Origin of the sequence: Methylotuvimicrobium sp. (assembly GCF_050611805.1) — a bacterium.
Taxonomy (GTDB): Bacteria; Pseudomonadota; Gammaproteobacteria; order Methylococcales; family Methylomonadaceae; genus Methylotuvimicrobium.
This window is the reverse complement of sequence record NZ_JBNGHF010000031.1, coordinates 1-53,115: the sequence shown is the minus strand read 5'-3', so window position 1 is coordinate 53,115 and position 53,115 is coordinate 1. Positions and strand designations below refer to the sequence as shown.

Below are 53,115 nucleotides of genomic sequence, written 5' to 3'. Positions count from 1 at the left end.
GCCATCCATGGCAATCAGATTCCGCCGTCAAGCCTACATGGACGTATTCACGGCGACCTGTCAAGCGAGTTACCGAACCCTCAACAAAGCGCATAGTTCCAGGACGTTATTTATCACGAAATCCTAAGGTTAGTAGGGTTTTAAAATGATTTGATTGCTCGCATCGTCGAACGTCATTTGGAAGCGTCCTAAAAAGCTCATACCCAGCAAGCCGTTCGATTGTAATTTATCGTCTGCAATGAAACTCACATCTACGTTATCGGCTTGAGCTTTGCCGATAACGACCGATTTAAGCTTGCCTTGCATAATTTCGACTCTGCCGTTCGCAGTTTCGCTGTACCCGGGTTGTAAGTTCCTGTCGGTAAAACCCAATGCGGATTGAAGCGAGGCCGGTAACACTAAAGTGGTCGCGCCGGTATCGATCAGCATATTGGCTTTCAGTTTGGTGCCGTAAGGCCCCGATAATTCGGCCTTTACCAAATGATGCGAACCGCTACGAGTCGTTTTGATGGCATAACTGGCGTCGGCCTTGGGTTTTTCAACAACTGCAGGAGGCGGCGTGTTGTCATAGCGCTTGATGCTGGTGATGATGATTTTTTCTATATCTCCTTGTTTGTTAGATAATTGAACAAAGTTATAATCACTTAGCAGTCGTTTTAATTGTTGATCCGGTGTGCCGCTAAGACGAAGGGGAGGGCCGTCTTGGACTAAGTGTAAATTCTTTATTGTTATGTCCTGTGCATTAATGAGTTGTTCGAGTTGAGTTTTAAGGCTATCGGCTTGTGCGATGCCGGTCGTTAACATCAACGCTAACAGGGTGGCAATGATCGAGTTTTTTCCGGACATAAAGTGCCGCCAGTAAGGTGCTAAAAAAATTTGAGCCTAAAAGCCGCGTCCGGGTTCCTAAATAACCAATTTTAATAAGACAAGTGTTGACAGGCGCGGTAAAACAACGTTGGATTGTAAGGGTTCGTCTCAAAAAAATCATTAAGTCGCTTTTTATGCCCTATCAAAAAGCGTCGATGTCATAAACCATTAATAACTAAAACAAGGCAAACATCGATGAATACAGGACAGTTGATTACTTATTTCACCCCGGTTTTCGGTTTATTAGCGCTATTTTTTATCATTAAACGTTCGGCATGGGTTAACAAACAGGATGCCGGTAATGAACGAATGACACGGATCGCAGGCTTCATCGAAGATGGCGCCATGGCCTTTCTCAAGGCGGAATACCGGGTTTTATCTATTTTTGTTGTTCTAGTCGCTATTTTGTTGGGTTGGATGGGCTCTTTGTCTGACGATTCATCTTGGATGATTGCATTATCATTCATATTAGGCGCGTTTTGTTCCGGATTTGCCGGTTTTTTAGGCATGCGTATTGCCACTAAAGCTAATGTCAGAACGACGCAAGCGGCCAGAACGAATATCGGTAGCGCATTGCGGGTGGCCTTTGCCGGCGGTTCGGTGATGGGCATGTGCGTTGTCGGCCTCGGCGTGTTGGGACTCAGTTTGCTGCTAATTGTATTTTCTTCATTGGGATGGGAAATGGGCCGCATCGTCACGGTGATAACCGGCTTTTCGTTCGGTGCGTCTTCGATTGCTTTGTTTGCCAGGGTCGGCGGCGGCATATACACCAAAGCGGCCGATGTCGGCGCGGACTTGGTCGGAAAGGTCGAAGCCGGGATTCCCGAGGATCATCCGCTGAATCCGGCGACGATCGCCGATAATGTCGGCGATAATGTCGGTGATGTTGCCGGAATGGGTGCCGATCTTTTCGAATCCTATGTCGGCTCGATTATCGGCACCATGGTGCTGGGCGCGGTATTGATCGGAACAGCCGGATTTGAAGTAGACAACGAATTCGGCGGATTAAATGCCGTTTTGTTGCCTTTGGTGCTAGCCGCTGTGGGTATCGTGACATCGATCATTGGGACATGGTTCGTGTGCATCAAAGAGGGCGGCAATCCGCAAAAGGCCTTGAATCGAGGCGAACTGGTCTCGGCAGTATTCATGCTTTTGGTAACTTATGGAATTACTCAATGGATGTTACCGGAATCCTGGCAAACCGGTTCAGGTGTTTATACGTCGATGGGCGTGTTCATAGCTATTATTATCGGATTGGTTTCAGGGCTGGCGATAGGCGCGATTACCGAATTTTATACCGGAACCGGAACCCGCCCGGTGAGAGGCATCGTCGAGCAATCGCTGACCGGGTCGGCAACTAATATTATTGCCGGAGTCGGAGTAGGCATGCAGTCGACTGCAGTGCCGATTATTATTATTGCCGCCGCTATTATCGGTGCTTATGAATTCGCAGGTCTATACGGCATTGCCATAGCAGCGGTGGGGATGTTGTCCAATACCGGTATTCAATTGGCGGTCGATGCTTATGGGCCCATCTCCGATAATGCCGGCGGTATCGCCGAAATGGCGGCCTTACCGAAAGACGTGCGGGAACGGACCGATAAGCTTGACGCCGTCGGTAATACTACCGCGGCAATCGGTAAGGGATTTGCAATCGGTTCGGCCGCACTGACCGCGCTCGCGTTGTTTGCCGCCTTCATGACCACCGCCAACATTTCCAGTATCGATATTTCCAAACCGTATGTCATGGGCGGTTTATTTTTGGGCGGCATGTTGCCGTTTCTATTTTCATCGCTGGCGATGGCGGCTGTCGGAAGGGCGGCGATGGATATGATTCAAGAAGTGAGGCGACAGTTTGCTTCTATCCCCGAGTTGAAGGCGGCGCTCGAAGTCATGCGTCACAACGAAGGGAAGGAACTGGATCAATGGAGCGAGGCCGATCAGTTGGTTTTCAATAATGCGGACGGCAAAGCGGAATACAGTCAATGCGTCGCTATTTCAACACGGGCTTCACTCCGGGAAATGGTGTTTCCCGGATTGCTGGCCGTCGTTTCTCCTGTAGCGGTGGGTTTTGGCGGTGGCGCTGAAATGTTGGGCGGCTTATTAGCCGGCGTTACGGTGAGCGGGGTGTTGATGGCGATTTTTCAATCCAATGCCGGCGGTGCTTGGGACAATGCCAAGAAAATGATCGAAGCTGGTGTGGAAATTCAAGGGCATACCTATCATAAAGGCTCGGAGCCCCATAAAGCGGCGGTAGTCGGCGACACGGTCGGCGACCCGTTCAAAGATACTTCGGGGCCTTCGCTGAATATCCTGTTGAAATTGATGTCTGTGGTGGCATTGGTAATTGCGCCGATGTTGTGATGGGTCTACTCGTATCCGATCGAAAAAACGTTTAATTTCCAGGAGGCGCGGGATGTGTTTTGCGAAGATGTTGACAGCAGGACAGAGTTTTGTCCATGTGAAATTTGCATCCACGCCGTCCCTGGCGATCAGGCTGCCGGAATGTGGGTTTACCCTGCATAAATTGCCTGAGTAATTAATCGTAGCTAGTGGGATATGGAATTTAGGACTTGGGTGAACGGCGGTCCTCGATAGTCACACCACATACTTTAAACGAAGTCGCAGGGTTTTTCAGTATGAAAGAAGTAATCGGACCTGTGTGGGCCAGTCTGCTAAATGTGCCGCAGGCATCCCGTAAAAAAGCGATTGTGTTCACCCTTAGCGTGGACTACACTCTAGTTTTTTAGCCGAGCGGGTCGACGATGTACGCAACCAATGTCAGAAATTTAAAACGTAATCCTTCGGAGGCCCTTAGACATGCCGAAAAAGAACCGGTATTGATCTTAAAAGGCAATCAACCAAATGCCCTGCTGTTAAATTTAAAAAGCTCGCTGGGTGAGTTGAGCGACCAACTCAAACCCGCCTTGGCAGCCAGTTTATTTAAAGACCGGGTGATATCATTGGGTGCGGCTGCGCAAATCAGCGGCTTAAGCCTATCTGAATTTATCGACCACTTGACCCAGTTGGATATCGATGTTGTCGTGGCCGACAAACAAACAGCCAAGGAATTGGAAACATTGGATTCATGGCTATCGTCATAGCCGATGCCGGACCGCTAATAGCGCTGGCTAAAATAAAACACCTTCAATTGCTGCCCGCGCTATTTGGCAAGGTTGTGATTACCCAAGCCGTTGCCGATGAATGTATGCGAAGTCAATCCGCCGATGCTCTCTTAATCGAACAGGCTTTGATTTCGGAGTGGTTGAAATGTGTGGACAATCCGGATTTTAAACTCCCTTTATCGAGAAGCTTGGGATTGGGCGAGCAATCCAGCATTGAGTATGCCTTGCAAACAAACGGTAATGCCATGTTGATCTTGGATGATGCATTGGCACGAAAACAAGCCTTGCGCAAGCAATTGCCGATAGTCGGCACGGCTGGACTATTGTTTGCCGCGCAACGAAAGGCCTTGATTTCCGATCCCGAGACTTTAGTCGCTGAGCTTAGACAGAAGGGTTATCGAATTTCAGACGATGTGATTGCCCAATTGAAAAAGGGTTGAACTACCCAGTTCCAGCGCTTAGAAAACCGATTTCGCCGGCGTACGTCCGGCAAACTAACGGTAACGCCTTGTTGATATTGGATGATGCATTGGCACGAAGTATATAAAAGACCGTTCGACTTATGACAGAGATGAGGCGAATAGTCTATTGGTAGGCTCAAGCGCTTTTTAAAGTTAGACTTCTAATTTCATAACGGCCTGCTTGACCGGCTCGGCCAGACCGTTCCCGTCTTTGCGGCAATAATCGATGATTTCGCGGCGCATCCGGGGTTCCCAGGCGCGTATTAGATGATTTTTGATGCTCTCGACGGCGGCCTCCTTATCAGGATCCGCATTGAAGAATTCGCCGATCGCGTTGGCCATTTTGATGAGTTTTTCTATCTGCATTATTGTCTGCCTCTGTACGCGACAAAATTTCTTAAAGGATATGATTAATAGGAATTATCGGCTTCCAATTACAACCAAGTTGAAGTAAAAAAGCTTTAGCACCCCTTTCCAACGTCCGATTTTTTTCGTGCTTCCCTTGACTCCGTTAGAGAGTTGATTTCAAACCAAATCGGTTTCTCGGTGGATCAGCCGATGCGAATGACTGTAAACGACATGCCTGTCTTCTCGGGCGAAGCCGACCAACGTCAGTCCCGTTTCTTCGGCTAACCGTATCGCAAGTCCGGTCGGCGCGGAAATCGCGGCCAACAAGCCAATGCCGGCCACGGCCGTTTTTTGGACCATTTCATAACTGGCTCGGCTCGTGACGATCACAAAACCGTCGGCCGGTTTTCGTCCTATCCTCAATAATGCCCCAATTAGTTTATCCAAGGCATTGTGCCGCCCGACATCCTCACGTATGGTTTGAATGCCCCGGCCAGGCAAGACCCACGCGGCCGCATGCACCGCGCCGGTCAATCGGTTGAGTTGTTGATGCTGTGTCAATTCGTCCAATGCCGATAACAATTCGGCAGACGTTACCGAAGCACCGCCCGATACCGGTGCGGGGTGACGGACGGCTTGTTGCAAGGTGCTAGCCCCGCACAAGCCGCAACCTGTCCGCCCGGTCAAGTTGCGGCCTTTATCGGCCATACCTTGCCTTCGCTGTTCGGGGATTTTAAGACGCACTTCGATGCCGTCCTTGCGGTTATAGACTCGTGTGCTCAGAATCTCTGCTGGGTGATCGACAATGCCTTCGGTGATGCTGAAGCCGAGCGCGAATTCTTCCAAATTAGTCGGCGTCGCCAGCATCACGACATGCGGCACGCCGTTATAGACCAGCGACACCGGTACTTCTTCGGCGATGTAATCCTGCTGAATGGTTGCACGCCCGTCCTCCCAGCGCTCGACCGGGCTTTGCCGATAACTCGGCCAGCCCAGTTCCCACGCAGATGATTCGGGCGTCGCAAGGTCAAGCATGATGTGTGCCTTGCTCCAACAGATCCAATTGTTGCTTCGAAAAGTCGCTGTACTGTTTTTGCCACTCCGAAGGCTGCGTGACTTTCGATACTTGCACTGCGGTGACTTTGTATTCCGGACAATTGGTCGCCCAGTCGGAATTGTCGGTCGTGATCACGTTCGCGCCAGATTCCGGGAAATGGAAAGTCGTATAGACGACGCCCGGCTGCACGCGTTCGCTGATCAATGCGCGCAATACCGTCTCGCCGGAACGGCTCTTGATGCCGACCCAATTTCCGTCGACGATGCCGCGATCCTCAGCGTCATGCGGATGAATTTCAAGCCTGTCCTCGGTATGCCACGCAACGTTGTCGGTACGACGGGTTTGCGCACCGACATTGTACTGCGACAGGATGCGGCCGGTGGTCAGGATCAATGGGAACATCCGCGTCGTGCGTTCCTCGGTCGCTACATATTCGGTCAGCATGAACAGACCTTTGCCGTTCGGGCGCATGAACTCATGTGCATGCATCGTAGGAGTGCCCACAGGATTTTCTTCGTTACACGGCCATTGGATGCTGCCGAGGCGATCGATTTTTTCGTAGCTGACGCCGGCGAATGTCGGCGTCAAGCGCGCGATCTCGTCCATGATCTCGGACGGATGGCTGTAATTCATCGAATAGCCCATCGCATTCGCGAGCAATTGTGTGACTTCCCAGTCTTCGTATCCGGCCAATGGCTTCATGACCTTACGTACCGGCGAGATGCGGCGTTCGGCGTTCGTAAACGTGCCGTTTTTCTCGAGGAAAGACGACCCGGGCAGGAACACATGCGCGAACTTGGCTGTTTCGTTCAGGAACAAGTCCTGCACGATCAAGCATTCCATCGATCTCAACGCATGATGCACATGTTGAATGTCGGGGTCCGATTGCGCGATGTCTTCACCTTCGACGTAGAGCCCCATGAACGTGCCGTCGGATGCGGCGTCGAACATGTTCGGAATGCGCAGGCCAGGCTCGGATTCGAGAATCACGTTCCAGTCTTTCTCGAACAGCTGGCGCGTTTCGTTATCGGAGACATGGCGGTAGCCCGGAAATTCGTGCGGGAACGAGCCCATGTCGCACGAACCTTGCACGTTGTTTTGACCGCGCAACGGATTGACGCCGACACCTTCGCGTCCGAGATTGCCGGTCGCCATCGCCAGATTTGCGATGCCGATCACGGTCGTCGAGCCTTGACTGTGCTCGGTCACTCCCAAGCCGTAGTAGATCGCGCCATTGCCGGCGGAGGCAAAAAGACGTGCCGCGGAGCGAATATCGGCGGCCGGAACGCCGGTGATCGTTTCGGTTTGCTCGGGCGCATGACGCGGATCGGCGATGAACGTTTTCCATTTTGCGAACGCGTTGGTATCGCAGCGCTCTTCAATGAAGGCTTCGTCGAGCAGGTTTTCGGTCACGACGACATGGCCGAGCGCATTGATCAGCGCGACGTTAGTACCCGGGCGCAGCTTCAAATGGTAATCGGCTTTGACATGCGGCGAGTTCTTGACTAGATCGATTTCGCGGGGATCGACGACTATCAATTTCGCGCCTTGACGCAAACGTTTTTTCATCAACGAACCGAACACCGGATGACCGTCGGTCGGATTCGCGCCGATGACCATGATCACATCGGACTTCATCACCGAGTCGAAGTTCTGCGTTCCGGACGATTCGCCGAAGGTCTGCTTGAGTCCATAGCCGGTCGGCGAATGACAGACGCGCGCGCAGGTGTCGACGTTGTTGTTGCCGAAGCCTGCGCGAACCAGTTTTTGCACCAGATAAGTCTCTTCGTTCGTGCAGCGCGACGACGTGATGCCACCGATCGAGCCTTTGCCGTATTTGGCTTGAATGCGTTTCAACTCGGATGCGGCATAGTTGATCGCCTCTTCCCAGCTGACTTCCTGCCACGGATCGCTGATGCTTTTGCGGATCATCGGAGTCGTGATGCGATCTTTGTGCGTCGCGTATCCGAACGCGAAACGACCTTTTACGCAGGAATGACCGTGATTGGCCTTGCCGTCCTTGTGAGGCACCATGCGAATCAATTGATCACCTTTCATTTCGGCGCGGAACGAACAGCCGACGCCGCAATACGCGCAGGTCGTCACGGTGGAGTGCTCGGGCGTGCCATGTTCGATGACTGATTTTTCCATCAGGGTCGCAGTCGGGCAGGCTTGCACGCAAGCGCCGCACGAAACGCACTCGGAATCCATGAACGCCTCGTTTTGACCGGGAGAGACTTTGGAATCGAAGCCGCGTCCGTCGATCGTCAAGGCGAAAGTGCCTTGCGTTTCTTCGCAGGCTCTGACGCAACGCGAGCACACGATGCATTTGGCCGGATCGAAACTGAAATAAGGGTTGCTTTCATCCTTGACAGCTTGCAAGTGATTCTTGCCTTGCGGGTTGTAGCGTACTTCACGCAAGCCGACCGCGCCGGCCATGTCCTGCAGTTCACAGTCGCCGTTCGCGGAACAGGTCAAGCAATCAAGCGGATGGTCGGAAATATAGAGCTCCATGACGCCTCGGCGCACGTCGGCCAGACGCGGGTTCTGCGTAACGACCTTCATGCCTTCGGCGACCGGCGTCGTGCAGGATGCCGGCATGCCGCGCGCGCCCTCGATCTGCACGACACATAAGCGGCACGAACCGAACGGTTCGATGCTGTCGGTCGCGCACAGTTTCGGAATGTCGATGCCGATGCCGGCCGCAGCGCGCATTACCGACGTGCCGGCCGGTGCGGTCACCTGAAATCCGTCGATTTCCAGCGTGACCAGTTTGTCTGCCTCCTTGGCGGGGGTTCCAAAGTCTTGTTCTTTATTCAGGGACATATCAGTACCTCCGGTGGGGTCAAGCCGCGCTGGCCTGTTCGGTTATCCCGAAGTCTTCGGGAAAATGATTCAATGCGCTCAGCACAGGATAGGGCGTCATGCCGCCGAGCGCGCACAACGAACCGTTCAATAGGGTGTCGCACAGGTCGCGTAATAATGGTATGTTTTTATGAAGATCGCGGCCGGCGATGATGTCTTTGATGACTTCTTCGCCGCGCGTCGAGCCGATCCGGCACGGCGTGCATTTGCCGCAGGATTCGATCGCGCAGAACTCCATGCTATAGCGCGCCATTTCGGCCATGTCGACGGTGTCGTCGAAGACGACGATGCCGCCGTGACCGACGACGGCCCAAATCGCCGCGAATGCTTCATAATCGAGCGGCGTATCGAATTGCGATTCAGGCAGGTACGCGCCCAGGGGGCCTCCGACCTGCACCGCCTTGATTGGTCGTCCCGATGCCGAACCGCCGCCGTATTCGTAGAGCAGCTCGCGCAAGGTTAGGCCGAATGCCAATTCGACGAGACCCGGATACTTGATGTTGCCGGCTAATTGAATCGGCAGCGTGCCGCGCGAACGGCCCATGCCGAAATCGCGGTAATACTCGCCGCCCTTGTCGAGAATGATCGGCACCGAGGCTAGTGAAATCACATTGTTGACGACGGTCGGTTGGCCGAACAAGCCGCTGATCGCCGGCAACGGCGGCTTGAAGCGGACCAGGCCTCGCTTGCCTTCGAGACTTTCCATCAATGAAGTTTCTTCGCCGCAAACATAGGCGCCGGCGCCTAGACGGACTTCGAGATCGAATTTTTTGCCGCTGCCTTGAATGTTGTCGCCGAGATAACCGGCTTGATAGGCCTTTTCAATCGCGGTATTCAACGCCCGATGCGCATGCGGATATTCGACGCGCAGATAGATGTAACCTTGTGTGGCACCGACCGCGATACCGGCGATCGTCATGCCTTCGATCAATACGAATGGGTCGTCTTCCATGACCATGCGGTCGGAGAACGTGCCCGAGTCGCCTTCGTCGGCATTGCAGATGATGTATTTTTGTTCGCTCGGCGTGTTGAGTACCGTGTTCCATTTGATGCCGGTCGGAAACGCCGCACCGCCTCGGCCGCGCAGTCCCGAATCGGTCACCTGTTTGACGATGTCGGCACCGCTCATCGCCAGCGCATTTTTCAGGCCGCGATAACCCTCATGGGCCAGATAGTCGTCGAGACTTACCGGGTCGGTGAGGCCGATGCGGGCGAAAGTCAGTCGTTGCTGTTTTTTGAAATAAGGGATTTCGTCGATCGTGCCGACTTCGAGCGTATGTTTTCCTCCATTTAAAAAATCAGCGTCGAACAAACCGGGGATGTCTTTTAATTGCACCGGACCATAGCCGATGCGGCCTTCGGATGTCTCGACCTCGACTAACGGCTCCAGCCAGAACATGCCACGAGATCCATTGCGGACCAGCTTGATGTCCAGCCCTCGTTGCTGAGCTTCCTTCTCGATCGCCGCCGCAATTCGGCCGGCTCCGAGCGACAACGCGCCGGAATCGTTCGGTACATAAACGGTCACTGTCATGATAAAGCCTCCATCTCGCCGATCACGCCGTCGAATGATTCATTAGATACACGTCCGTAAACATCGTTGCCGATCTGCATCGACGGAGAACAAGAACATAATCCCAAGCAATAAACCGGTTCGAGCGAAAACCTGCCGTCCGCTGTCGTTTCATGAAAATCGATGCCTAACTTGGCCTTGACATGATCTTCCAGCAGTTTCGATCCCATCGCCTGACAGGATTCGGCACGGCACAAATGAATCGTCTGTTTGCCCGGCGGCGTTTCGCGGAAATAATGGTAAAAACTGATCACGCCATGAACTTCGGCGCGGGATAGATTCAGTTCAGAAGCGATCATGGGAATGCTGTCTGCGGGGATATACCCCAAAGCGTTTTGAATATCGTGCAAAATCGGCAGCAGCGCGCCGGGTTTATCTTTAAGTGCGCTGGTGATTTCCTTGACGATGCTGAGCATGGAAACGGTCTCGGTCATGGGGCCTCACTTTCCGGTTCGAAAGCCGTTGAGTGGCGCTTCGAAATTGAAGTTTGTAGGTTTCAGAGAATATCATGTAATTTTTATTTATCAAAAAACACATAAAAAAACATATTTATGCATAAATTGTATGCTTTCTAATTATAAGCCTAATATCATTATCGTAAAAATCACATTTTTTTAACATTAAATCAGATTTTCTGATGCAGCTCGGTCCAGTCCTTCCAGCCCATACCCTCATTGCGGAACATCGTTAAGCTCGCTATATTGTTGAACCCTTTAGTTTTCCATCGAGGCTTTACTTTTGTCAGACATGATGACCGTGCACGAGGTCGCCGATTATTTGCGCGTCAAAGAGCGCAAAATTTACGACCTGATCAATCAAAAGCAGATTCCGTGTACGCGCGTGACCGGAAAATGGCTGTTTCCGCGTTATCTGATCGACATGTGGCTGATGCAAAACAGCGAATCGGTCTCGCAAGATGCATTGCTGAGAAGCGCGCCCGAGATCGTCGTCGGCAGTCACGACCCGCTGCTGGAATGGGCGCTCAGGGAAAGCGGTCGGCCGATAGCGATGCAAACGACCGGCAGCATGGAAGGCTTGGGCCGATTCGCGGCCGGCGAGGCGTTGATCTGCGGCATGCATGTGCTCGACACTGCCAGCGGCGAATTCAACACGCAGGCAATCAAGAATGCGCTGCCGGATCACGGTGTCGTAGCGATCGAATGGGCCTGGCGGCAACAGGGACTGATCGTCGCGCCGGGCAATCCGCTAGAGTTGCATTCGCTCGAAGACATCACCGATAAAAACGCGTTGCTAATCGACCGGCAAAGCGGTGCCGGCAGCCGGATTTTGCTCGATCATTTGTTCGAACAGGCGGGAGTCGACAAGATGCTCATCAAGACTACTGATAAGCCTGCGCGTACCGAAATCGACGTCGGCCTGACGATCTCGAGCGGCAAGGCCGATGTCGGCATCGCGGTCGCGTCGGTCGCACGGCAACTGCGCCTGGATTTCATTCCGCTGGCGAAGGAACGTTTCGATCTGGTGATGCGCCGCTTCGACTATTTCGAGTCGCCGATCCAAAACTTGTTGGAACTGACCCGATCTCCCTCCTTCATCGAAAAAGCCGAAGAGCTGGGCGGTTATGAATTGTCAGGCTCCGGGAAGGTGGTATTGAATCTGCGATAAATCCTTGCGTCCGATCCTGCTAATCGGACCTGTGTGGGTCAACACATGCTCCATCTCCCGGTCAGTGACCCGATCTGTAATGCCCCCGATCTGAATCCCCCTCATCCTTTATCCTAAAAAGAGCAGTTGAGAGCCTCAAACTACCGTTCGCCCTGAGCCCGTCGAAGGGTGAACGGTAGTTTGGGGCTCCACCAAGACGGTGAAAGTGTTGTAGACCCTTCATGCTTCGACTTGGCTCAGCACGAACGGTCTACAACACATGTCAACTGCTCTTTTTAGGTTTATCGAGCAATCGTTCAAGAAAAATCCTGATTAGCAAGTTTCTTCAGCTAAAGCCCAAAGATCGACATAACCCCTAGAAAGACGGGGTTCGTAAGCCATGCGCGTCAAGCTAAAAACGGCCACCCACATCACGCTCTTTCCCAAGCTCCAGCTTGGGAAAAACACCCCGGAAGCTCCCCCTTCGACATGCTCAGGGCAAGAGCTTCCTGAACAGGTTATCTAAGCTGGAGCTTGGGTAACAGAATATTTTATTTTTTTGCGACTACGACTGACCCCTGCTTGGACACTTGGTTTCGGCAAGCTGAAGCATCTTGCTAATCAGGAGAAAAATTTTGCGCCAAGCTTTTTCGTCCTTACTCACATTTAGTCACCTCCTTAGATCCCTACCCTCAAAATCTGTAAGATTTTTAAGCCCATATTTGTGTGTTAATATGCATTTTTTACATGGATAACCATTTTTTAACCTATTTAAGTATAAAAAACACAAATGCACGCAATCGACTTACTGATCGGCATCGACGATACCGATAATCTCGAAAGCCGGGGAACCGGGTTTCTGGTGCGCGAATTGGGTAGGTTGCTGACCGAAAACCGGATCGCGCGGGTATTCGGCATCACGCGTCATCAGTTGTTCGTCAGCCCGTTGATTCCTTATACGTCGCATAACAGTTCCGCGTGCATGGCGGTTGCCGTCGAATCCAGGGAAATGGAAGACCTGACCGAATTTTGCCGCGATTACTTGCTGCGCGAATGCGCGGAAGGTTCCGATGCCGGCTTGTGCATCGCGCCGGCCGGCGAAGTCGGCGCCGACATCCGGGGTTTCGGCCGACGAGCGAAATCCGAAGTGTTCACGCAACAAGACAGCCGTTCGTTGGCGAAGCGTTCCGGCTTTCATCTGGAAGGCTTGACCGGCGATCAGGGCGGCGTGATCGGGTCGTTGGCGGCCGTCGGCTTGCGCGCAGGAGGCAACGACGGTCGTTACATCGGCTTGCGCGGCGTGCGCGAATTGGAGCCGGGCGACTATCCCTTGAGCCGGCTGCAGGAATTGACCGATATCGAGCGAGTGCAAACCGTCGAAGGCATCGCTGTCAGCGATTCCGGTGCGATCGTGTCGATGAGCGAATGGGCCCGCCCGGTGCTGCTGGACGGAAAAGCTGTTTTATTGGTGGAGAAAACGAATGACGATACAAACGATCGGTGGCGGGTTGTCCCTAAATCCGTCATTAAAACCTATTGAATTGAGCGACCGGGCCGGTCTGAAAACGATGGCGTGGCTGCTGGCGGCCGGCGTTTTGGCAGTCGTGCTGCATGAATTGTTTCGCTGGCCGCTCAGAATGCCGGGCCGTCACGGCCTGGAATGGATGGCAATTCTGATTTTCGCCCGGACCGGCTCGACCTATCGTTGGGCCGCGACGGTTACGGCATTCGGCGCGGCATCGGCTTCTTTATTGCCGCTTGCAGGCGCGATCGAGCCGCTGGCCGCCGCCTCTTATTGGATAACCGGCGTCATCGTCGATCTGCTGTATCGGGCCGACAAGCAGTGGCGGCGCTATGCTTTTTACCTGGCGCTGATCGCGGCCGCCGCGCATTCGGTGCGTCCTCTGCTGAACTGGATCGAACTGTTCTATCTAGGCATCGAGCATCATTCCTTGACCAGCGGTTTGTGGTATCCGGTATCGACGCATTTCGGTTTCGGCTTTATCGGCGGCTTGGCCGGTGCGGTGCTGGCCGGATTCTCGCAACGTCGTCACCTCTTTTTTCATCGCTAATTCCAGTCTCGGCGAGGCTCTTAATCATGACTCGATCCGCAACACACGAACACACCGCTAAAATCCGCCTGGCAGGCTGCTCTCTGGCTTTGTTTTTACCGTTGGCTACGGCTTCGGACATGGCCGACGATGAAGTTTACCATTTAGGCGAAATCGTCGTACGCGGCGAAGATCCTGGCGTCGAAGCGATCGCGACGGTCTACGAACTGAATGCGTTGGATATCGAGCGCAAGGCCGCCAGAACGCTCGACGAAGCGATCGAACTGTTGCCCGGTGTCAATATTCGTACCGGTGCCGACGGTACACCGCGCATCGATGTCAGAGGCTTCAGAACCCGGCAAGTCAAGCTGCTGATCAACGGCGTACCGTTCAATTCGACATTCGACGGCCAATTCGATCCGACTATGATTCCGACCGAATCGATCGCGAAAATCAAACTGACTTCCGGCGCCAGTTCGGAACTCTACGGCGAAGGTGCCGAGGCGGCCGTGATCAACATCATCACGAAAAAAGGCGCTACGGGTTTTCATGCGCAAGCGGCTGGTGAGGTCGGTGATCGCGGCCATCAACGCATCTGGGGTAGCGCGTCCGGCGGCATCGACAATGCCGATTTCAGAGTCAGCCTGAGCCATCAGGACCGCGACGGTTTTCCATTGTCTCGCGATTTCGTCGGTACGCCGGAGGAAAGCGGAGGACTTAGAAATAACAGCGATCGGCGCCGAACCAACGTCTACGCCAACGCCGGTTACCGTCCCAACGACGATTGGAGTCTCGGGCTTTCGTTCAATCACGCCCAGGGTGAACACGGCATTCCATCGAGCGTGATCAACGACAATACCGACGTATTCGCCAACCGCCCGCGTTACGAACGGGTCAATGACGAAGCGATTTATGCGTCCCAATTCTCGGTGGCCTATGATCCCGAAGGGCCTTGGTCGTCGAAAAATTGGGCTTACCTGAACATCGTCGACGAGCAGGGCAACCGATACGACGACGCGACCCTGTCGTCGATGAGCAATGATCGCGTCAACGGTACGTTTGACCTAAACAGCTCGACCCGAATCGCCGGCGGCCATACGCAAACCAGCTACGATCATGGCTGGGGTGGGCAACTGACGATCATGGGCGATGCGCGCGAGGAAAGTTGGGAGCAGCAAGGCGTTATTCGCGATGTCAGTCTGTCTGCCGGCGGAGGGGGTGGCGGTGGCGGAGGTGGTGGTGCTTCGCAACGCTTCGGACTGCGCGACGTCGATGAAAACCGAAGCATCGGCGTCGTCTCGACGGCCGCCGAACTGACCTTTTCACCGATCGATAATCTCGGCATAGCATTGGGCTACGGACATCACTGGCTATTTCGGGACGATAACAGCAGTGCGGACGACAGCTCCTTCATTGCCGGCGCGCATTACGACCTGCCGACCGATACGCGTTTACGCGCGTCGGCGTCGCGCAAAATCAGAGTGCCGTCGATACGCCAACTATACGACGGCAACGGCGGCGACCCGAATCTGCGCTTCGAGACATCTTATAATTATGAGGCAGGCATCATGCAACAATTGCCGGGAAGGACTCAAATCGGCGTGACCGGCTTTTTGAACGATGTTGAAAATTTTATCGAACGCGATAATGACGGTTTCTTCCGTAATTTTGCCAAATACGAGTTCCAGGGCGTAGAAATCATCGGCGAATCCCGTTTTATCGACGACTTGCTGCTGCGCACCAGTTACACTTATCTCCACAGCCGGGACCGGTCCGACAGCGAAGGCCGCGACGAGTTACAATACCGCCCGAAGCACAAACTGGCGTTCGAGACCGATTATCAGTTCGGTTATGGATTTTCCGGTTATTTGAACGTGATGCATGTCGCCGACGAATATTACTATTCGCGCAATTTACCGCTGCAAAAAGCGCGGCTAGAGGCATACACTTTATTGAATATGAAACTGAACTACAGTTTTTTCAATAATCAGGCCGCTATTTATGTAGGTGCCGATAATATTCTCGATGCGGACTATCAGGAGTCCTATGCGCTGCCGCAAGCCGGGCGCTTCGTCTATACCGGCGCGCGGTTGAGTTTTTAGGCTTATTCATCGGCAAGCTTACCCGCTAACACTATTATGCAAACTGATAACGGTCCAAAATCCAGGAAAACACTGTTCATCGGCTCGATCGCGACGCTAGCGGTGATCGGTTTGGCGGCTTATTTTTCCCTAGACCGGACAGTTTTCGACTTGGCGCAAGAAACCGCGCCCGAAACGGTTAGTCGCTTTTCGAAACCGGATACTTCCGCCGCATTGCAAGAATTGTACGATAACGAATTCTCCGGCGAATCGATTAAAACCGAATCCGGGGAATTAGCCGGTTTTTGGTTCGAGCAAAGTTTCGCGATCGGCGGTCATGATTATCATGTGATATTCGGCAAGACTCAGAAAATCGACCCGGAAACGGGCACGCCGCTGGATAGTCATGTGCAAGGCGTCAAGGTCGGTGCGGCGACTTACCGGTTGGATTCGGATGGCTGGCGCGCAATCGGCATGCAAACAGGAATCGGTGAAATCGGTTCCTGGGGCGAAGCGCCCGATATTAAGCAGGCGGAAATTTTGACTTTATCGCCCAAGAGGATCGCGTTCATGCTCGATTTCGGCTACGGCATGGGCGGTTATTTCGATGAGGGCAAGGTGTTGTTCGGTTTCGACGGCATGACCTGGACGGATTTAGGCTTTGTGCAGACCGGCGGCAATAATGCCGGGGCCTGCGACGATGAGCCGCTGCCTTCCGGGATTACGATTCCTTGTTGGTCTTATACCGGCACTATTTCGGTATTAAGCGATATTCATCACGGCTATCCGGATTTATTAGTCGCACGAACCGGCACCCAAAGCGGCGATGAGCAACACCCGGTTAAACCGGTCGAAGACCCCGTATATCGTTTCGATGGCGATAAGTATGCGGATACGGGCAGTGACTGATCCAGGATTGGCCGTGTAATTTTCATAAACACATTGTACTTCTTATGAGTCTCGAGTTCCGTCATTTCGAGATCAATCCCGCCAGATCGACTTTGCTGTAACCGAGAAGGGTGCCGGTTGCATAAGCTAGGTCGATCAACCCGACTTGATAATCGGCAATAGCCCTGACTTCCTTCATTTGCGCATCGCCCAGTTTGGTGAGCATTTCCAATACTTCGGTCATCGTCCGTAAGCCTTCTTCAAATTGCTTGAGTTCCGCGTCGTAGTTGGCCCCGGCCAGTACGACGTTTTGCCGGGCCGCGATGATACGTTGCCAATTTTGCGATACGGTGTCCATCGCATCGTAAATTTCCCTGCGCACGGTCAGTTCTTTTAAATCGCGCGTCGTTAGACGTTGTAGCCTTTGTTGCACGGCACGTGACAGGCGCGATTTGCGCAGTTCGTTGGTCAACGGAATTTCCAGTCTCAAGCCGACCGACCAATCGTCGTAGCGCCCGGTAAACGTATCGCCGTAAGCCCCCCCGAAATCGTTGGAGTCGCGGCCTTGCGAACCGTAGCTGTAGTCCAGCATGAACATCGGTAGCGTTTGGTTTTCCAAATAGTCGATCTTGGTAGCGTCGGCAGCGAGTTTTAATTCCAACTCCAGCAATTCTAGGCGGCCGTCCAATGCTTTTCGGGCTAGAGCTTCGCGGTCGAAATCGAAACTGACCAGCATCGGCGAGGTTTCGGGAATCATAATCGTGGAGGTATCGATGCCGTAACGCTTGTCGTTGAGAAACTGAAGTAACTGGCGTTGACTAAGTTTGAGACGGGTATTTGCGACGATCAAAGCCTCCATGCGTTCGGCCACGCCGATTTCGGCTCGGTTGATTTCGATCGCGGCGGTCAGTCCTTCTTCGACGCGGCGTTTGACCATCGTTAGATTTTGCTGTGCGATTTCGTATTGTTGACGGCGGATGTCCAATTCGCCCCAGGCGGCGTAAAGCGCCCAATAGGCCTTGTCGACCGTTGCTAATACGCGGATCGATTGCAGTCGGGTTTTGAGGTCGACGATTTGTTGTTCGTAGCGTGCGATCCGAATACCGGCCACATTGGTCGATATACCGGCATCGCGCAGTAGCGGCTGGCTCATCGAAAAACGCAGCGCGCTTCGGTATTGGTCGGAGGCCACGAAGCGGCTTTTGCTTTTGTTTTCGAGCGGGGTACTGAGTGTCACTGTTCCGCCGGTTCGTAGCGGAATCATGATGCCGGCCTCGACATCCCATTGTTCGGCGCTTTGCGGCATGTAGCCTAGCTTGGCGATTTCGTCATTCAACGGCGAGTTTTTGTCGACAGCCTTGAAGTTTACGACATCGCCGTAGAGAAAAGGCGTGTCTTTATTCGAATACTTGGCGCGCGCGAAAATCAGATCGTCAAACCGGGCCTCTTCTTCGCTGACGACCGTGGCGGCGATGCTCGGGTCGATCAGTGCGATTTTCAAGTCGAGATTGTTGGTCAGCGCCATAGCACGCGCATCGGCGATCGTCAGCGCATGGCTTTCTTCCGGGGCTTCTTTTGTGTCTTTTTCCTCGAGCACAACGGGAGGTGCTGTCAAATCCAGTTTTTTCGGGTCGGCTCTGAATTCGGCAATCGCGGTGTCGAGTGATTTCGGCTCGGCTCTCGACAGATCCGGCAGCGCTAAATCTTCTTCACGTTGCATACGTTCTTCGACTTTTTGCGCCAGCTCCGGTTTCGGCCCGGTATCGAAATAGAAAGAACAACCCGACAATAAAGCGAATGCACTGGAAACCGTCAAATTTCGGTGAAGGCGTGCAACCGGGAAATGAGTTTTCAACATAAATCGTCTGTTCTCGTTAATACGCGCTATTTATCGGATTTTCTGTATGTTTGAATACGGTCTAGATCGCGATATGGATGTTCCGGCGTCAACATCGGCGGGAAGCCGTTCAACTGCCGCCATATTTCGAAGCCGATACTGACTTGTTCCAGCAGAATCCAAGCCTTGACAGCGCCGCCTTGGCGTAAAAAGCGCTCGGAAGGCCACAAATGATCGCTTTCGTCGGGTACGATCATTACGCGGAATTTACCTTGGCCATTGTCGCTCGCATCGACGAAGGCGACAGTGCCGCCGAACGTACCGACCGCGACTTCAGGCCAACCGACGAATTGAATCGCGGGCCATCCTTCGAACATCAATCGAGCATGATGTCCTGGCAAAATCAGAGGCGCATCGTTACCGGAAACCCAAACTTCGACCGCGCGAGCATCGATATCCGGTACCAGAATCAACAGCGGATCGCCTTGTTTGACGATTTGGCCTTGCGGATTTACCAATAAGCGTAAGACGGTGCCGCTTCGAGGCGCAGTAATGCGTTGCGATTTTTGTCGGGCAATACTGACATCGTTGCTGACGAGGCTGTTACGGATATCCTCGATTTCGCCGAGTATTTTGTTCTTCGATGCGCTTGTCGAATCGATCTTGGCTTGTGCATCGGCGCGAATTTGATTGATATCGGCCTCTGCGGCATTTTGTTCGGCTTTTGCAGATTGCAGAGAGGCTTTCGCACTGTTTAGCGAGCGAATCCCGACGATTGCGTCGCGTTCGGCAACTTCGAAATCGCGCCGCGAAACCAGGCCGTCGCCCAACAAGCGTGAAAATCGTTTTTGCTGCAGTTGCGCCGTTTCGTATGATGCTTGCGCCGAAACCAAAGCTTCGGATGCCGCAGCAACCTTCTGCCGAGCCATGTCCAATTTATACTGCGCTGCGGTGACTTTCATGTCGCGCACGGTCAGCAAGCTGTCGATTTGGATTTCGTAAGAGGCGAGTTCCCGTTGTTTAGCGTCCAGTTTGGCCATATTGGCTTCACGTTGCCGTTTCAAGCGTTCGGGCAATAACGGGTCGATATCGCTCACTTCGACCAACAAATCGCCTTTTTTCACCTTTGCGCCTTCCTTGACGTGCCATTGCAAGATTCGCCCTGAGACCGTCGAATCGACGGTTTGTTGTCGCTCAAGCGGGGCAAATGCCGAGACATATCCTGTACCATTGACGTTTTGTTGCCAGGGCAAAAACAGTGCGAATATCGGTATCAGAATGAACAGCCAGGCGAATATCGTCACAATCTGTCCGACAAAGCGAGGGGTCTGTGAAGCGCTTAATACCGATAATAATGGATGATGATCTTGTGTCTGCATGAGGCCAATGAATCTATAAATCGATGGTTCGTTGACAAAGTTGTGCAATTGTTTTCGACCCGGTCAACAACAACAAAGTCCATGGCGCATCATCCGCGAATAATACATCGCGGGCTGGGCTGTCGGTGAAATGTTTCCAGTCGTCGAGCAGTTCATCGAGAATCAATACACGCGGATTTCCGATGATCGCGCGGGCGAGCAACAATTTTTGTGCCTGGCTGGACGATAGCGGAGAACCGGCCGAGTTGAGCACGGTATAAAGACCTTCCGGCAATTGTTTTTGGTCGGGAAAGATTTCTAAACGATTCACTATATCTCGAACTTGGTGCACACTGATGTCGGGTCTGCCTAGGCGAACATTTTCGATGATCGTATCCTCAATTATTTCAGTGCGCCCGGCCACCGCGACCGATTGCCGGAGACTTTCCAAGCGAATTTCGCGCATATCGATATGATTGATTTCGACATGGCCGTGACTGGGTAAGCGCAGTCCTGTCAACAATTCGGCGAGCGATGATTTGCCCGTTCCTGGACCTCCGAATAGCGCAACCTTTTCGCCGGGCATGATTTCGAAGGTCATATTTTTAAACGCTGTATAGCGATTATGATAGGTCAACGCTAAATCATAAACTCCGACATGCGCCGGTTCCGACAGTTTTAACACGTCTCCGGTTTCCCGTTCGACCGTCAGGTCGAGTAAATGTCCCAGCTTGTCGACTCCCGCCATTAAATCGTAATAACTTTCCAATTTCTTTTTTAATTGAGCGAACGAAACGAGTACGCCGGAAACGATCAATTCGGCCGCAACCAATTGCCCGAGACTGAGCTGTCCTTCCATGACTAATATCCCTCCAACGGCCAATAATGTCGTACTGGCTACGGCATATAAGGCGTAAAGACTGTATTGTTGATTCAAAAGAATACGGTAATGGCTTTTACGTGTATTTAAGTATTCATAAGCCAATTCATCGGTACGCTCTCGCGCGAGTTCCGGTCCGCCCGAAAACTTAAAAGTTTGGCCGTTGCGCGCTAAAGTTTCCAGCCAGGCGACCACTGCGTATTTGGCATAGGATTCCTCTATCGAGGTTTCAACGCCTTTGCGGCCCTGTACAAAAATAACGAAAGCAATCCATAAGACCACAAGCAAACCGAACAGTAACAGCAACGGATGATAAGCGGCCAATACCAGTAAGCCAATGATGCCCTGCAGGGCAATGGCGAAGCCGTCCAACAGCAAAAAGGCTCCGGCTTTTTGTACTGTAAGGATATCGAAAAAACGGTTAACCAATTCCTGACCGTTTTTATCGTCGTATTTCGACCATTCTACATTCGGTAGCCGGTTGCCGAGATCGGCCGCCATGCGGACAAACACGCGGCGCTGAATCAACTCGACCAAGTAAGACTGTACTATCGAAATCGCGCCGTAAAACACCAAAAAGATAAACAATAGCGTCGATAATACCGTCAACGGCTGCATCATGCCGCCCAAGGCCACCGTGTTGACGAGCGACTGTACCGCGGCAGGTGTTGCAAGGCTCAACAATCCGGAAGCGATGGCCAGCACAATGACATGCCACAGGTCTTTTTTCTCGACTTTGATCATTTCAAACAGCCGTTGTAAAGGCGGCATGTGTTCGTGACCATGTTCATCATGGGAAGAAGCATCCATCGACGCCTTTAATTCTACCAAATGCCATTCGAGTAAACGGTCGCTAGGGCAATCGAGCAACTTCATGAGTTCATTGAGTTTGAGCACCCGTGCCGTGACTACGTGACCATCGATCAATGTGGCTTTGATCCGGCCCCGGCTAAAGCCGGCCAACACCAGCCAGCGCCCGTCATCAAGGGGTTTGAGTAGTTGCGTTAAATGCCCGGAGGCGATCGCGGCTTGATCGATCGTCAGCATCAGCTCATGGCTAATCAATCCAAGCTTGTTGGCCGTTAAATGAAAGTTATCCGAAACGGCGCTGGACGGAACTTCATGTTGATGCAGGCCTTTATCATGTGCCGAACTGCCCATTTCCGACAGCAGGTAATCAAACAATGTCCTGAGTACGGTTTGACTGAATGCTTTTTGCGTCATTACTAAGAAAATAGAATAAGTGAGCTGAAAATGGAAAGTGTAAAACTAAAATTTTAATAGCTTATTAAAATTTGCTTACAAATATCTTACTTAATTCATGTGTTTAAATTTGGCTATGTTTGCGTTAATAGTAGGCGTTGATTCGGCATAAGCAACCTGCGCCTATTGGACTTTGCTGGGCGGGTTATTCAACCTGCTCGAAACGTTTTCATGGGCTTCAGTCGCAGTTGAAAGGTTCGGGACGGGGTACATGCTCCGCCCCGCTCAGGCAGTCTATCACTTAACTCATAGGCGCCAACTTAAGGAAATACCGCGTCATTTCGTCAGGGATTGGCGGAATCCAGTGCCGGGGATGGCAAAGGGTAGCTTTACATCCATATAGCCTTTATATCGGCAATTCACATGCCGATATGACGAATAATGCCGAAAATGCACCATAGAATACGCGCCAAGTCAGCGCTTATAAACGCTGACCTCCCTGTTAGCGTCGAACAAAATAGTATTGCCATAAAAGTCGCAATCATGACAGAGCGAAGTATAGTAACAGCTAAAAGAATGCAATAAGACGATTTTTGCAATGCCTATGATTTGTTAGAAATCGATTGTAATGCGAACCGGACTCTAAAATTTTAGCTAAGCTGTATAGACAATCCTTGAATTAAATAAGGCTTATGCGGGTAGAATTCAATACGGAAGACAAAAAACTAGATATCGACCGGGTTATCGATTGGCTTGATCGAGACGGTATGCTGTCGACTAAGGATCTTGAAAAATGCAGGCAATACGCCAATGCCTCAATCAACAAGCACAAACATCCGCTGAAAATATTGACCGAATGTGAAATCGGCGATAAGACCCGGCTCGGCAAATTGTTGACTCAGGAAGAGCTGACCCAATGGCTGGCCGACAAATTAGGGATGACTTATTACTATTTCGATCCCTTGCGAATCGATGTGCCGAGCGTTACCGCTATCTTTAGTAAGGCTTACGCCACTCATTACAACATACTTCCGATTAAAGTCAGTGATGATGAAGTCGTGATTGCAACGGCCGAACCCGATATCGGTTCTTGGCAAATCGATCTTGCCAAGATGCATAGCGGCAATATTAGCTTGGTATTCGCTAACCCCGATGAAATCAAGCGTTATACCGAAGAGTTTTATAATTTCTCGCGCTCGCTCAAAGGCGCAGGGGGCCAAACCAATGGCGATAGCCGTGCCGGAGGCCAAAATTTCGAACAATTAGTCGAACTTAGCAAGCAATCCGATTTCGATGTCAATAATCAGCATATCGTCAATTTGGTCAATTGGCTTTTGCAATACGCCTTCGACCAACGCGCCAGCGATATCCACATCGAACCGCGCCGCCTCCAAGGCAACGTCCGTTTTCGCATCGACGGCATTTTGCATCACGTTTATCAGTTGCCGATGCCGATTATGAATGCGGTTTTGAGTCGACTCAAGATTTTGGGGCGAATGAATATTGCCGAAAAGCGACTGCCTCAAGACGGTCGAGTCAAAACCCAAAATGTTAACGGTAAGGAGATTGAACTCAGGCTATCGACGATGCCGACTGCGTTCGGTGAGAAACTGGTGATGCGTATTTTCGATCCCGAAGTCTTGTTGCGCGATTACCGGCAACTGGGTTTCAACAAGCAGGAGTTGGCGATATGGAACCGGATGACTTCGCAAACTCACGGCATTATTTTGGTCACAGGGCCGACGGGTTCCGGAAAGACGACCACGTTGTATTCGACTCTAAAGCGGCTCGCGACGTCGGAAATCAATTTGTGCACAGTCGAAGACCCGATCGAGCAAATCGAGCCGTTATTCAATCAGATGCAAGTTCAACACAATATCGGACTCGATTTTGCGAGCGGCATACGCACGTTGATGCGACAAGATCCCGATATCATCATGGTCGGCGAGATTCGCGACCTGGAAACCGCCGAAATGGCTGTGCAAGCCGCATTGACCGGGCATTTGGTGATTTCGACGCTGCACACAAACAATGCGCCGGCTGCGGTCATTCGTTTGCTCAACTTGGGAGTACCGGGCTATCTGATTCAACAGACCGTATTGGGTATCATGGCGCAGCGATTGATTCGGGTGCTATGTCGGCATTGCAGAGCGGCCGCGCCGGTCGATAGCCGGCAATGGCATAACTTGGTCGCGCCGTTCAAAGTTGCACACCCTAAGCAAGTCTATCAAGCCAGAGGTTGTAAGGAATGCCACAATACCGGCTATGCCGGGCGCATCGGAATTTATGAGATTTTCGAAAACAGCCCCGGTATCCAGCCGCTCATTACTGAAGGGTGCGATTTAACCGCATTGCAACATCAAGCGATTAAGGAAGGCATGAAGCCGCTTCGGCTCAGCGGTGCCGAAAAAGTCGCGTCGGGCCTGACGACGATAGGCGAGGTGTTGCGTGTAGCGCCGGAGAGAATCGATTTTTAATAACAGGTCGAAAGCGGTTGCATAAAACTCATATCGGAAGACGATTAGAAAAAGCGGCTCTTGCCTAGTCCGTCGAAAAAAGCCATTTTAGCTCATTTCTGTGTTTCCTCTTTTTAATCGCGGCGAATTCAAGCTCAATAAAGCGCATAGTTCCAAGAAGTTATTTATCGCAAAATCCTAAGCGCCAGATGTAGGGTGCTAGGGTGCGCATCGCGCACCTGGGTCGGGACTTCTCGTCAGTTCGGGCGCCGTGGAAAGGTTCGCGATGCGTACACTACGGTGCTGTTAGATAATACACTTCTTGGCAGCCGATTACGAAAGCGGCTCTTGCCTCGGTTTGAGTTTTCTACGCAAATTTCAAAGTCATCAAAATGTAATCTTGCTTATTTAGGATTGAAAAGGTCTGGCATCGACTTATTTAACCTTATGCGTATTTCCTTTCAACCCGCCAGGCTAGGAGTAATCGTGAATAAAACCATCCTTGCAAGTAGTTTGATCGGATTGGGTCTTGCCCTCAATGGACAAGCTGAAGCCGGTAAACCGTTTAAACTTGACTTAAACCCTATCGGTACTTACGCGACGGGAACTTTTGACAAGGCTGCCGCTGAGATCGTAGCACACGATCCAGAATCGCAACGTCTGTTTGTCGTCAATGCCGAAAGCGGTCAGATCAATGTATTGGATATTAAAGATCCGTCTAAACCGACCTTACTATTTAATATCAATTTATCCGGTTACGGTGCTGTGATAAATAGTGTTGCCGTTCATAAAGGTTTGGTAGCTGCAGCCGTTGAAGCGGCAGTCAAGACCGATCCGGGCAAGGCCGTTTTCCTCGATATCGAAGGTAATGTTTTGGCTAGCGTACAAGTCGGCGCTTTGCCTGATGCACTAACGTTTACTCCGGACGGCAAGCGTGTATTGGTCGCCAACGAAGGCGAACCGAACGACGATTATACGATCGACCCGGAAGGTTCGGTCAGCATCATCGACTTACCCAAGCAAATCGCACAATTGACGCAAAGCCATGTTCGTACGGCGGGCTTCGAAAGTTTCAAAGAAAGCGATCTCGATGATTCAGTTCGAATCTTCGGACCTGATGTTAATCCTGGTGACGGCAAACGCTTCGCAAGAAATATGGAGCCCGAATGGATAACCGTTTCCAAAGATTCGAAAACCGCATGGGTGTCGTTACAAGAAAACAACGCGATCGGTACTTTAGACATCAAAACCGGCAAATTCACCGCGGTAAAAGGCTTGGGATTTAAAGATCATATGCTGCCCGGTAACGAGCTCGACGTTAGCGATCGGGATGGCAAAATCAATATCACGAATTGGCCCGTGCTAGGCGTTTATATGCCCGACACAATCGCCAATTACGAATATCGTGGAAAATCGTTTATCGTAACGGCCAACGAAGGCGATGCTCGTGAGTGGGAGGGCAATCCGGGTTATGTCGAAGCCTCCCGGTTTCGCGCTTTGTCGGGTGAGATTCCCGTGTGTGAAGACTCGCCGCGTTTTCTGGATTTCTTTGCCAACAATGAAATGGGTGTCACCACTTTCTCTCAATTGCGCGACAATACTAATCTTGGCCGTCTGAATGTGACGACTGCAAACGGTTTAAGTGCGGATGGTTCGTGTTACGAAGACATTTATGCATTCGGTGCCCGCTCGTTTTCGATCTATGCCGCAGACAGCATGAAACAAGCCTATGACAGCGGTTCGGATTTTGAACGCATCACCGCTAAAGTTTACCCCGAAAATTTCAATTCCAATCACCGCGAAAACAGTTTCGAGACTCGCAGCGACGATAAAGGGCCAGAGCCTGAAGGTGTCGTAGTCGCTAAATTGTGGGGTAGCACTTATGCATTTATCGGCTTGGAGCGTATTGGCGGCGTGATGGTTTACGATATCAGCAATCCTTATCGCCCGACGTTCGTGCAATACATCAATAACCGCGATTTTGGCTTCGAGCCAGGAACACCTGACGCCGGTGACCTGGGGGCGGAAGGCTTAATCGTAATTGAAGCATCGAAAAGCCCGATTCCGGGCGTGCCGTTATTGGTCGTCGCAAATGAAGTCAGCGGCACGACCACGGTTTTCCGCATCGATCGGGGACAGTTGGTCGGTTCGAAGGCGCTTAAAGGATTCCAAAAATGGGAGCGTTTAGCCGGTCCAAAGGCAATCAAAAGATTCCGTAAATAGTTAATTACCTTCTGTTTTAATACGTTGTAAAAATTTACAAACGATTCCATATACTGCAAATCCATGCTGCCTCTCTTTTGTCTTCCGGCAGGGAGGCAGCTTGCCGATTTGGGCCGAGGCGATTAGCCTAAATGTTTTTTATTGTGTTATCGAAACAAACCATTTAAGAAAATTTATAAACAATTCCTCGACGTACTCGACAAGTTCTATTAGATTGGTACATTAATAGCAGCTGAGCATACAAAGCTCTCCCGCAGCGTAACCTTTTCGTTTTTAACTTCAGAACAAATTAGTAAATGAATACCAAACATAGAGCTCACCCCTGGCACGGTATACACCCGGGCGACGAAGCCCCGAATATCGTTACCGCTTTTATCGAAATCGTCCCGTCGGACACCGTCAAATACGAGATCGATAAGGTAAGCGGCTTTCTTAAAATCGATAGGCCGCAAAAATTTTCCAATATGATTCCCACGCTTTACGGATTCATACCGCAAACCTTTTGTGCGGAAAAGGTGGCCGAATTCGCCGAACAGAAATCGGGTAGATCGGTAACCGGAGGCGACGGGGATCCGTTGGATATTTGTGTTTTGAGTGAGCGCAATGTGTCGCATGGCGACATTCTTTTACAAGCGATACCCATCGGAGGGTTTCGTATGTTAGACGGCGGCGAAGCCGATGATAAAATTATTGCCGTCATGAAAGGAGACACGTTTTACCGGCAATGGAATGACGTGTCCGATTGTCCGGTATCCTATATTGACCGCTTGAAACATTATTTTCTGACCTATAAACATCTCCCTAACGAAGCCAGTATTTGCGAAATCACACATGTTTATGGTCGAGAGGAAGCTCACGAAGTGATCAGAAGATCCTTAGCGGATTATCAAAACCATTTCGCTTGCGACTCATAAATTTTCCTGATTAACAAGTTTCTTCAGCTAAAGCAGCAATTCCCAATTTGGGGATCAAAAAGGGTTTGGGGTGTGCTTGGCGAGGATGTCGGCAGCAGGGAGCTGCCGCCAAGCCCCCATGGATGGGTTTACGGCGTTCCTCGACAGGCATACCCCATACCCTAAGATCGGCGAAAATGCTCAAACTGGGAATTGCTGCAGCTAAAGCCTAAAGATCAGCATATCCCTAGCAGGGCGAGGTTCGTAAGCCATGCGCGCCAAGCTAAAAACGGCCAACCCGCATCACGCTCTTTCCCAAGCTCCAGCTCTCGCCGTTATACATAAGTCGTAGATATACCGTCTTGCTATCTTGGCAAATGTGACCCCGATACCCTTTATTGTTGTTTAGCGTAACCGACTTTCCCTCACCTAGCGTTAGGTGAGGGACGACGAAGGCGTCCGCTCCCACAAGGGGCTGGATGCTCTGTGGGAGCGATCCCCAGATCGCGATCTCGGAGCCACTGATATCCAATATCCGAAGATTTATAAAACAGCACCGTTTCCAGTTATACGATGATCTCTGTTTAGCAAGTTTACCGATATGTGTGTATAACGAAGAGAGCTCCAGCTTGGGAAAGACACCCCGGAAGCTCTAGCTTCCTGAGGCCGGCGCAACATTCGCTCATTCATAATCAGTCCCTACTCGCTCGCTCGTTCAATCTTTCTTAATTGTCGGGAGGCTAGAGCTTTCTAAACGTAATTATTCACACCCCCTATCGTTCCCACGCTCCGGCGTGGGAATGAAGACCGAGACGCTCTAGCGTCTCGTACCGCTGGAGCGGTACTCAGGCATTCCCACGCAGAGCGTGGGAACGATAATTGCCGGGGGACTGAATAGTTACTTCTAAACAGGCTACCCAAGCTGGAAGCTTGGTTAACAGCATATTGTAGTTTTTGCGACTCCGACTGGCCCCTGCGCGGATACTTGGCTTCGGCAAGCGGAAACATATTGCTAATCAGGTACATTTTTGCTACCTAATTTGGGCATCGGGGTGCCCCGTTCGTTATTAGCGACTCGTAGAATCTTTGATGAGCCTGCTTGAATTGGCCAAGGGTCCAAAGGTTTCTTACATCGAACCGAGTATCTAAATTTTGGCAAATCGGGAGTTTGAGTGTTTGAATAGGGGCGGTTCTAATTCTGATTATCTATTGAGAAGTACGTTCATCTAAGACGGTAAATGCATCGAGCTTGACGCAGAGCTTTGTTTCCGGGAGATGCTGATGCTGGTCCGCCACGCCCGCACTTTCATTTGCCGGGGCGATGATCATACCTTCATGATCGTTAGGATGACCTCACTAATGTCAGCACACGAAGGACGATGGGCTTCATTGCATTCATGTTACTTGTTTTTGATTTTTAAGAGCTTTTGTAACTGTATTTCTTAATGATGACCGGGCACAGCGAGATCAATGCCACTACGGCCAATGACAGGATGATGTCGAATCGGAATATGTCCTGTAATGAAGTGATTTGTTCGAGCATGTTGCCGCCATTCGCATAAATGAATGAAGCCGGCGTAATGCCGGCTAGCGTGCTCGTTGCATATTTCCTGAAGGAAATTCGGGACAGGCCGGCCAAAATATTGATCAGAAAATAGGGCACGACCATGACTAACCGCAACGACAAGAAATAATAGAATCCGTTCGTCTCGATTTCGTTCTCGATCGTCTTCAATCTATCGTAATAACGTTTTTCGAATAGATCCTTGAATGTGTAACGGCTAACACCGAAGCCGACCAGGCAGGCCAATAGAGTGGCGCCGATGTTGTAAAAGGTCCCCCAATAGAATCCGAAAAAGTAGCCGCCCAACACTTTCAGCGGGGCGGCCAGCGGAATCGGCGAGTTGATGAAAAGCATGCAGGCGACAAAAAACAACAGAACCGACAAGCCATAATGTTCTTCGATGAAATCGCGCAGGTTGGCTTCATTGGCCTTGACATTGTCGATCGTCACGATATCGGCCATGTAAAAAGACATCACGATGATCAAGCTTATAATGGCCAGCCATAACTTAACGTTTTTCATAAGCGAGCCTCAAAAGATTCGCGATACTTTTAGTGTCGAAATCATCAGCAAGCCTTGTATGACAATAATGAACGGCCATACATTCAGGCTTTCCGGAAAATTGCAGTAGATCAAAAAAAGAACCGGAAACAGTACGCCATTGACCGTAATCGGTACGCCTTCGAAACCTTGCGCTTCCGAAACGTTGTATCGGGCCAATCTGAACATGCCGCAGGTGATGAAAAATAACAATAAAATCGATACCCAGGGCGCCGGTGTTTGCAAGGCGTAAAAGAGAAACATCGGCGCGACGCCGAACGATATTAAATCCGACATTGAATCGATTTGTTTGCCGAACGAATTCTTCTGATGCATCAAGCCGGCAACTTTACCGTCCAATATGTCGAAAATCACCGCGATGAATAATAAAGTTGCACTGAGCACGAAATTTCCTTCGATTGACATGATGATGGAAACAATTCCGCAGGACAGATTCGCTACCGTGAAAACGTCCGCTAGTTTCAGATATTTGATTAGATACATGATCACCCCGCTGATATGAACCCCGATACGTGATCGTAAAAAGATATTGTGACAGGATGATGAAGCGATAAACCTAAAAAGAGCAGTTGAGAGACTCAAACTAACGTTCGGCCTAAGCCATTCGGCTATGCTCAGGAGAGCCGTGTCGAAGGGTGAACGTTAGTTTGAGGCTTCACCAAGCCGGTGTAAGTGTTGTAGACCCTTCATACTTCGACTTGGCTCAGCACGAACGGTCTACAACACTCGCCAACTGCTCTTTTTAGGATAAATGTTTGCTCATCGCCGTCCCATCCTAGTTAAATCGAAAACATTCATCGATTTGTCATATTATCGAGCCAATATAAGACCGCCGGAATCGCAAAACCGATCCGAATTTTCCAACTTTAAAATTTTCGCCATGACCAACAATAATCTCGAGCATCATCTAAACTCCCGTTCGCTGGAGACGATATTTAAAGAACATCTCGACAATTCCCTCGACTGTGCGAAGGTATTGGGCCAGCTGTTTTCGAATTTGGACGAACGCGATCTCCACATCGAACAAGCCAAGATTCTGGAGGAAAAGGGAGACAAATTGACCGAGGAAGCGTTTCGCGCGCTCGAGCATTTGACCTACTCGGAGTACATTCGCATCACCGAGGAATTGATCAAACGCCTCGATGACATAGTCGATGGCCTTAACAATACCGCACGCCTGATCGATATCTGTCACCCCAAACAAATCGAAGACGCCGCGCAAGACATGCTCAAGGTCATACTCTCGATGATCGACCGACTCAGAATCGAAATCGGCGGCTATCCCAACAATGATTTGGCTAACGTCAGAACTTGCTCTAAGGAACTCAAGCACCATGAATCTAGCGCCGATGCCATTTATCACGACTGGCGGAAGAAACAGCGCAGTCTTCTCGTAATGTCTTTGATCGACGAGAGCAATTGGACCGAAATTCTGGGTGTGCTGGAGGAAACGACCGATGCCGCCTATCATGCTGCGCTTCTACTCGAGCGCATTATTCGTTATCGTCAGAGGGCTTGAGACGGTTTGGACCGTAGTTCAAACATTTTTTCACCGGCCATATTAAAGCTATTCATCATTCGTAGCTAAAAAGATGATTCGATTATTAAACAAGACAAAAAACCGGAACGCCTTGTCTTCGGATAGCCGAGTAGGTTGGGTTAGGCGGCAGCCGTAACCCAACCTATATGACTTCGATCGTGAAAATAATCAAGCACCTATTACACGACGACGACCAACGCTGATCAAGCCGATCAACGCCGAACCTAACAACCAAACTGCAGCCGGTACGGGCACCGCTGTCACATTAGCAAAAGAATTAGCGGAGAAAAGAATCGTGTCGCCATCGTTCACCAGAAAAGCTAATCCAAGCGTTTTGCTTTTGCTTTCCTGATCAGCAAAACCAAACGTCTCTAACTCTAAGAAAGAACTTGTGGTCATGGTTTCCAGACCATTTTGAGAAAAGATATCGGCCCAGAAGTTTACCCCCGCAAAGGCGTAATCGCCCGATTGACCGTCTATGACCGCGCTGATGTCATAGTCTGCTGTGAATAATAATAATCCGGAACCGTTAATTTCAATAGTCGCGTGTCGATCAACAGAAGCCAAGCCATAGCCATAAGAAGTTTGAGTGGAAGCCAGCATTTGTGATTCGTCTGCTTGTGCATTCGACCCTCCTAGCGAGACACTGATAGGGCTTGTCCAATCATTTTCAAAATCATATTGCCAATTATGGAGAGCATCAACCTCTACATCTACCTCTGTGTATTTATCCGAATAGCTATAATCCGGGATACCTGAGCCCAGATCGATCGCGGTAATATTAAAGGTGCTCCAATCTAAGAATGCCGACGCGGCCGATGCGCTCAAAGCCACGCCTGTATTAAACAATAATGCTAATCCGCCGACTGCGGACAAAACTGATTTTTGTAAAGAAATAGTCATTGTAATACTCCAAAAATTAAAGATAGGGTTTTCCTTTTATTTATAACAATATCAAGTAGCCCAGAAACTTCAGCCGAGTAGATCGGGTTAGGCGGCAGCCGTAACCCGACCTGCGTGACTATGATTCATAGCCTCATTGATAGTTATTTTTCAGCTCCATGTCTGGGTCGGTTTATCGCCCGAAACCGGAGCCTTTAACGATATCGACGCGGATTCGCTGGCCGGTGATGCCGAAATCGTCGTCATTGATCAGAATCAATTCTTTTTGGTTGGTCAATCCCAGTCCTTCCAGCTTCTCGGCGAATTGCGGTTCGGCGCCGTCAAGCGAAGAAGCAATGAAGCGGAGTTTTTTTCCGACCGGTTTAACGCCTACCGCCGACAAATCCGGATATTGTTCAAGCGTTGGAATGGTCAGAGGATCGTCCCATTCGGAACCCGCGATATTGGTCGCGCCTTTCAGATCGATCTCGTACAACGCGGTCGCTTGGTCGGTACGTTCGATCACCAAAAGACGCTCTTTATCGAGCCACATCATTTCGCTGATACGCAGATCGCGTACCCGATTGGCATCGGTCACACCGACATTTTGCAAGATACTGACCGGATCAAGCTGATAGACCCACTCGCCGACGACCTCGATCTTCGAACCTTTAGGATGTGCCTTCAGGCGAGCTTTGTAGAGACGAATATTCGGCGTATCACGCACTGTTGTATTCGGGTTGTCGAGAGGACTTTGCACGATGAAATATAGAAACCTGAAATCCGGCGAAACCGCCATCGATTCGATGCCTCGATTGATGCGGCGTTTGGCCAACAACTCTGGCAACGAGCCTTCGATTGGGTAACCGGCAGGTAAGCCTTCAACCGGATGTGTGTACTCGTTCTCGGTACCGGCCGGCACGAAACGTTTCAGAATGCGTCCGTCAGAGGCAACTTCAACAAGTCCAGTGGCGTTTTCTTCGCCGATGAAAAACCGACCGCCGAAATGAGGCAAGCGAACCACGCCTTCGGCATCGATCGCGCTTGCATCTTGATCGAGCACGTTACCGGCGCCGTCGCGCGGTATTTCGGTCGTGCCGGTGATTTGCGGGTTCAGCAAACCGCTGATCGGCGTGCCGTCAATATTGCGTAATGGAATGACTTTAAGTACTTTCAACAAACCGCTTTTTTCCATGCGCAGTTGATAGATACTGGGGGCGTAATCCGGACGTGGGTAGATACGCCCGACGCCGGCAGCGACTCCCCGCTCCGGATCGGCTGGACACGCGACTTCGGCAGTCAATCCTAAAACCGATGGTGCAGCGCCGCAAGTAAAATTTGGGCCCCGGTCGCCAACCGTCCAAATGATGTTGGGTGCATCGCCCGGTCCGCGGTAACTGCCGCTGCCGGCGCCGCCGAATAATGAAAGTGTGTTGCCCCCCGCCGGATGGGTGTACACCCCCAAATCGAGCGCCGGATCGTCGATCGCGGGCTCGAAAGAGGCCTTGATTTCAAGGGCCGAGGCGCCGGCCACCTGAACCAGGAGGCCCGCACCGATTAATGATTGAATCATTTTTTTCATTTTATCCTCAATTGCTATGGTTGACTTGATCGGGCTGACTGCAGTCAAACTCGATTGTTCTATACAGTCAGTCGGATTTATTTCCTATTACTGAAGCGGGTTTATTTTTCTTATGTAAGAGCGAAAGTTTTTATACCAAAGGCGATAATCCGCCTGTGTTACGCAGCCATCGTTGTCATAATCGGCTTCGCGGTTGAAGCGTGGCCTACCCTCGCATTGACCCATGACACGCCGGAAAGCGACAAAGTCTCTATGATCGACCGAACCGTTATTGTCTAAATCGCCCGGCACGAAGATCTCCAGAACAATCGGGTCGTGATCGGACGAACGGAACACATCCGGGTTATAGAATCGTTCGATCTGTTCTGCCGATTTGAATTCGACGTTGTAATCCAACGCGCGCGGCTCATCGGCGTTGATATGCCAAATCTGCGTATCTTTCACCTGCTCGAGTAAGGCGGAGTTAGCCAGCGTATGATCGAGGTATCCGGATTCGCCTCTAAAGACGAAAGTGTAAGCATCACTGCGGCCGATAAAGCGTGCCAATAAATCGGTAAATCCTGCATTGTTGAGTGCTGCGATTGGGTCTTCTTTGGCATAAGCGTTCAAATCACCGATGATGAGTTGATTCGCTGAGCCGCTACCGGTCGGGTCGGTTTTCAACCAGTCGGCCAGCGCTTCGGCAGCCTCTGTACGGGTTAAATTGCAATTGCCTTGACCGTCTCCGATGTCCGGATCGCCGATATCGTTGCAATCCGAACCTTTCGATTTGAGATGATTAACCGAAACCGTCACAATTTTATTGGATGCTTTATCCAAGAAGGACTGTGCCAAAACTGGCCGGTTTTTATCGTCGTTGAAGCGCGGATCGATCGATGAATTCAAGATCGCCGCTGCGTTAACGGGCGTTGTTTTGGCCGGCTTATAAATGATGCCGTTCGCGATTGCATCGTTGCCAATACGATTGACGCCTGGATCGACATATGCATAGGTGCCAACGCCGGCCTTTTGGTTTAATGCATCCACCAAGTCGGATATCGCGCTTTCCGGGCCGAAACCATCGTTTTCTAATTCCATCAGACCGATGATGTCGGAGTCGAGCCCTTCGATTGCCGCGACGATTTTGTCCGTTTGACGATTGAGTTCAAGCATCGAACTAGCACCGCGCGAGGTCGGGAAACCGCCGCCGAAGCCGTCGCCGTTAAAATAGTTGAGCACGTTGAAGCTGGCGACTTTCAGCGAGCCGAATCCGGACATTTCAGGTGGAGTTTCAGACCTTGGATTGCTTTTTTCGAAGACGGGCAACTCGATCGGCTGCAGGCGGAAAGCGCCGAAATCGTAGGCCAAAACACCCATCGCATCGGTTACGGTATCGCCGCTACGCAGCGTATTATCGGCACTCAATCCGTTAGGACCCGGGTATATCAGCGGATCGGGGTTTTGCCGGTTGCTACCGTCGTCGATGATCAACCGATTCAAAGCGCTTTGTTCGGCGTAACTGCTCGCCGCTTCGCCGGGCTCGGCTACTTGGGTCGGAATCATCAGACGACCGCCCGAAGAAACGACGGCTTCGCCGAAACGGCCTAAATTAAAGTTTTCGGTGACAGTCAACGTTTGCGGCAAATTAACGAGCATACCTTCACGCCATTCCGGATCGTTGGTTTCAGGATCGAACGGCAAGGTCAATTCGGTCAAAGCGGGCAATAGCGAACCGGTTGCACAAACGTCGACCGATGCGAGATTGACCAGGCGAGTCATATTAAATTGTTCCGAAACGGAACCGACCAGATGAACGGTATCGCCGGTATTGACCGGTACAGTGGAGGCGACGAACAACCCTTCCGATGTTCTGATATCGTCATCGGTGTCATGATCTTCCTCTTGCACGAAAAAGCCGTTCAGACCGCCGGCACCTTGAAACAAACCGGTTACAACCGCTTCGACATGTTGCACGGTGTCGGTCAGTGGACTAGCGTCACCCGAACCTTGAATCGAACTGATTAACGTAGCCGGTCGGCCGCATTGCGAAACCGGCGGCGGAGGCGGTTCAACCGTGCCGAATATTTGACCGTTATTGACGGCACCGAACGATTCCTGCGCGGCATCGTTCCAGACAAAGTCTTCGTAAACCGTGCCGCTGCCGGTCAGTTGCAGCGAAGTTCCGATTGGTGTCGAGCTGCCTTGCGCGAAGCCGATGTCGATGCTGGTCAAACCTACGGCTGGGCCGTTACCGGCAACGATGACGCCCTCGTAACTGAGAAATTGGATGACGGTATCGTTTCCGTCGACCAGTACAAACCCATCATTGGGGCCATTTTGCAGGCCGTTGACAGGATAGTTGATTACCACATATCCGAAACCGTTACCCGAATCGGGTATCGTCCCGGTCAATGTTTCGTTCGCGGTTGGGGAAGTATAAACAACCCCGTTGCTCGGGTTGTTACCGTTGTAACGCACGATGCGCCAGCCGGTCAGATTGGTTCCGGCCGGTCCTGCGATTTCGATCGCTTCGCCGACATCGGTGCCGACATTGTCGTAATGAATTTCGTTGATGAAAACAGGCGTAACAGCCTGTGCGGCAAACACCGGAGCGGCGGACGCCAAAACGGCGATGGCCGTCTTGAGCGGCGTAAACGTTTTAAAGAACGGCATGCAAGAACTCCCCGAAAAAGTGGTTATGCGCACATAGCGCTTTTTATCATCGTTCGGCTTCGTTAGATTAGCCTGCAGCGGCTATTCGTAGGTTGGTGAGATTAAAATCTATCGATGCAGAATCAAGCAAAGCTTGCTCTCGAATCGTTATAAAATGATGACGGTTCGAAGGCATTTTGATGAAAAGTAATACGCAATAGATACAAGCCTTAGAAGCTTCCCGAAGGTTTTCGAAAGATGTGCGGGGATTGCGCGGTTCTGAAGAAGCGGATTATGAACACGAGAAAAAATGTACATCCTTGTACATAGGATTCCGGCAGTGAGGATAGAGTGGTTTGCTTGCTTATGGTGTGATGATCGACTGCGTTGAAAATTCGGACGGCGCAGGAACTTTAACCGGTTCACCGCCTAGCGTTTGTTGTAAGTAGTCGATTAAGCCTTGCGCGTAATTAATGAAGGTATCGGTTACCCGGCCTTCATCACTGGCTTTTCTGAAAGTTGCGTAACCATCGCCGCCACCCGCCAGGAAGCTGTTCGTGACGACGACATAAGTCGCATTCAGATCGATTGGCAGCCAGACGCCGTCTTTTTTGATTTCGATATTGCTGAAGCGCTGGCCTCTCGGTTGAGTCAAGTCGACATCCCATCGAATCGCCGAACCATAGGGGTAAGCGCCGTCGGAGCCATTATTATCCAAGATATTACCCAACCCCTCTTCCAAGCTGTCGACAACCTCTTGTCCGGTCAGGTCGAGCTCGACCAGCGTGTTCGAGAACGGCAGCACGGTATAAGCATCGCCGATCGTAATATTGCCCGGTGCTAATTGAATGCGAACCCCGCCGGCGTTTTGCAAAGCAATATCGGCTCTGAAGGCTCTGGCGAGGAATGCATCGGTAACGATTTGCTGAATGAAGCCGCCATTGATGGAAAGTTGCGCGCCGGAATCAGCCACCGCATCCGCCGGTAATCCTTGTCCGCACTCCGGGCTGCCGCTGCGAGGACGGTTCGGCATACGACGCTCGCAGAGCCATTCGCCGGCTGCGCCGATGATATCCTTGCTAAACTCGGTAACCTGTCCGGCATAACTATCCAAAATTGCTTGCGCTTGGGGATCCGGATCTACGATGTTTAGTTGTGGAGCCGCATCGATGATCGAGCGAATTTCGGTTGCTTCGGGTTCTGCAATCACGGTCTTGTTTGCACCCGACCCTCGCGTGAAGGTATCTCCTAGCAGTAGATATGGCACGCCGCCGCAGCTGGCCAATTTACCGTCCTCAAAAGTGACGTTTAATTCGCCGACAACCCACGAATATTGCCAAGCCTGAGCGATACAAACCTGTTCTGCGTCTTTGTTCAGGGTCGAAGTCGGATAAGGACCGGACGAAGCCAGGCCAAAAGCATTAAAGTTTCCGAGTAAAGCATGCGAATCTCCGCCGATAATCGCATCGACCCCCGAAATCTGATTAGCCAAATTAATATCGTTTTGATAACCGTAGTGAGTCACCAGCACGATATTCTCGATGCCTTTAGCTTTCAGTTCATCGACATAGTGTTGAGCTGTTTCGATTTCATCAAGAAAGACCGTCGACTCGAAGGGTTGCGAGGAAACTCGGGTTTTTTGGGCTATATCGATACCGATAAACCCGACTTGCTGACCATCGAACTCCTTGATCACATAGGGTTCGATATAGTCGTTTCGAGCATTCGCCGCCAATGGTGTACCGAGGGCCGGAACAACATTTGCCGCAACCGTAGCCGTATCGCAGTTGGAGTCCGAATTCAACCAATCGAGAAATTGCGCCAAAGCGGCATCGCCGTCATCAAACTCATGATTGCCGAGTGCGAAAATATCGAAACAAGCCGTGTTCATTAAATCGGCATCAGCCTGACCTTTGAACAATGTGTAATATAACGTACCGGTGATGACGTCGCCGGCATGTACTTTCACGACATTGTCGAGTTCATTTTCGAGCGCTTTGATTTTTGCCGTCACTCGGGGGAAGCCGCCGAACGGTATATCGAATGCGCCGCCAGATGTCCCCAGATTCAAACGGCCTGCATCAGGCTGTAAGTGCGAATGATGATCGTTGATGTGTAAAATATTAATGGTTAGCGGTCCGTCGTTGTCAAGCAGCGTTCCCTTTGCAATGCCTTTAACGACTTTCGCGCCCGGAGCAGAGGCGATTCTTAACTTGAACGATTTATCAGGCTCGGCTACATCATTGTCGAAAATCGGTATGTTGATAGTCGCCGATTTAGCTCCAGCAGGAATCGTGACTCTTTGAGCGCCAGGGCGAAAGTCACGGGCGGGTTTTGCGGTGCCGCGCAACGGCACGGCATTTATCTTTATGCTTTTGCTCGTCGGGCGGTTAAGTTGAATGGAAAATGAAATGACGCCTTGGTTCTCATAAGCTGATGCGTTATTAAGGGTCAATTTAGGTTGCGAGTTTTTATTGGCCCATGCGCCATGCGCGGATAATAGGCCAACTAAAACTAGTAAAAGTTGGGACTGAGGTTTGATTCGGAACATTAAAATCCTCCAACATGAAGAATGAATTGATTAGAGAAGACAGCAATTAGGATTTATCGGTCGAATACTATTTGGAAAACTTATGTAGACGCAGTAACGCCAGGATTAGCATTAAGCAGTTTAGATTTAAGGGAGCGGCGGTTATGCCGAATAGACTGAATGGGCGATGTGCCCTGAAATCGAGCCGAAAAACCATTAGAGAATCGACGAAATTTCGTTCAACAGCTGTTATTGCCGAAACCGCAACGGTTTTAATGTTCATGATACTTTCCTCGAGAATGCATGTAAGGCGTCCGAAATGCTATAAGGCTCATATGACAAAATCATGAATTAACCTAAAAAGAGCAGTTGAGAGCCTCAAGCTACCGTTCGCCCTGAGCTTGTCGAAGGGTGAACGGTAGTTTGAGGCTTCACCAGGCGGGTGAAAGTGTTGTAGACCCTTCATGCTTCGACTTTACTCAGCACGAACGGTCTACAACACATGGTAACTGCTCTTTCTAGAATTAATGGTCATGAAATGCGCTTTGTTATTTATAGGGAGGGGCATTTTAGGAGGGTAAAAATAAAACATGCAAAACAGTATAAACGGTTTATACTGTTAATGAACCTGTCTTAAGGAGGCATCATGAATACAACCAAGCCAAAATCAAAAAATTCGACAATAGAATTAATTGAAACCGAAACCGCACTTCAGGCTAAAAAGGTCGCCGCCAAAAAAGCGCCTAAAAAACAGGCTACGGCTAAATTAGCCGAGCCGGAAATTAACGTAAAAAAAGCTGAAAGCGAAGCTCAAAAGCCGCTTAAAAAGAAAAAAGCCGCCAAGGCCAAAGTGATCCGTGACAGTTTTTCGTTTCCTGAAGAGGATTACCAGAAAATTTCGGCTTTGAAGAAAACCTGCCTATCGGCCGGTGTTCATATCAAAAAAAGTGAACTTCTTCGCGCCGGACTACATTTACTATCGAAATTGGACATTGAAAGTCTTAAACAGGCTTTGGAGCAAGTCGAAAAAGTCAAAACCGGCCGGCCAAACGCTTCTGAATCTTAGCCGGTAAAGTTATACCTTTCGCACTTCAAATTTCGGCAGTGCCGGAGGAGGCCTCGGGGTGCTCGGTAAAGGCTTTGCCAGCATGGAGCTGGCATAGAGCCTACATGGACGTATTCACGGCGTCCTTTGACGGGCACCCCGAGGCCGAATTTTCATCTACGATAAGTATAGTTAATTATTGAGTATAGAGGGAGTAATGGGTTTTAACTCAATTGTCTTTTTATCATGCTAGTGTGTTGGGATGCTGAGTAAAGAACTATACCGTTGGCTGTCATGACCGGAGTTAAATTCCCTGAACTCGACCAATTAGAACGCATTATTGATCAGCTAGGCGCAAGGGCACAGGTCGACGTAGTTACGCAAATTCAATATTACGATATTGAGTTTCCTATCTATTGCATCAGTGTTGGATCGACAGAATTGGATGCACCGGTGCTTGGTTTTTTTGGCGGTGTGCATGGGCTCGAGAAGATCGGTTCCGAAGTGATTTTATCTTACTTGCAAACCGTCGCACAGTTGTTGGATTGGGACAGAGAATTTTTAAATCGTCTTGAGCGAATGCGATTGGTATTCGTGCCTATCGTGAATCCGGTCGGAGTTTATCTCGGTACTCGAAGCAATGGCAACGGCGTCGATTTAATGCGCAACTCACCCGCCGAGGGCTCTGGCAAACGCCGATTATATAGCGGGCATCGAATCTCGGCCCGACTGCCTTGGTATCGAGGTAGTAAAGTGGCAATGGAGATGGAGGCGCAAGCTTTGTGTAGCGTCGTCGAGCACCACCTTTTTAACTCGCCCTTATCGATTGCGCTTGATTTGCACTCGGGGTTCGGTGTTCGGGATCGCTTGTGGTTTCCGTATGCGTCAAAAAAAACACCTTTTACTTTTATTGCAGAAACCGTGTCCTTAAAGGAACGCTATGATTGTTGCTATCCGCATCATATTTACACAATTGAGCCGACTTGCAAGGAATACGTGATTAATGGCGATTTGTGGGATTACTTATTCGATGAGTTTGTTGAACAGTTTGGTTCCGAGCGGCTGTTTCTTCCGTTTACGTTGGAGATGGGGTCATGGCTTTGGTTGCGAAAAAACCCGATGCATTTATTTCTAAAACACGGCTTATTTCATCCGATCTTACCGCATCGACAGCAAAGAATTTTACGGCGGCATTTCATGTTGTTCGACTTTCTTCAACGGAGCCTATTGTATCCGGAGCAGTGGACAAAGCTCGATCAACAACAAAGGCAGCTAAATATAAACAAAGCTTTGAGGCTTTGGTATGAATGAGTCGCTCGGAAAACATTGGATTTTGCTCAGAGGTCTAGCTAGGGAGTCCGCGCATTGGGGCGATTTCGTGCCGCTATTGCAAGACGTATTTCCGGCATCCAGGATCAGCTTGATCGATTTGCCGGGCACGGGTTGTTATCATCGAAAAGTCAGTCCATGCTCGATACGAGCGATAGCGGAAAGTGTGCGACATGACGCGCTTGCGAAAGGCTTGCTGGAAACGCCTGTCTCAATTCTAGGGCTTTCGCTCGGAGCGATGGTTGCCTGGGAATGGTTGAGCCGTCATCCTGAAGACATTGCCGGCGAGGTTTTGATGAATACCAGCTTTGCCGATCTAAGTCCCTTTTATATGCGCTTGCGTCGGCAAAGTTATCGCGATTTTGCCGAATTGGCGATGACGCGCGATATTTTTCGGCGAGAATCCCGCATTGTTCGTTTGGTTAGTAATCGAAAAAATCGTTATGAAGCGATCATCGATGAATGGGTGCGGATACAAAAAGCGCGACCGATTTCCACTAAAAATGCTTTACGACAAATTGTCGCGGCAGCTACTTATAAGCCGAGCAACAGCAATCCTCAGCGTCCGATTTTGTTATTGAACGGGCAGGGTGATCGTCTGGTATCGCCCGTATGTTCTGAGGCTATTCATAACAAATGGCGTATTGAACTGCGTGCCCATTCCTGGGCCGGCCATGATTTGACCCTCGATGACGGCGAATGGGTGGCGACGCAAATACAGGATTGGGTTGCGCAATTAATAAAGAAACGATGAAAAAGGGGTATAAAGCGTTACCCGAATTCAACTGGCCCTTACAAATACTGATTTAACAAAACGGTCATGGAAAGGACATTATTTTGAAACCCAATGCGTATAGAGTCGTTTTGCCGGAATTAATCGGCATCCCAAAATGACTAAGAGGAGAGACTCAATGCGCATCATTTTAAACACAATAGCGGTTACCGCCCTACTGTCCTTATCGTTATCCTCATCGGTATTAGCCGATTCGAAAGACAAAAATCCATCATTCAACGCTAGGGGGGCGAGTGCTGCTAAGCATCATAAGATCAATACCCAGCCCATAAAACACGGAAAAAACAAAAAATTCAACGTCCAACTTGGACCTCGCCCTTATTTCTTAATCGAGGACATGGACGATGGTAAACTGAAAACCGCTTTGCAACAATGTTCAGAAGGTCCGTTTTATAAAACTGATTTCTCGATCGGTCACCGGGGCGCGGCACTGCAATTTCCCGAGCATACCAAAGAATCCTATGAAGCGGCTGCCAGAATGGGAGCCGGTATTTTGGAATGCGACGTAACCTTTACTAAGGACAAGGAATTGGTCTGCCGCCATTCGCAATGCGATCTGCATACGACAACCAACATTCTTGCGACCGAACTCGCCGGCAATTGTTCAGTCCCACCCGACTACAGCAGCGACAAACCGTTCGCTAACGTTAAGTGCTGCACCAGCGACATTACGCTCGCTGAATTCAAAACTCTCAAAGGAAAGATGGATGCCGGAAACCCGGATGCAAAAACGCTCAACGAATATCTGAATTCGACTCCTAATTGGCGCACCGACCTGTATTCCGCCAATGGAACGGTGTTGAGCCACGCCGAAAGTATCGAGCTGTTCAAAGCGCTGGGCGTCAAAATGACACCGGAATTGAAATCTCCGAGTGTGGAAATGCCTTTCGACGGATTCTCACAGCAAGACTACGCGCAAAAAATGATTGACGAATACAAAGCTGCGGGAGTTAAAGCCAAGGATGTCTATGCACAGTCTTTTAATCTGGACGATGTGTTGTACTGGATCGACAATGAGCCGAAATTCGGTAGAAAGGCGGTTTTTCTGGAAAACCTGAATACTGAGGCCGATTTATCGGGTGCGATCTCCCGGTTGCCGCTCTTAGTCCACGAAGGCGTCAACATTGTCGCACCGCCGCTTTGGGCGTTGGTCACTTTGAATGCTAAAAATCAAATCGTACCTTCTGATTATGCAATAAAAATCAAAGAAGCGGGCCTTGACATCATTACTTGGACTCTGGAACGATCGGGCTTGCTGAAAAACGGAGGCGGCTTTTACTATCAATCCGTTACCGATGGTGTCGGCAAGGATGGCGACACGATGGTGATGTTAGATGTTTTAGCCAAACAAGTTGGGATTATCGGAATTTTTACCGATTGGCCCGCGACCGTCACTTATTATGCAAACTGCATGAAATTGAAATAACTGAAAAGAAGCCCGCTCCGGGAACAGCCCGAAACTTAGACTTGCTATTACAAGGTGCTGCCGACAATCGACGGATCGTCGGCAGCTTAAAATTAAATTTCTGCGGCTAACGACTGAATTGATATAAGGCAAACATAAGGAGACGCTACGGGTAAGAATCTTAATAGAGCCTAGCCGAGTTGTTTCCGATCATCACTGTACCGGAAAAGCCGTCGATTTTTCTTAATTTTTCGACTAAGCATACATCTTGATTTTTACAAGGTAATTTTTATGAAACGTTACCGTTTTCACACTTTTTTCCACAGACAGAGTTCGCCTTCGAAAAAGATAAGTCCTTGCTCAGAAACTTAGTTTAGTTACTAAATCTTTAAGGGAGAAAATAGGTATAAGGTATTGATATATATTTATATATAGGAAATTTGTGCAATTTTTATACAATTTGAATCAATATCAATAGTTATGCGGTATAAAGTGTTAATCAAACAAGAGGTCCACAAATTTATCCACAGATACTGTGAATAACTTCGCATTTTTTCTCTTGTTAAATTCCACAAATTACGAACTCCGAAATTTTACTGTGAAAGTTCGAATTCCTTATCTAATTTTTCGATATGTAAAAATCTGCTGTAAAAATGCCGGTTCCGAATAGGGTACGGTTGCTCGACCTGCAGGAGTCGGTGGCAGAGAGCCGCCGTCTACCCCTTATTTCCCTTCCCAGGTGTTGAGCAAAATAGCATTGCCATAAAAAACAAAAATCTGACCGCGCAAAGTATAGCTATTGACGGCTTTCTTTAAACATAAACATCGATGCCACCCTCGGCTGCGGACGTCGACTCGATCAATTTTACTACGGCTTCGCCTTCCGCTTCTTGTTGATCTTGAATTTTATTGAGTACCGCGACATTGGCATCGAGTGCGGTTTGCTGCAGGGACATTCGGGTGGCTAGACTGGCTAAGCCCGAGACGGAATCTACCATGACATACTCCTCTTTTTAGTTGATCGCAAACGGGTTATCGGCAAGACCTCTCGTTAGTTGAGATGATGTGTATTTCGGTTTTATGAGAAGGTTAAAAACGGTTATGGTTCTCATGTATGTTTTGAAAACCGAAATGGAAGTGTGGAAGTGCGGCATTTTATCTATCGTAAGCAGCGTTAAACAAGGCTATGTTTTCGTTAATAGTCGGCGTCGACCCGATATGGACTGTCGGGGCCTCGAAGCCATGGGTGGCGAGAGGCTTTTCTTGTCTTGTGGTCTAGATCCCGGCAATCCTTGCCGGGATTACGCTTTCGATGTCTTTACAGCTACCAACGCAAACATAGCCTTAAACAAAGCCCATATTGAGCGGCGCTGAGGACTGAGAAAAACGTTGGATTGTTATCCGATATAACGATACTGCTCAGTTAAATAGTAAATAGCTATTTTTTCTGGAAATAATAAATGTCGCCGTATTTACCTTTGAGCGTCATGCTTTTTTCATCTTTTTCGAGTAGCGAAAAAATATCGAAGCGATCGGAGCGACCCAACAAGGCTATTTTCAGTTTGCCGTCCTCTATTACGTATTTTACCGGCAATTGGTCATAATATGAGCCCTCTCGAGGGATATTCGTAATAGTGACTTTTCCGTTATTAAAAGCCCAAGTGTCTTCACGTTTTAACTTTTCTTTGGCATCGATTGATTTTTTAGTATATTCCAGTTTCCACTTGCCTTGAACGTCTTGAATCGATTCGAAGGCGGCTTCAGCCCAAGCATGGCCTGTAATAACCATTAAACCTAATAAAGCTGCAAATTTTATAATTCTCATAGTTTTACCCTTGTGTTATATAAGCGACTTCATTGTACGCGTGCTGAAGTAAAGTATCTCGAAATTTTTTGCAAGTTCGTTGTTTTCGATTAACTGCGCCATATAGCTTTCGCAGTTCAAATTTGGGCATTAAGGAACGAGCATGAAATAACTTCGACGAATGCTGAAAGGGGGTTCGGTGGCTCGATTGCCATGGATGTATTCACCCAGCACCTAAATTCCATAGCCCTTTAGCTATGGTAACTATCGTGCATAATTCTAGGTGCTGGGTTCACGGCGTCCTGTCAAGCGAGTCGCCGAACCTCCACAGTGCCTAAAACTTGTAGAAGTAAATTTGTGCATATTCCTAACATATTGAGGTGGCGGGGCGCGCGATCCCCTGCTATCAGAAAGCAACAGCCTTATAGACCTGTCCGGCGAGTAACCGAACCCGCTACAAATCTCATAGCTCCAAGAAGTAATTTTTCACGAAATCCTTATACGCTACTATTTTTAATTAATTTAACTACAATCAATTCCATGCGTGTCCTTCTTTTTCAAGTAAGAAGCCGCGGAGTAGATACCGATACAAAACGACATATTTTGGGCTATCCATGCACGGCTATGAAATTGTAAATATCTGGCTTATCGGCGGCATTATTCTCATGCTGCTGGAAATTTTGTTGCCCGGCGGCATAGTGTTTTTTCTAGGGCTCGGTGCCGTGCTGGTTTCCGCTTTGCTTTACACCGGTCTAATAGAGGGCTGGTTACAAGCTTTCACTTTTTGGTTTATCGGCTCTCTCACGTTGGTTTTCGGTTTGCGTGGGGTCGCCCAAAAACTCATTCCGGCACAAGTCGATCAGGGGAAGACCGATGAAGATCTGGATGCCTACGATGCACTGGCTAAAGTCTGCGAGCCTATACCCGCAGGCGGCGAGGGGCGTATTGCGTTTCGAGGCAGCACTTGGAAAGCTAGAAACTATCGTAATGACCAAAATTTGGACGTTGGGGCCGAGGTGCGCATTATTTTTCGCGAAAATCTGGTGTGGGTGGTTGATGCCGTCGAAACCAATAAAACCACGAGCGAAACCGACTCGAATAATAACTCAATAAAATAGGAGTACGTTATGCTTACTACCCTTACGATATTCGTCATATTGGCCGGTATCATTTTTTGGAAGCTGTTGATTATCGTTCCGATGCGTCAATCTTGCGTCTTGGAGCGATTAGGCAATTTTCGATGCGTTCTGGAACCCGGTTATCATGTTGTCGTACCCTTTTTAGACAAGGTGGCTTATCGCCATGAGATTCGCGAGCAAGTGTTCGATATTCCGGCACAAAGCTGCATCACCCGAGATAATATACAGGTTGCGGTCGACGGTATCGTCTATTTGAAAGTGATGGATGCCAAACGGGCCAGTTACGGAATCGGCGATTATCAGATGGCCAGCGTCAATTTGGCGCAAACGACGATGCGTTCCGAAATCGGTAAGCTGACGCTTGGCGATACCTTTTATGAGCGCGATAAATTGAATGAAGCGATTGTACGAGAAATCGACAAAGCCTCGGATCCTTGGGGAATCAAGGTCATGCGTTACGAAATCAAAAATATTTCGCCTTCCGCGCAAGTGGTGCATACCTTGGAAAAGCAAATGGAGGCCGAACGCGAAAAGCGCGCGGAAATTACCTTAGCCATGGCGGAAAAAGAGTCGAAAATTCTGATATCGGAAGGTCATCGTCAGGAGGCGATCAATATTTCCGAAGGTCAGAAACAAAAGCGCATCAATGAGGCTTTAGGGCGCGCGAGTGAAATTGGGATACTAGCCGAAGCCTCCGCCGAGGGCTTGCAGAAAGTTGCCGCAGCCATTAAGAAGCCGGGCGGTGATATGGCGGTAAAAATGCGTTTGGTCGAGGATTTTATCGGTCGAACAGGCGAGGTCATGAAAGGGGCCAATGTATCGGTGTTGCCTACCGATCTTGCTCACATCAAAGGTCTGCTGTCGGCGCTTAATCAAAACCTGCCGGTCGCTAAAATGGGAGCAAACAAATGAATAATGAAGTCAGTCTAATCGATTTATTTAATTTTGCCGTATGGGGCATTATTTTTCTTGTCATCATTACACAGCTATTTCGTTCCATTCGCATCGTTTCCACGCGCACGGCTCTGATTGTAGAGCGTTTAGGCAAGTACAAGGCCACATTGGGCCCTGGTTTTCATGTGCTGATCCCGTTTATCGATGTCGTGACCGCAATACAGGACTTGCGCGAAGAAACCATCGATGTCCCGCCGCAAGAATGTTTTTCCAAGGACGAGGTACAGGTCGAAGTCGATGGCGTCATTTATATGTCGGTTTCCGATCCTATTAAAGCGACTTATGGCGTGACTGATTATCGATTTGCCGCGATGCAGTTGGCGCAGACCACGACCCGTTCGGTGATCGGTACGTTGGAGTTGGACAAAACTTTCGAAGAGCGCGACATGATCAGTCAAGCGGTGGTGGATACGCTCAATGCCGCGGGTGAAACCTGGGGCGTGCATGTGCATCGTTACGAAATCAAGAATATCAAGCCGCCGAGCACGGTTCAGAGCGCGATGGAAAAGCAAGTGACCGCCGAACGGGAAAAACGCGCCATTCTGGCCAGAGCCGAAGGCGACAAGCAAAGCCGGATCAACACTTCCGAAGGCACGATGCGAGAACTGATCAATTTGTCGGAAGGCGAACGCCAACGTTTGGTCAACGAAGCCGAAGGCAGGGCGTCCGAAATTTTGGCCTTGGCGACCGCGACGGCCGAATCCATCGAGAAAATCGGTAATGCAGTCGTCCAGCCGGGCGGCGAGGAAGCCATCAAACTCAATTTATCGGAAAAGTTTATCGATAATATCGCGCATTTGGCCGATGCCGAGACTTCGGTGATCTTCCCGGCCGATTTGACTAATTTGAACCAGCTATTGGAAGCGCTCGATTTACATATTGAACGTCAGGCAAGTGCATGATGGGTTGACTTCTTAGATGAACTTATTTCGTGTACTTCCCTCAATCAAGTCGTTGCGAATGTTCGTCGGCGCTTGCCTGTTGTTATCGCTGTTTGTCGGTATAGGCGGCTTGGCACATGGAAAAAAACCGAATGATTTAGCGGCTCCCGTATACCTGGTAAACATAGATGCCGTAATCAATCCGGGCACGTCCGCCCTGCTTGAGCATGCGGTCGAAACAGCAGAAGCCCATTCCGCAGCTGCGTTGATCCTACGAATCAATACCCCGGGTGGCTTACTGAGTAGCACGCGAGACATGGTTCGCGCAATTTCGGAGTCTAAGGTGCCGGTTATCGGATACGTGGGGCCGGCCGGAGCCAGCGCGACATCGGCCGGTGCGTTTATTTTGCTGTCCACGCATCTTGCGGTGATGAATTCCGGTACAAATGTCGGTGCCGCATCGCCGGTTGCGGGCGATGGCGGCGAGATACAAGGTACCATGGCAAAGAAAATCATGAGCGATACCCGGGCTTTCATGCGGGGTATCGCCAAGCATCACAATCGCAATGCGGATATTGCCGAACGTTTCGTTTCCGAAGCCGAAAGCCTATCTGCCGATGAAGCCTTGGAAGCCAATGTGGTCGATCTGGTGGTGCCGGGATTTTCTGAACTGATGAAAGCCGTTGACGGACGTAACATTCAATTTCAGGGTCAATTGCTTATCCTGGCGCTCTCGGATAAAGAAATTCGCCAGATTACCCCGAGGTTTATCGATCATATTCTGGGGCTAGTCGCGCATCCGCAGATCGCGCACATGCTGGTTTCTGTGGGTCTACTCGCGATTTTTATCGAAATGCTCGCTCCGGGCCTAACCCTTCCCGGTATCCTCGGCACGATCGCGCTGGTTTTGGGCTTAGTCGGCATGCAAGCCTTACCCGTTAACCTTGGTTTTCTATTGCTGTTATTGTTCGGTATTGCGTTGATGATCGCCGAATATTTCGTTGCCGGCTTCGGCGTACTGGGTATCGGCGGAGCGATCGCCTTCGTGCTGGGTAGTTTGAATCTATTCGACGGCCCCATCCCGGCCGATCAGAGCAACACGATATTATCGGTTAGCATTGCAGTGAGTGCCGCAATGCTGCTCGCTACGTTGCTTATCACCGGTAGCTTTATTTTCGGTTCGCGCAATAAAAGCTTGAAAGGCAAAATCGGGGAAGCAATGGTCGATTTCGATAGCAACGGCTATGTGCTGATCGATCAACAACGATTCTCTGCCGATACGCTCGAACCGTTGCGTCACGGCGACCGGATCGAGGTTGTTAAAATTGATCGGAACGACCGCTTACTGGTTAAAAAAGCACGGCAAAATTCGCCCGGCACGACAGACGAATCGGTCGATGAAGCCAAGCAAACGGTCGCCGAGTCCCGTAGCATGATTCGGCGAATCGAACAGGCCGGCAATCTAATTCATAATCACGAATTCAAAAGTCGGATAGATCGTATCTGTAGAGTTGCCGACAGCATTTTAAGCGAAATCGAAGCCGACCCGCGAGATATTCGCAAAGCTAGAAAATTTCTTAATGTTTATCTCGATGGAGCAATGCAAGTCACCGAAGGCTATGCCAAAACGCACAGTCATATCCAATCCGGTCAATTGACACAGAATTTTCGTAATGTACTCGAAACGATTGAAGCGACCTTTCTGGAACAGCAACAAAAATTGTTTGAAGACGACCTATTCGATCTTGATGTCAAAATAGAAGTATTAACCGCGCAACTTAAGCGGGAAGGTATTCGTTGATGCAGGATCCTATCGTTTCCACGCTCCAGTGCTCATCATTATACATAAGTCAAAAATTACCCTTTTGCAATCTTAAGGAATATGCACAAAATAACTGCTACAAATAGTGGGCTTTGCGGCGATTCGGTGACTCGCTTGACAGGACGCCGTGAACCCAGCACCTAAATCCAGCACCTAAATTCCATAGGTCTTTGGCAATGATTCAAAATCATGGCTTATTTAGGTGCTGGGTGAATACATCCATGTAGGCTTGACGGCGGAATCTGATTGCCATGGATGGCATGAATGCAGATTTTGCAGGAGCAAAAATCTGCCCTGCCGCCGACACCTGTCAATCGAGCCACCGAACCCCCTCCCAGAAGTTGTCGAAGTTATTTCATGCTCGTTCCTAACCAATGAAACCTCGATACCCTTTATTGTCACTTAACACCCTCGGGTCTCCCTCACCTAACGCTAGGTGATTCGCGTAGGGTACGCTGTGCGTACCATGGTAACCCCGCGATGTTCATGTGCCCACCGAACCGTCAGGGCACGGCTTTGGTACGCGCAGCGTACCCTACAATTTATGTATAACGATGAGCGCTCCGGCGGGGGAACGACAATTGCCGGTGGGCTGAATAGTTACAATTTCGATAGCATTCATTTAGCCCCTGGTTTTCTCTCTAACAGATTACGTAATAAGATTTTTATCATTAATTCCTCTCTTCGCCATCCAAGAAAAGCATCTTGGTCCTCTTCATCCCAAGAACGATGGGATAATTGAACGACAACAGGTTTCGGTTTATTCTGAAACCAGTAAGAGACCTTGTCGCACCATGTCAAGTATAATAAATCCACTGGATACCGCAATGGACGCTCGGCTGGTTATACCTATCGTACTTCAAATTGCGACATTAACGTATGGACCTGCCATAGAGCCGACACGGATATCATTGTCTTTTGACTATGATGACAACCCTAATTCGAACCTTAAAAAAAGCACGTAGGAGCAGGCGCACGATGACTGTTGAACTTATGATTAACTTTGCGGTGCAGTTTCTTGGAACCTTGGCAGTACTATTCCTGGCCTATCGTTCCTTCCAAAAACGTCGGATTCAATTAGGCGCAGAACCGACGCTTCCGCAATATTTTATCCGCAGAACCACCTATTGGTTAGGGGTTGCGTCGTACTGCGCGTTCATGGCGGCGTTATATTTATTACTAACTTTGCAGTGGTTGCCCTTGGAACCATTGATAACGCTTATCGTTAAAAACCTTCGTTCTCGGGAATTGTTGGATCTTCTGAACGGCTTGGACGGAACCAAGATCGTACCGTTGATTACCGCCGGGCTATTTTTATTTTTTATCGCTTGGGAAAGTAAAATTAACCCCTTGCTAATTTTGAGAGACAACATACATGATGCTTTTGCCATCCCAACTAAAGCGGTAGAGGTCTATAACGCTCTGATTGCCTCAAGATTATCGGCGGTTGACGAGAAACTGAAAGAGCAAATTGCCAATCGATTGTTAGTGTCAAGCATCGACCCCGGCGACTTCGACATGTCCAGTGCCACGGTCGAATATAAGTGGGCTCATAATTGTTTGCTTTTTGATCGGATACAATATTATGCGAATCAGTCGTCTTTTCGTCGATTGTTCAACGAACCGTCTCTGAAATGGGGGGAAATTTGTATTTCCTATAATGCCATGTCGGAAAAAGTGGCGGTTTGGAAGGAAGCGGAGCCGCATTACACCAAGACGGTCAAGTTAATCAAGGAACTGGATCAACTCACCGGTTTGTTGTGCCGCATGCTCGCCTCCTTGATCGTGTTCGGTAGCGCCAGCGAGAACGATATTTGGGCAACCGTGAAACAACTCGGCGGGAATGTTCACGAAGCTCGCTTGAAACACACCTATAAGTATATTTTGATTTTCATGGCGGCCTCCGCTATCGGAGTCATATTGGGTCGAGAAATTTCGGTTTCGTTACACAATGCTTTCCTGTTTCCGAATAAGCCTTTGGCCCACTTTAGCTATACGACGCTTCGGTGGATCGCCTATGTCATGCCGATGTATGTTCTTCCGTTAGCGCTGGTTTTTGTTTCACGTACGCTTGCCTTCAGGCGCCAGCGGGAGCAATACGATCGCTATTACGGATTTTACATGACGATGATGATCATGGGGTTTATTGTCAGTACCACGGTATCGACACTCGTACTCGAGTTAACTTTCTATCGTCGAGAATATTTCAACTTTTTGGAAAGCTTTTTAGATCATATGCGTTGGGGAATTCTTCCTGCGCTGATATGCGGTTTTGTGGCCTATCGAATGGACACGCCAGTGACTGAATCGGAAACGCTAGGTAATTGCCTGGTAAACGCGACGTTGCGATTTCTTGGGTGGGGGGCTGTCGCCGTTATTATCATGCTTTATGCGACCGACGACTTAATCATACAAGAGTCGAATCTGCGGTTTACTTTAGTGGGTACGGCTTTCTTTGTGGTTGGTCTGTTAGGAGCCACTGCCCGTTTTAAAACAGCGCGTGCTGACGATTAGGCGGTTACCGGGAGGTGGGCCCAGGGCGCACGCAGTACTTTGTTGACATGCACGGTTCTGGGGGGGCGTCACCATATACAATACTCCCTTTATACTCAAAAAATGGCTAATTTTATAAGGGTATGGGGTGTGGCTGGCGAGGAAGTCGGCAGCAGGGCAGATTTTTGCTCCATGCAAAATCTGCATTCACGCCATCCTTGGCGTTCGAATGCTGCCGTCAAGCCCCCATGGATGGGTTTACCCAGCACCTAAATTCCTTAGTCCATTGGCTATGGTTAACTATCTAGGATAATTTAGGTGCTGGGTGAACGGTGGTCCTCGATAGACACATCCCATACCTTTTATTCTTAGACGGTTTTTCGATCAAA

Annotated in this window: 39 protein-coding genes; 21 read left to right on the top strand and 18 right to left on the bottom strand. The window is 49.9% G+C overall.

Annotated features, from left to right (window positions below; translation table 11 throughout):
* Positions 1-129 precede the first annotated feature (129 nt).
* A complete protein-coding gene (locus ACRJJO_RS14940) occupies positions 130-846 on the bottom strand; it encodes a retropepsin-like aspartic protease family protein (RefSeq protein ID WP_431066480.1) in 717 nt (238 codons plus the stop codon).
* A gap of 216 nt (positions 847-1,062) precedes the next feature.
* Between ACRJJO_RS14940 and ACRJJO_RS14935 the strand changes: the two genes are divergently transcribed.
* The 3 genes from ACRJJO_RS14935 (at position 1,063) to ACRJJO_RS14925 (ending at position 4,432) form a co-directional block, all read left to right on the top strand.
* A complete protein-coding gene (locus ACRJJO_RS14935; RefSeq protein ID WP_431066479.1) occupies positions 1,063-3,231 on the top strand; it encodes a sodium-translocating pyrophosphatase in 2,169 nt (722 codons plus the stop codon).
* Positions 3,232-3,632: 401 nt separating this feature from the next.
* A complete protein-coding gene (locus ACRJJO_RS14930) occupies positions 3,633-3,971 on the top strand; it encodes a UPF0175 family protein (protein ID WP_431066478.1) in 339 nt (112 codons plus the stop codon).
* Complete coding sequence (locus ACRJJO_RS14925; protein WP_431066477.1) at positions 3,956-4,432, top strand: DUF3368 domain-containing protein; 477 nt, start codon at positions 3,956-3,958, stop codon at positions 4,430-4,432. Before ACRJJO_RS14930 ends, ACRJJO_RS14925 begins: the two co-directional genes overlap by 16 nt.
* Before the next feature lie 174 nt (positions 4,433-4,606).
* Here ACRJJO_RS14925 and ACRJJO_RS14920 read toward each other — a convergent pair whose 3' ends face one another.
* From ACRJJO_RS14920 to ACRJJO_RS14900, 5 genes are all read right to left on the bottom strand, one after another.
* Entirely contained in the window at positions 4,607-4,819 is a 213-nt protein-coding gene (locus tag ACRJJO_RS14920; protein WP_431066476.1) for a formate dehydrogenase subunit delta, read from the bottom strand.
* A 159-nt stretch (positions 4,820-4,978) separates the two neighbouring features.
* Positions 4,979-5,836 (bottom strand): formate dehydrogenase accessory sulfurtransferase FdhD, encoded by an 858-nt coding sequence (gene fdhD, locus ACRJJO_RS14915; RefSeq protein WP_431066475.1) that lies wholly within the window; start codon positions 5,834-5,836, stop codon positions 4,979-4,981.
* Entirely contained in the window at positions 5,829-8,684 is a 2,856-nt protein-coding gene (fdhF, locus tag ACRJJO_RS14910) for a formate dehydrogenase subunit alpha (protein ID WP_431066474.1), read from the bottom strand. Before fdhF ends, fdhD begins: the two co-directional genes overlap by 8 nt.
* 19 nt (positions 8,685-8,703) lie before the next feature.
* Positions 8,704-10,257: a formate dehydrogenase beta subunit gene (locus tag ACRJJO_RS14905; RefSeq protein WP_431066473.1), complete on the bottom strand. Its 1,554-nt coding sequence runs from the start codon at positions 10,255-10,257 to the stop codon at positions 8,704-8,706.
* A complete protein-coding gene (locus tag ACRJJO_RS14900; protein ID WP_431066472.1) occupies positions 10,254-10,730 on the bottom strand; it encodes a formate dehydrogenase subunit gamma in 477 nt (158 codons plus the stop codon). Before ACRJJO_RS14900 ends, ACRJJO_RS14905 begins: the two co-directional genes overlap by 4 nt.
* A 316-nt stretch (positions 10,731-11,046) precedes the next feature.
* Here ACRJJO_RS14900 and ACRJJO_RS14895 point away from each other — a divergent pair, with 316 nt between their 5' ends.
* The 5 genes from ACRJJO_RS14895 (at position 11,047) to ACRJJO_RS14875 (ending at position 16,942) form a co-directional block, all read left to right on the top strand.
* A complete protein-coding gene (locus tag ACRJJO_RS14895) occupies positions 11,047-11,922 on the top strand; it encodes a substrate-binding domain-containing protein (protein ID WP_431066471.1) in 876 nt (291 codons plus the stop codon).
* Positions 11,923-12,691: 769 nt separating this feature from the next.
* The gene (locus ACRJJO_RS14890) at positions 12,692-13,441 is read left to right on the top strand and encodes a hypothetical protein (RefSeq protein WP_431066470.1); all 750 of its coding nucleotides are present in this window, start codon (positions 12,692-12,694) and stop codon (positions 13,439-13,441) included.
* Positions 13,383-13,973 (top strand): hypothetical protein, encoded by a 591-nt coding sequence (locus ACRJJO_RS14885; protein WP_431066469.1) that lies wholly within the window; start codon positions 13,383-13,385, stop codon positions 13,971-13,973. Before ACRJJO_RS14890 ends, ACRJJO_RS14885 begins: the two co-directional genes overlap by 59 nt.
* 26 nt (positions 13,974-13,999) lie before the next feature.
* On the top strand, positions 14,000-16,054 hold the full coding sequence (locus ACRJJO_RS14880) for a TonB-dependent receptor plug domain-containing protein (protein WP_431066468.1): 2,055 nt from the start codon (positions 14,000-14,002) through the stop codon (positions 16,052-16,054).
* Positions 16,055-16,090: 36 nt separating this feature from the next.
* Positions 16,091-16,942: a hypothetical protein gene (locus ACRJJO_RS14875; RefSeq protein ID WP_431066467.1), complete on the top strand. Its 852-nt coding sequence runs from the start codon at positions 16,091-16,093 to the stop codon at positions 16,940-16,942.
* 61 nt (positions 16,943-17,003) lie between these two features.
* On the opposite strand, the gene ACRJJO_RS14870 is transcribed toward ACRJJO_RS14875, so the two are convergent.
* Genes ACRJJO_RS14870 through ACRJJO_RS14860 form a run of 3 tightly spaced genes read right to left on the bottom strand, consistent with a single transcriptional unit; the run spans position 17,004 to position 22,220 of the window.
* A complete protein-coding gene (locus ACRJJO_RS14870; protein ID WP_431066466.1) occupies positions 17,004-18,779 on the bottom strand; it encodes a TolC family protein in 1,776 nt (591 codons plus the stop codon).
* 26 nt (positions 18,780-18,805) lie between these two features.
* Positions 18,806-20,137, bottom strand: coding sequence for an HlyD family secretion protein (locus ACRJJO_RS14865; protein WP_431066465.1), 1,332 nt, complete (start codon positions 20,135-20,137; stop codon positions 18,806-18,808).
* Between the two features lie 13 nt (positions 20,138-20,150).
* Positions 20,151-22,220 (bottom strand): peptidase domain-containing ABC transporter, encoded by a 2,070-nt coding sequence (locus tag ACRJJO_RS14860; protein ID WP_431066464.1) that lies wholly within the window; start codon positions 22,218-22,220, stop codon positions 20,151-20,153.
* A 671-nt stretch (positions 22,221-22,891) separates the two neighbouring features.
* Between ACRJJO_RS14860 and ACRJJO_RS14855 the strand changes: the two genes are divergently transcribed.
* The 3 genes from ACRJJO_RS14855 to ACRJJO_RS14845 all read left to right on the top strand — a co-directional run bounded on the left by ACRJJO_RS14855 (position 22,892) and on the right by ACRJJO_RS14845 (position 27,792).
* Entirely contained in the window at positions 22,892-24,676 is a 1,785-nt protein-coding gene (locus ACRJJO_RS14855) for a GspE/PulE family protein (RefSeq protein ID WP_431066463.1), read from the top strand.
* A gap of 465 nt (positions 24,677-25,141) precedes the next feature.
* On the top strand, positions 25,142-26,878 hold the full coding sequence (locus ACRJJO_RS14850) for a choice-of-anchor I family protein (protein WP_431066462.1): 1,737 nt from the start codon (positions 25,142-25,144) through the stop codon (positions 26,876-26,878).
* A 296-nt stretch (positions 26,879-27,174) separates the two neighbouring features.
* Positions 27,175-27,792: an inorganic pyrophosphatase gene (locus tag ACRJJO_RS14845; protein WP_404359305.1), complete on the top strand. Its 618-nt coding sequence runs from the start codon at positions 27,175-27,177 to the stop codon at positions 27,790-27,792.
* 1,396 nt (positions 27,793-29,188) lie between these two features.
* On the opposite strand, the gene ACRJJO_RS14840 is transcribed toward ACRJJO_RS14845, so the two are convergent.
* Entirely contained in the window at positions 29,189-29,857 is a 669-nt protein-coding gene (locus ACRJJO_RS14840; RefSeq protein WP_431066461.1) for a TVP38/TMEM64 family protein, read from the bottom strand.
* Between the two features lie 9 nt (positions 29,858-29,866).
* Entirely contained in the window at positions 29,867-30,379 is a 513-nt protein-coding gene (pssA, locus tag ACRJJO_RS14835) for a CDP-diacylglycerol--serine O-phosphatidyltransferase (protein ID WP_431066460.1), read from the bottom strand.
* 397 nt (positions 30,380-30,776) lie between these two features.
* Here pssA and ACRJJO_RS14830 point away from each other — a divergent pair, with 397 nt between their 5' ends.
* Positions 30,777-31,415, top strand: coding sequence for a DUF47 domain-containing protein (locus tag ACRJJO_RS14830; RefSeq protein WP_431066459.1), 639 nt, complete (start codon positions 30,777-30,779; stop codon positions 31,413-31,415).
* Between the two features lie 189 nt (positions 31,416-31,604).
* Here ACRJJO_RS14830 and ACRJJO_RS14825 read toward each other — a convergent pair whose 3' ends face one another.
* The 5 genes from ACRJJO_RS14825 to ACRJJO_RS14805 all read right to left on the bottom strand — a co-directional run bounded on the left by ACRJJO_RS14825 (position 31,605) and on the right by ACRJJO_RS14805 (position 39,344).
* Positions 31,605-32,339, bottom strand: coding sequence for a VPLPA-CTERM sorting domain-containing protein (locus tag ACRJJO_RS14825; protein ID WP_431066458.1), 735 nt, complete (start codon positions 32,337-32,339; stop codon positions 31,605-31,607).
* A 172-nt stretch (positions 32,340-32,511) separates the two neighbouring features.
* A complete protein-coding gene (locus ACRJJO_RS14820) occupies positions 32,512-33,900 on the bottom strand; it encodes an esterase-like activity of phytase family protein (RefSeq protein WP_431066457.1) in 1,389 nt (462 codons plus the stop codon).
* Positions 33,901-33,987: 87 nt separating this feature from the next.
* On the bottom strand, positions 33,988-36,552 hold the full coding sequence (locus ACRJJO_RS14815) for an ExeM/NucH family extracellular endonuclease (RefSeq protein WP_431066456.1): 2,565 nt from the start codon (positions 36,550-36,552) through the stop codon (positions 33,988-33,990).
* A gap of 343 nt (positions 36,553-36,895) precedes the next feature.
* A complete protein-coding gene (locus tag ACRJJO_RS14810) occupies positions 36,896-39,082 on the bottom strand; it encodes a 5'-nucleotidase C-terminal domain-containing protein (protein WP_431066455.1) in 2,187 nt (728 codons plus the stop codon).
* A 67-nt stretch (positions 39,083-39,149) separates the two neighbouring features.
* The gene (locus ACRJJO_RS14805) at positions 39,150-39,344 is read right to left on the bottom strand and encodes a hypothetical protein (RefSeq protein ID WP_431066454.1); all 195 of its coding nucleotides are present in this window, start codon (positions 39,342-39,344) and stop codon (positions 39,150-39,152) included.
* Between the two features lie 363 nt (positions 39,345-39,707).
* Here ACRJJO_RS14805 and ACRJJO_RS14800 point away from each other — a divergent pair, with 363 nt between their 5' ends.
* The 4 genes from ACRJJO_RS14800 (at position 39,708) to ACRJJO_RS14785 (ending at position 43,654) form a co-directional block, all read left to right on the top strand.
* Positions 39,708-40,127, top strand: coding sequence for a hypothetical protein (locus tag ACRJJO_RS14800; RefSeq protein WP_431066453.1), 420 nt, complete (start codon positions 39,708-39,710; stop codon positions 40,125-40,127).
* 273 nt (positions 40,128-40,400) lie between these two features.
* Positions 40,401-41,417, top strand: a complete 1,017-nt coding sequence (locus ACRJJO_RS14795; RefSeq protein ID WP_431066452.1) for a M14 family zinc carboxypeptidase — start codon at positions 40,401-40,403, stop codon at positions 41,415-41,417.
* Complete coding sequence (locus ACRJJO_RS14790) at positions 41,410-42,189, top strand: alpha/beta fold hydrolase (RefSeq protein ID WP_431066451.1); 780 nt, start codon at positions 41,410-41,412, stop codon at positions 42,187-42,189. Before ACRJJO_RS14795 ends, ACRJJO_RS14790 begins: the two co-directional genes overlap by 8 nt.
* Positions 42,190-42,346: 157 nt before the next feature.
* Positions 42,347-43,654 carry a glycerophosphodiester phosphodiesterase family protein gene (locus ACRJJO_RS14785; protein WP_431066450.1) on the top strand — a complete coding sequence of 436 codons (1,308 nt, stop codon included), beginning with the start codon at positions 42,347-42,349 and terminating at the stop codon, positions 43,652-43,654.
* A gap of 791 nt (positions 43,655-44,445) precedes the next feature.
* Here the strand turns inward: ACRJJO_RS14785 and ACRJJO_RS14780 are convergent.
* Positions 44,446-44,631: a YjfB family protein gene (locus tag ACRJJO_RS14780; RefSeq protein ID WP_431066449.1), complete on the bottom strand. Its 186-nt coding sequence runs from the start codon at positions 44,629-44,631 to the stop codon at positions 44,446-44,448.
* Between the two features lie 440 nt (positions 44,632-45,071).
* Positions 45,072-45,458 carry a hypothetical protein gene (locus ACRJJO_RS14775; protein ID WP_404359336.1) on the bottom strand — a complete coding sequence of 129 codons (387 nt, stop codon included), beginning with the start codon at positions 45,456-45,458 and terminating at the stop codon, positions 45,072-45,074.
* A 593-nt stretch (positions 45,459-46,051) separates the two neighbouring features.
* On the opposite strand from ACRJJO_RS14775, the gene ACRJJO_RS14770 reads away from it, so the two are divergent.
* The 5 genes from ACRJJO_RS14770 to ACRJJO_RS14750 all read left to right on the top strand — a co-directional run bounded on the left by ACRJJO_RS14770 (position 46,052) and on the right by ACRJJO_RS14750 (position 52,747).
* A complete protein-coding gene (locus ACRJJO_RS14770; RefSeq protein ID WP_431066448.1) occupies positions 46,052-46,555 on the top strand; it encodes an NfeD family protein in 504 nt (167 codons plus the stop codon).
* A 9-nt stretch (positions 46,556-46,564) separates the two neighbouring features.
* Complete coding sequence (locus ACRJJO_RS14765; RefSeq protein WP_431066447.1) at positions 46,565-47,488, top strand: SPFH domain-containing protein; 924 nt, start codon at positions 46,565-46,567, stop codon at positions 47,486-47,488.
* Complete coding sequence (locus ACRJJO_RS14760) at positions 47,485-48,432, top strand: SPFH domain-containing protein (RefSeq protein ID WP_431066446.1); 948 nt, start codon at positions 47,485-47,487, stop codon at positions 48,430-48,432. The genes ACRJJO_RS14765 and ACRJJO_RS14760 overlap by 4 nt, the downstream gene beginning before the upstream one ends.
* A 16-nt stretch (positions 48,433-48,448) precedes the next feature.
* Entirely contained in the window at positions 48,449-50,212 is a 1,764-nt protein-coding gene (locus ACRJJO_RS14755) for a 5-bromo-4-chloroindolyl phosphate hydrolysis family protein (protein ID WP_431066445.1), read from the top strand.
* A gap of 999 nt (positions 50,213-51,211) precedes the next feature.
* Positions 51,212-52,747 carry a hypothetical protein gene (locus ACRJJO_RS14750; protein ID WP_431066444.1) on the top strand — a complete coding sequence of 512 codons (1,536 nt, stop codon included), beginning with the start codon at positions 51,212-51,214 and terminating at the stop codon, positions 52,745-52,747.
* Positions 52,748-53,115: the final 368 nt, after the last annotated feature.

Coding starts and splice junctions, on each gene's coding strand:
- ACRJJO_RS14940 (WP_431066480.1), bottom strand. CDS start 846: ATGTCCGGAAAAAACTCGATCATTGCCACCCTGTTAGCGTTGATGTTA.
- ACRJJO_RS14935 (WP_431066479.1), top strand. CDS start 1,063: ATGAATACAGGACAGTTGATTACTTATTTCACCCCGGTTTTCGGTTTA.
- ACRJJO_RS14930 (WP_431066478.1), top strand. CDS start 3,633: ATGTACGCAACCAATGTCAGAAATTTAAAACGTAATCCTTCGGAGGCC.
- ACRJJO_RS14925 (WP_431066477.1), top strand. CDS start 3,956: ATGGCTATCGTCATAGCCGATGCCGGACCGCTAATAGCGCTGGCTAAA.
- ACRJJO_RS14920 (WP_431066476.1), bottom strand. CDS start 4,819: ATGCAGATAGAAAAACTCATCAAAATGGCCAACGCGATCGGCGAATTC.
- fdhD (WP_431066475.1), bottom strand. CDS start 5,836: ATGCTTGACCTTGCGACGCCCGAATCATCTGCGTGGGAACTGGGCTGG.
- fdhF (WP_431066474.1), bottom strand. CDS start 8,684: ATGTCCCTGAATAAAGAACAAGACTTTGGAACCCCCGCCAAGGAGGCA.
- ACRJJO_RS14905 (WP_431066473.1), bottom strand. CDS start 10,257: ATGACAGTGACCGTTTATGTACCGAACGATTCCGGCGCGTTGTCGCTC.
- ACRJJO_RS14900 (WP_431066472.1), bottom strand. CDS start 10,730: ATGACCGAGACCGTTTCCATGCTCAGCATCGTCAAGGAAATCACCAGC.
- ACRJJO_RS14895 (WP_431066471.1), top strand. CDS start 11,047: ATGACCGTGCACGAGGTCGCCGATTATTTGCGCGTCAAAGAGCGCAAA.
- ACRJJO_RS14890 (WP_431066470.1), top strand. CDS start 12,692: ATGCACGCAATCGACTTACTGATCGGCATCGACGATACCGATAATCTC.
- ACRJJO_RS14885 (WP_431066469.1), top strand. CDS start 13,383: ATGACGATACAAACGATCGGTGGCGGGTTGTCCCTAAATCCGTCATTA.
- ACRJJO_RS14880 (WP_431066468.1), top strand. CDS start 14,000: ATGACTCGATCCGCAACACACGAACACACCGCTAAAATCCGCCTGGCA.
- ACRJJO_RS14875 (WP_431066467.1), top strand. CDS start 16,091: ATGCAAACTGATAACGGTCCAAAATCCAGGAAAACACTGTTCATCGGC.
- ACRJJO_RS14870 (WP_431066466.1), bottom strand. CDS start 18,779: ATGTTGAAAACTCATTTCCCGGTTGCACGCCTTCACCGAAATTTGACG.
- ACRJJO_RS14865 (WP_431066465.1), bottom strand. CDS start 20,137: ATGCAGACACAAGATCATCATCCATTATTATCGGTATTAAGCGCTTCA.
- ACRJJO_RS14860 (WP_431066464.1), bottom strand. CDS start 22,220: ATGACGCAAAAAGCATTCAGTCAAACCGTACTCAGGACATTGTTTGAT.
- ACRJJO_RS14855 (WP_431066463.1), top strand. CDS start 22,892: ATGCGGGTAGAATTCAATACGGAAGACAAAAAACTAGATATCGACCGG.
- ACRJJO_RS14845 (WP_404359305.1), top strand. CDS start 27,175: ATGAATACCAAACATAGAGCTCACCCCTGGCACGGTATACACCCGGGC.
- ACRJJO_RS14840 (WP_431066461.1), bottom strand. CDS start 29,857: ATGAAAAACGTTAAGTTATGGCTGGCCATTATAAGCTTGATCATCGTG.
- pssA (WP_431066460.1), bottom strand. CDS start 30,379: ATGTATCTAATCAAATATCTGAAACTAGCGGACGTTTTCACGGTAGCG.
- ACRJJO_RS14830 (WP_431066459.1), top strand. CDS start 30,777: ATGACCAACAATAATCTCGAGCATCATCTAAACTCCCGTTCGCTGGAG.
- ACRJJO_RS14825 (WP_431066458.1), bottom strand. CDS start 32,339: ATGACTATTTCTTTACAAAAATCAGTTTTGTCCGCAGTCGGCGGATTA.
- ACRJJO_RS14820 (WP_431066457.1), bottom strand. CDS start 33,900: ATGAAAAAAATGATTCAATCATTAATCGGTGCGGGCCTCCTGGTTCAG.
- ACRJJO_RS14815 (WP_431066456.1), bottom strand. CDS start 36,552: ATGCCGTTCTTTAAAACGTTTACGCCGCTCAAGACGGCCATCGCCGTT.
- ACRJJO_RS14810 (WP_431066455.1), bottom strand. CDS start 39,082: ATGTTCCGAATCAAACCTCAGTCCCAACTTTTACTAGTTTTAGTTGGC.
- ACRJJO_RS14805 (WP_431066454.1), bottom strand. CDS start 39,344: ATGAACATTAAAACCGTTGCGGTTTCGGCAATAACAGCTGTTGAACGA.
- ACRJJO_RS14800 (WP_431066453.1), top strand. CDS start 39,708: ATGAATACAACCAAGCCAAAATCAAAAAATTCGACAATAGAATTAATT.
- ACRJJO_RS14795 (WP_431066452.1), top strand. CDS start 40,401: ATGACCGGAGTTAAATTCCCTGAACTCGACCAATTAGAACGCATTATT.
- ACRJJO_RS14790 (WP_431066451.1), top strand. CDS start 41,410: ATGAATGAGTCGCTCGGAAAACATTGGATTTTGCTCAGAGGTCTAGCT.
- ACRJJO_RS14785 (WP_431066450.1), top strand. CDS start 42,347: ATGCGCATCATTTTAAACACAATAGCGGTTACCGCCCTACTGTCCTTA.
- ACRJJO_RS14780 (WP_431066449.1), bottom strand. CDS start 44,631: ATGGTAGATTCCGTCTCGGGCTTAGCCAGTCTAGCCACCCGAATGTCC.
- ACRJJO_RS14775 (WP_404359336.1), bottom strand. CDS start 45,458: ATGAGAATTATAAAATTTGCAGCTTTATTAGGTTTAATGGTTATTACA.
- ACRJJO_RS14770 (WP_431066448.1), top strand. CDS start 46,052: ATGCACGGCTATGAAATTGTAAATATCTGGCTTATCGGCGGCATTATT.
- ACRJJO_RS14765 (WP_431066447.1), top strand. CDS start 46,565: ATGCTTACTACCCTTACGATATTCGTCATATTGGCCGGTATCATTTTT.
- ACRJJO_RS14760 (WP_431066446.1), top strand. CDS start 47,485: ATGAATAATGAAGTCAGTCTAATCGATTTATTTAATTTTGCCGTATGG.
- ACRJJO_RS14755 (WP_431066445.1), top strand. CDS start 48,449: ATGAACTTATTTCGTGTACTTCCCTCAATCAAGTCGTTGCGAATGTTC.
- ACRJJO_RS14750 (WP_431066444.1), top strand. CDS start 51,212: ATGACTGTTGAACTTATGATTAACTTTGCGGTGCAGTTTCTTGGAACC.